The sequence below is a fragment of the Cystobacter fuscus DSM 2262 genome, from assembly GCF_000335475.2.
GTDB lineage: Bacteria > Myxococcota > Myxococcia > Myxococcales > Myxococcaceae > Cystobacter > Cystobacter fuscus.
The window spans coordinates 339,548-395,024 of sequence record NZ_ANAH02000007.1 but is presented as its reverse complement, the minus strand read 5'-3'; the positions used below and the strand labels follow the sequence as shown (position 1 = coordinate 395,024).

51 protein-coding genes and 1 tRNA gene (1 of these 52 only partly in view) are annotated in these 55,477 nt (G+C 70.9%); 30 read left to right on the top strand and 22 right to left on the bottom strand.

What is annotated here, in order from left to right; all coding sequences use genetic code 11:
* Nucleotides 1-46: 46 nt before the first annotated feature.
* The 6 genes from D187_RS13980 to rpsU all read right to left on the bottom strand — a co-directional run bounded on the left by D187_RS13980 (nt 47) and on the right by rpsU (nt 5,704).
* Nucleotides 47-119, bottom strand: a tRNA-Ile gene (locus D187_RS13980).
* On the bottom strand, nt 110-493 hold the full coding sequence (locus D187_RS51615; RefSeq protein ID WP_002621509.1) for an MGMT family protein: 384 nt from the start codon (nt 491-493) through the stop codon (nt 110-112). Before D187_RS51615 ends, D187_RS13980 begins: the two co-directional genes overlap by 10 nt.
* Nucleotides 494-573: 80 nt before the next feature.
* Complete coding sequence (gene rpoD, locus D187_RS13975; RefSeq protein WP_002621508.1) at nt 574-2,733, bottom strand: RNA polymerase sigma factor RpoD; 2,160 nt, start codon at nt 2,731-2,733, stop codon at nt 574-576.
* 89 nt (nt 2,734-2,822) lie between these two features.
* Entirely contained in the window at nt 2,823-4,721 is a 1,899-nt protein-coding gene (gene dnaG / locus D187_RS13970) for a DNA primase (RefSeq protein WP_051256347.1), read from the bottom strand.
* A gap of 238 nt (nt 4,722-4,959) precedes the next feature.
* Nucleotides 4,960-5,421: a GatB/YqeY domain-containing protein gene (locus D187_RS13965; RefSeq protein ID WP_002621506.1), complete on the bottom strand. Its 462-nt coding sequence runs from the start codon at nt 5,419-5,421 to the stop codon at nt 4,960-4,962.
* A gap of 88 nt (nt 5,422-5,509) precedes the next feature.
* Nucleotides 5,510-5,704, bottom strand: coding sequence for a 30S ribosomal protein S21 (rpsU, locus tag D187_RS13960; protein WP_002621505.1), 195 nt, complete (start codon nt 5,702-5,704; stop codon nt 5,510-5,512).
* 119 nt (nt 5,705-5,823) lie between these two features.
* Between rpsU and D187_RS13955 the strand changes: the two genes are divergently transcribed.
* The gene (locus tag D187_RS13955) at nt 5,824-7,422 is read left to right on the top strand and encodes a HEAT repeat domain-containing protein (protein ID WP_002621504.1); all 1,599 of its coding nucleotides are present in this window, start codon (nt 5,824-5,826) and stop codon (nt 7,420-7,422) included.
* A gap of 80 nt (nt 7,423-7,502) precedes the next feature.
* Nucleotides 7,503-8,417, top strand: coding sequence for a GGDEF domain-containing protein (locus D187_RS13950; RefSeq protein ID WP_002621503.1), 915 nt, complete (start codon nt 7,503-7,505; stop codon nt 8,415-8,417).
* A gap of 16 nt (nt 8,418-8,433) precedes the next feature.
* On the opposite strand, the gene D187_RS13945 is transcribed toward D187_RS13950, so the two are convergent.
* Complete coding sequence (locus D187_RS13945) at nt 8,434-9,348, bottom strand: GGDEF domain-containing protein (RefSeq protein ID WP_020918025.1); 915 nt, start codon at nt 9,346-9,348, stop codon at nt 8,434-8,436.
* 76 nt (nt 9,349-9,424) lie between these two features.
* On the bottom strand, nt 9,425-10,468 hold the full coding sequence (locus D187_RS13940) for an asparaginase (RefSeq protein ID WP_002621501.1): 1,044 nt from the start codon (nt 10,466-10,468) through the stop codon (nt 9,425-9,427).
* A gap of 243 nt (nt 10,469-10,711) precedes the next feature.
* Here D187_RS13940 and D187_RS13935 point away from each other — a divergent pair, with 243 nt between their 5' ends.
* Genes D187_RS13935 through truD form a run of 3 tightly spaced genes read left to right on the top strand, consistent with a single transcriptional unit; the run spans nt 10,712 to nt 13,941 of the window.
* Nucleotides 10,712-11,497, top strand: a complete 786-nt coding sequence (locus tag D187_RS13935) for a DsbA family protein (protein ID WP_211241507.1) — start codon at nt 10,712-10,714, stop codon at nt 11,495-11,497.
* Between the two features lie 7 nt (nt 11,498-11,504).
* On the top strand, nt 11,505-12,917 hold the full coding sequence (locus D187_RS13930; protein WP_002621499.1) for a DUF4388 domain-containing protein: 1,413 nt from the start codon (nt 11,505-11,507) through the stop codon (nt 12,915-12,917).
* Nucleotide 12,918: 1 nt separating this feature from the next.
* Nucleotides 12,919-13,941 carry a tRNA pseudouridine(13) synthase TruD gene (truD, locus tag D187_RS13925; protein WP_002621498.1) on the top strand — a complete coding sequence of 341 codons (1,023 nt, stop codon included), beginning with the start codon at nt 12,919-12,921 and terminating at the stop codon, nt 13,939-13,941.
* A 119-nt stretch (nt 13,942-14,060) separates the two neighbouring features.
* Here the strand turns inward: truD and D187_RS13920 are convergent, their stop codons facing one another.
* Together D187_RS13920 and D187_RS13915 are read right to left on the bottom strand one after the other, a co-directional pair.
* Nucleotides 14,061-15,566 (bottom strand): OmpA family protein, encoded by a 1,506-nt coding sequence (locus D187_RS13920; RefSeq protein ID WP_002621497.1) that lies wholly within the window; start codon nt 15,564-15,566, stop codon nt 14,061-14,063.
* A gap of 19 nt (nt 15,567-15,585) precedes the next feature.
* Nucleotides 15,586-15,909: a DUF4398 domain-containing protein gene (locus D187_RS13915; protein WP_002621496.1), complete on the bottom strand. Its 324-nt coding sequence runs from the start codon at nt 15,907-15,909 to the stop codon at nt 15,586-15,588.
* 160 nt (nt 15,910-16,069) lie between these two features.
* Between D187_RS13915 and D187_RS13910 the strand changes: the two genes are divergently transcribed.
* Entirely contained in the window at nt 16,070-17,056 is a 987-nt protein-coding gene (locus D187_RS13910; protein ID WP_002621495.1) for a HEAT repeat domain-containing protein, read from the top strand.
* Entirely contained in the window at nt 17,053-17,967 is a 915-nt protein-coding gene (locus D187_RS13905; protein WP_002621494.1) for an N-acetylmuramoyl-L-alanine amidase-like domain-containing protein, read from the top strand. Before D187_RS13910 ends, D187_RS13905 begins: the two co-directional genes overlap by 4 nt.
* A gap of 35 nt (nt 17,968-18,002) precedes the next feature.
* On the opposite strand, the gene D187_RS13900 is transcribed toward D187_RS13905, so the two are convergent.
* Both D187_RS13900 and D187_RS13895 read right to left on the bottom strand, forming a co-directional pair.
* Entirely contained in the window at nt 18,003-18,443 is a 441-nt protein-coding gene (locus tag D187_RS13900; protein WP_002621493.1) for a putative signal transducing protein, read from the bottom strand.
* A 61-nt stretch (nt 18,444-18,504) separates the two neighbouring features.
* On the bottom strand, nt 18,505-18,873 hold the full coding sequence (locus D187_RS13895; RefSeq protein ID WP_002621492.1) for a response regulator: 369 nt from the start codon (nt 18,871-18,873) through the stop codon (nt 18,505-18,507).
* 153 nt (nt 18,874-19,026) lie between these two features.
* Between D187_RS13895 and hpf the strand changes: the two genes are divergently transcribed.
* Both hpf and D187_RS13885 read left to right on the top strand, forming a co-directional pair.
* Nucleotides 19,027-19,371, top strand: a complete 345-nt coding sequence (gene hpf / locus D187_RS13890) for a ribosome hibernation-promoting factor, HPF/YfiA family (RefSeq protein WP_002621491.1) — start codon at nt 19,027-19,029, stop codon at nt 19,369-19,371.
* A gap of 125 nt (nt 19,372-19,496) precedes the next feature.
* A complete protein-coding gene (locus D187_RS13885) occupies nt 19,497-21,560 on the top strand; it encodes an MXAN_5187 family protein (protein WP_043429653.1) in 2,064 nt (687 codons plus the stop codon).
* 45 nt (nt 21,561-21,605) lie between these two features.
* On the opposite strand, the gene D187_RS55100 is transcribed toward D187_RS13885, so the two are convergent.
* Entirely contained in the window at nt 21,606-21,779 is a 174-nt protein-coding gene (locus D187_RS55100) for a hypothetical protein (RefSeq protein WP_002621489.1), read from the bottom strand.
* A gap of 5 nt (nt 21,780-21,784) precedes the next feature.
* A complete protein-coding gene (locus tag D187_RS49870; RefSeq protein WP_063724973.1) occupies nt 21,785-22,408 on the bottom strand; it encodes a TetR/AcrR family transcriptional regulator in 624 nt (207 codons plus the stop codon).
* A 194-nt stretch (nt 22,409-22,602) separates the two neighbouring features.
* Between D187_RS49870 and D187_RS13875 the strand changes: the two genes are divergently transcribed.
* The 3 genes from D187_RS13875 to D187_RS58725 all read left to right on the top strand — a co-directional run bounded on the left by D187_RS13875 (nt 22,603) and on the right by D187_RS58725 (nt 25,590).
* Complete coding sequence (locus D187_RS13875) at nt 22,603-23,877, top strand: DEAD/DEAH box helicase (RefSeq protein ID WP_002621487.1); 1,275 nt, start codon at nt 22,603-22,605, stop codon at nt 23,875-23,877.
* A 119-nt stretch (nt 23,878-23,996) separates the two neighbouring features.
* Complete coding sequence (locus tag D187_RS57760) at nt 23,997-24,992, top strand: HNH endonuclease (protein WP_162159639.1); 996 nt, start codon at nt 23,997-23,999, stop codon at nt 24,990-24,992.
* Nucleotides 24,993-25,188: 196 nt separating this feature from the next.
* Nucleotides 25,189-25,590, top strand: a complete 402-nt coding sequence (locus D187_RS58725; protein WP_002621485.1) for a spore germination protein GerW family protein — start codon at nt 25,189-25,191, stop codon at nt 25,588-25,590.
* Nucleotides 25,591-25,620: 30 nt separating this feature from the next.
* Here D187_RS58725 and D187_RS13865 read toward each other — a convergent pair whose 3' ends face one another.
* The 5 genes from D187_RS13865 to D187_RS13845 form a co-directional block, all read right to left on the bottom strand.
* Entirely contained in the window at nt 25,621-27,270 is a 1,650-nt protein-coding gene (locus D187_RS13865) for an ATP-binding protein (RefSeq protein WP_002621484.1), read from the bottom strand.
* Nucleotides 27,267-28,655 (bottom strand): ABC transporter substrate-binding protein, encoded by a 1,389-nt coding sequence (locus tag D187_RS13860; RefSeq protein ID WP_002621483.1) that lies wholly within the window; start codon nt 28,653-28,655, stop codon nt 27,267-27,269. The genes D187_RS13865 and D187_RS13860 overlap by 4 nt, the downstream gene beginning before the upstream one ends.
* A complete protein-coding gene (locus tag D187_RS13855) occupies nt 28,652-29,998 on the bottom strand; it encodes an FG-GAP repeat domain-containing protein (RefSeq protein ID WP_002621482.1) in 1,347 nt (448 codons plus the stop codon). The genes D187_RS13860 and D187_RS13855 overlap by 4 nt, the downstream gene beginning before the upstream one ends.
* Nucleotides 29,995-32,562 (bottom strand): penicillin-binding protein 1A, encoded by a 2,568-nt coding sequence (locus tag D187_RS13850; RefSeq protein ID WP_002621481.1) that lies wholly within the window; start codon nt 32,560-32,562, stop codon nt 29,995-29,997. The genes D187_RS13855 and D187_RS13850 overlap by 4 nt, the downstream gene beginning before the upstream one ends.
* Nucleotides 32,563-32,634: 72 nt before the next feature.
* Nucleotides 32,635-33,648: a tetratricopeptide repeat protein gene (locus D187_RS13845; RefSeq protein WP_020918023.1), complete on the bottom strand. Its 1,014-nt coding sequence runs from the start codon at nt 33,646-33,648 to the stop codon at nt 32,635-32,637.
* 170 nt (nt 33,649-33,818) lie between these two features.
* Between D187_RS13845 and xth the strand changes: the two genes are divergently transcribed.
* The 8 genes from xth (at nt 33,819) to D187_RS13805 (ending at nt 43,414) form a co-directional block, all read left to right on the top strand.
* Entirely contained in the window at nt 33,819-34,592 is a 774-nt protein-coding gene (gene xth, locus D187_RS13840) for an exodeoxyribonuclease III (RefSeq protein ID WP_043429651.1), read from the top strand.
* A 98-nt stretch (nt 34,593-34,690) separates the two neighbouring features.
* The gene (locus D187_RS13835; protein WP_002621478.1) at nt 34,691-35,233 is read left to right on the top strand and encodes a hypothetical protein; all 543 of its coding nucleotides are present in this window, start codon (nt 34,691-34,693) and stop codon (nt 35,231-35,233) included.
* A gap of 82 nt (nt 35,234-35,315) precedes the next feature.
* Nucleotides 35,316-36,710, top strand: a complete 1,395-nt coding sequence (locus D187_RS13830; RefSeq protein WP_043429649.1) for a 3' terminal RNA ribose 2'-O-methyltransferase Hen1 — start codon at nt 35,316-35,318, stop codon at nt 36,708-36,710.
* The gene (locus D187_RS13825; protein ID WP_002621476.1) at nt 36,707-39,268 is read left to right on the top strand and encodes a polynucleotide kinase-phosphatase; all 2,562 of its coding nucleotides are present in this window, start codon (nt 36,707-36,709) and stop codon (nt 39,266-39,268) included. Before D187_RS13830 ends, D187_RS13825 begins: the two co-directional genes overlap by 4 nt.
* 23 nt (nt 39,269-39,291) lie before the next feature.
* Nucleotides 39,292-40,221 carry an acyl-CoA dehydrogenase family protein gene (locus D187_RS13820; RefSeq protein WP_002621475.1) on the top strand — a complete coding sequence of 310 codons (930 nt, stop codon included), beginning with the start codon at nt 39,292-39,294 and terminating at the stop codon, nt 40,219-40,221.
* A gap of 102 nt (nt 40,222-40,323) precedes the next feature.
* The gene (locus D187_RS13815; protein ID WP_002621474.1) at nt 40,324-41,967 is read left to right on the top strand and encodes a GMC oxidoreductase; all 1,644 of its coding nucleotides are present in this window, start codon (nt 40,324-40,326) and stop codon (nt 41,965-41,967) included.
* Between the two features lie 29 nt (nt 41,968-41,996).
* Complete coding sequence (locus D187_RS13810) at nt 41,997-42,938, top strand: glycerophosphodiester phosphodiesterase (RefSeq protein WP_002621473.1); 942 nt, start codon at nt 41,997-41,999, stop codon at nt 42,936-42,938.
* Nucleotides 42,929-43,414 carry a hypothetical protein gene (locus D187_RS13805; protein WP_002621472.1) on the top strand — a complete coding sequence of 162 codons (486 nt, stop codon included), beginning with the start codon at nt 42,929-42,931 and terminating at the stop codon, nt 43,412-43,414. The genes D187_RS13810 and D187_RS13805 overlap by 10 nt, the downstream gene beginning before the upstream one ends.
* 84 nt (nt 43,415-43,498) lie before the next feature.
* Here D187_RS13805 and D187_RS13800 read toward each other — a convergent pair whose 3' ends face one another.
* Nucleotides 43,499-43,897: a DoxX family protein gene (locus tag D187_RS13800; protein WP_002621471.1), complete on the bottom strand. Its 399-nt coding sequence runs from the start codon at nt 43,895-43,897 to the stop codon at nt 43,499-43,501.
* Between the two features lie 286 nt (nt 43,898-44,183).
* A complete protein-coding gene (locus tag D187_RS13795; protein ID WP_002621469.1) occupies nt 44,184-44,540 on the bottom strand; it encodes a hypothetical protein in 357 nt (118 codons plus the stop codon).
* Nucleotides 44,541-45,018: 478 nt separating this feature from the next.
* Here D187_RS13795 and D187_RS49860 point away from each other — a divergent pair, with 478 nt between their 5' ends.
* The 10 genes from D187_RS49860 to D187_RS13750 are packed head-to-tail and all read left to right on the top strand — an operon-like array spanning nt 45,019 to nt 54,237.
* Nucleotides 45,019-45,447 carry a hypothetical protein gene (locus D187_RS49860; protein WP_051256345.1) on the top strand — a complete coding sequence of 143 codons (429 nt, stop codon included), beginning with the start codon at nt 45,019-45,021 and terminating at the stop codon, nt 45,445-45,447.
* Nucleotides 45,444-45,818, top strand: coding sequence for a hypothetical protein (locus D187_RS13785; RefSeq protein WP_155893337.1), 375 nt, complete (start codon nt 45,444-45,446; stop codon nt 45,816-45,818). Before D187_RS49860 ends, D187_RS13785 begins: the two co-directional genes overlap by 4 nt.
* Nucleotides 45,815-49,174 carry a DUF6884 domain-containing protein gene (locus tag D187_RS57035; protein WP_002621466.1) on the top strand — a complete coding sequence of 1,120 codons (3,360 nt, stop codon included), beginning with the start codon at nt 45,815-45,817 and terminating at the stop codon, nt 49,172-49,174. Before D187_RS13785 ends, D187_RS57035 begins: the two co-directional genes overlap by 4 nt.
* Nucleotides 49,171-49,983, top strand: coding sequence for a hypothetical protein (locus tag D187_RS13775; RefSeq protein ID WP_002621465.1), 813 nt, complete (start codon nt 49,171-49,173; stop codon nt 49,981-49,983). Before D187_RS57035 ends, D187_RS13775 begins: the two co-directional genes overlap by 4 nt.
* Complete coding sequence (locus D187_RS49850) at nt 49,980-51,215, top strand: DNA adenine methylase (protein ID WP_002621464.1); 1,236 nt, start codon at nt 49,980-49,982, stop codon at nt 51,213-51,215. The genes D187_RS13775 and D187_RS49850 overlap by 4 nt, the downstream gene beginning before the upstream one ends.
* Entirely contained in the window at nt 51,212-52,360 is a 1,149-nt protein-coding gene (locus D187_RS13765) for a hypothetical protein (RefSeq protein ID WP_002621463.1), read from the top strand. Before D187_RS49850 ends, D187_RS13765 begins: the two co-directional genes overlap by 4 nt.
* Nucleotides 52,357-52,524 (top strand): hypothetical protein, encoded by a 168-nt coding sequence (locus D187_RS55085; protein ID WP_002621462.1) that lies wholly within the window; start codon nt 52,357-52,359, stop codon nt 52,522-52,524. The genes D187_RS13765 and D187_RS55085 overlap by 4 nt, the downstream gene beginning before the upstream one ends.
* Nucleotides 52,521-52,934, top strand: coding sequence for a hypothetical protein (locus tag D187_RS13760; RefSeq protein ID WP_002621461.1), 414 nt, complete (start codon nt 52,521-52,523; stop codon nt 52,932-52,934). The genes D187_RS55085 and D187_RS13760 overlap by 4 nt, the downstream gene beginning before the upstream one ends.
* Nucleotides 52,935-52,970: 36 nt before the next feature.
* Nucleotides 52,971-53,954, top strand: coding sequence for a hypothetical protein (locus tag D187_RS13755; protein ID WP_076606160.1), 984 nt, complete (start codon nt 52,971-52,973; stop codon nt 53,952-53,954).
* A gap of 1 nt (nt 53,955) precedes the next feature.
* Nucleotides 53,956-54,237, top strand: coding sequence for a hypothetical protein (locus D187_RS13750; RefSeq protein WP_002621459.1), 282 nt, complete (start codon nt 53,956-53,958; stop codon nt 54,235-54,237).
* Here the strand turns inward: D187_RS13750 and D187_RS57745 are convergent.
* On the bottom strand, nt 54,230-55,477 hold the 3' portion of the coding sequence (locus D187_RS57745) for a phage tail protein (protein WP_020918022.1). 1,197 nt of this gene lie beyond the right edge of the window; only the last 1,248 of its 2,445 coding nucleotides appear in the window; its start codon lies beyond the right edge, outside the window; the stop codon is at nt 54,230-54,232. The two genes, D187_RS13750 and D187_RS57745, sit on opposite strands and share 8 nt — an antisense overlap.

The window sequence follows — 55,477 nt, the reverse complement described above, 5'->3', positions numbered from 1 at the left end:
AGCCACCAAACAAAAATCCCGAGCAATTCCGCGAGGTTAAGGGGGGTGGGCCCTCCTGGATTCGAACCAGGGACCAATCGGTTATGAGCCGACAGCTCTAACCGCTGAGCTAAGGGCCCTCGAACCTCGCGACGTCAAACGCTATAATAGCGCGCCGCGCCGGGAAAGCTCCTCGGCGTTTCACCCGCCAGCGGGTGCCTTCGCCTTCCAGTCGCACCCCCTCGGCCTTCAGCCGCCGGGCCTGTTCCACCGCCACCGCGGGCGCGAGCGTCCCGTCCGCGCGCAGCACCCGCCACCAGGGCACGTTCTCGAGCGTTTTCAGCTCCCGGCCCACGCCCCGCGCCGCCCCCGGCCGTCCCGCGTAGAGCGCCACCTGCGCGTACGAGCGCACCTCGCCCCGGGGAATGGCGCGCACTGCCCGGCGCACCGCCTCGGGGAAGGGGAGGGGAGGCGTGGGCTCCTCGCGGCGCGGGCTCTTCTTCTTCACGGCCATGGTGGACTCTCCTCCCCAAGAACAAAGCCCCCGCGTCCACGAGGGAGGCGGGGGCTTCGGTGACTACAGCCGGATTCGTCCTAGCTCTCCACGAAGGAGCGCAGGCGCTTGGAGCGGCTCGGGTGGCGCAGCTTGCGCAGCGCCTTGGCTTCGATCTGGCGGATGCGCTCGCGCGTCACCTCGAAGTCCTGGCCCACCTCTTCCAGCGTGTGGTCGCTCTTCTCGCCGATGCCGAAGCGCATGCGCAGCACCTTCTCCTCGCGGGGGGTGAGCGTGGCGAGCACCTTGCGGGTCTGCTCGGCCAGGTTCATGTTGATGACCGCGTCGGAGGGCGATACGAGGCTCTTGTCCTCGATGAAGTCGCCCAGGTGGCTGTCCTCTTCCTCGCCGATGGGCGTCTCCAGGGAGATGGGCTCCTTGGCGATCTTGAGCACCTTGCGCACCTTGTCGAGCGGCAGCTCCATCTTCTCCGCGATCTCCTCGGGCGTCGGCTCGCGGCCGATCTCCTGCACGAGGTAGCGGCTGGTGCGGATGAGCTTGTTGATGGTCTCGATCATGTGCACCGGGATGCGGATGGTGCGGGCCTGGTCCGCGATGGCGCGGGTGATGGCCTGACGGATCCACCAGGTGGCGTAGGTCGAGAACTTGTAGCCGCGCTTGTACTCGAACTTGTCCACGGCCTTCATCAGGCCGATGTTGCCCTCCTGGATGAGGTCCAGGAACTGCAGGCCGCGGTTGGTGTACTTCTTGGCGATGGACACCACGAGGCGCAGGTTGGCCTCGACCAGCTCCGTCTTGGCGCGCTCGGCGCGGCGCTCACCGGAGCGGATGGCCTCGTAGTTGCGGCGCAGCTCGTTCACCTCGAGGTTGGCCTCTTCCTCCACGCGCTTGATGTTGCGCGTGGCGGTGCGCACGTCGCGGTCGAGCGCCTCGAGCTGCTCGGCGGTGACGTTGAGCTTGCGCAGCGCCTTCTTCATCGCCTCGGGGTCTTCCTTGGCCTCGCGCAGCAGCTCGCGCATGGGCTCGATGGACATGCCGTAGCGGCGCTCGTGCTCGCGCAGCTCCGACTCGGCCTTCTCCACGCGCTCGATGAGGGCCTTGAGGTTGCCGACGATGCGGTCGACCTGCTTCTTGTTCAGCCGCATCTCCTCCAGGACTTCCATCATCTTGGTGCGCAGGTCCTTGACTTCCTGCTTGAGCTCCTTGCGCTTGACGTCGGTGTGCTTCTTCTTGCTGGAGAGCTCCGCGTCGAGCACCTCGCAGTCCTTGGCGAACTTGCGGATGCGCTCGATCTGCTTGTTGATCTGCTCGATCTTGTTCAGCTCGCTCTGGGCGAGCTGCTGCGGCTGGGTCTCGCCCTCGGGGGTCTCCTCGGCGGCCTCGGCCTCCTCGGCCTCGCCCTGGGCCTCCTCGGGCGCGTCCTTGATGACGTCGCGCACGCGCAGCTTGCCCGTCTTGAGCTTGTTGCCGATGTCGAGGATCTCCACCATGGCGACGCTGCAGGCGAGCAGCGCGCGCAGCACTTCCTTCTCGCCGTCCTCGATGCGCTTGGCGATCTCCACCTCGCCCTCGCGGGTGAGGAGGCTCACGCTGCCCATCTTGCGCAGGTACAGGCGCACGGGATCGTTGGACTTGCCACCCGGCTCGTCGTCCTCGTCCTTCTCGTCCTCGTCGGCCTCGGCGCGCTCTTCCTCGACGGCGACGGTGGGCTTGATCTCCGTGTTCTGGGCGGCCTTCTGCGCGTCGACGATCTCGATGTCGTTGTCGCCGAACATGCTCATCACGTCGTCGATCTGATCCGACGACACGATGTCCGCGGGCAGGGCGTCATTGACCTCGTCGTAGGTGAGGAAGCCCTTCTCGCGGCCGGCGGCGAGCAGGTCCTTGACCTCCTTGCGGTCGGCGATGGGCTCCTCGTCCACCTCGTCCTCGACGGCGTCGGGGTCCACCTCGACGGCGGCGGCGGCTTCTTCCGCGGCCTCCTCGGGGTCGACGTCGCCGTCGTCCACCTGGGTGACGGCCTTGCGCTTCTTGAGCGTCTCGTTGGCCTTCTCGGCGGCGGCGGCCTTCTCGGCCTTGTCGCTCTTGTCGGCCTTCTTCGCCTGAAGGGCGGGGCTGGCGCCGGCGTCCGACTCCTGAGCCGAGGCCTCCTCGGGAGACTTCTTCTTCTTACGGATCTCCGGGGCCACCTTCTTCTTGGGCTTGACGGCCACCTTCGAGGAGGGTTTCTGCGTCGGCATTCGGGTACTTCTCCTTAGAAAAACAGGGCCTTGGCCTGGAGCGAACCGGGCGATCTATCGCAAAGTGAAGGATTCTTACAAACGCGAAGTCAAACCGGTTGCATTGGGGACTTTGTTCCCGCAGGAAGGTGGGTTTCCTCCTCCACCCGTTTCTTGAGCGCCAGCAGCTCCATTCGCTGGACGAAGAGCTGTTTGGCCTCCTCCGACAGGTCCATGGCGCCGGCGGTCTGACCCGTCACGCGGCCGATGTAGTCCAGTTGGAGTTTGATCCGGCGCAGCATGATGGAGCGGCACACCTGGAGGAAGTAGTGCTCTAGGGCGGACCCCTGCAGGGAGGCGAGCTGGCGCATGGCGGCTTCCACGGCCCGTTTCACGAGATCGGGGGCCTCGAACAGGGCGTCCTCGGCCCCATGGCCAGAGGTAGCGTGGGCGAGGACCAGCCGCAACCCGGAGTGGGACAGCTCGTCATGGACGCGGAAGGTGTCGCGGGCGATGAGCCGGGGCTCGCGCAGGATGGTGGCGACGTAGAGCGCCTCCAGGGAGTCCGGGGGTTTGACGGGAGGGGGGCGCTGGGCGGGGGCGCTCGGAGGGGGCGCCCGGCCGGGAGCGGGGCCCGGGCGGCCGGAAGGCGCGGACGAACCCGCCCGGGGCGCCGGGGTGGGGGGAGGGGGAGGCGCCTTGGAGCGCAGCGCGGACTCCAGCTCGGAGGCGGGCAGGCCGCACCAGGCGCTCAGCGCGGCGAAGAAGGCCGAGCGCACCAGCCCCACCGGGAGCTGCGCCGACACGGGCTTGAGCCGCTCGAGCGCGGCCATCTTCTCCTCGAAGCTGGCCTCCTTGCCCTGGGGCAGGACGGTGGAGAAGACGTGGGCGGTGAGGGGCCGGGCCTCGTTGAGCAGCCGCTCCAGGCCGGCGGTGCCCTCGCGGCGGATGAAGGTGTCGGGATCATCCCCCGTGGGCAGCAAGGCCACCTTGGCGGCGGCTCCCGCGGCGAGCAGGGGGCCAGCCAGGCGCTCTACTGCCGCCAGGCCTGCCTGGTCGCCGTCGAGCAGGAGGAAGAGCTCCCGGGCCTCGGCGCGGCCGAGTGCCTTGAGGTGCCCCGGGGTGAGGGCGGTGGAGCAGAGCGCCACCGTGTGCTTCACCCCTTCCTGGTGCAGGGCGATGCAGTCGAAGTAGCCCTCCACGAGCACGGCGGCCTTGCGGCGGCGGATCTCGTCGCGCGCCTGATCCATGCCGAAGAGCGTCTCGCTCTTGTTGTAGAGCCGGGACTCGCGGGAGTTGAGGTACTTGGGGCCCTCGTCCGAGCCCACCAGCCGGGCGCCGAAGGCGATGGGGCGGCCCTCGGGGGCGCGGATGGGGACGATGAGGCGGCCGCGGAAGAAGTCGTAGTAGCCCTCGCCCTTCTGGCGCCGGTTGACGAGGCCCGCGTTCAGGCCCCATTCCACCATGCCCGCCTGGGTGAGCTTGTCCGCGAGCGACGACCACGCGTCCGGCGCCCACCCGAGGCCGAACGCCCGGGCCGTCTCCTCGGAGATGCCGCGGCTGGCGAGGTAGTCGCGCGCCTGGCGTCCTTCCTCCTCCCACAAGAGCGCCCGGAAGTGCTCGGCGGCCAGGTCCGTGGCCTCCTTGAGCTGCTGCCGTTCCCGGGCGGCGGGGTCCTGCGCGGCCTCCAGGTCCACGCCCACCTCGCGCGCCAGGTCGCGGATGGCGTCGATGAACGTCTTGCCCAGGTAGCGCTGGACGAAGGCCACGGCGTCGCCGCTCGCCCGGCACCCGTGGCAGAAGTAGAAGCGCTTCTCGGGGATGACGTAGAAGGAGGGGGTCTTCTCCTGGTGGAAGGGGCAGCGGCCCTTGTACTCGCGCCCGGCCTTCTTCAGCTCCACGTAGCGCGAGACGAGGCTCACCAGATCCACCCGCTCGAGGACTTCCTGAATCTTGTGCTCGGGGATCACGAGATCCACCCCTTGCGGCCGGGATGCGCGGGCCGCCATGGTCCGCGCACCGACGCCCGCGGACGAGTATGGGAAGCCCCCCTGACACACGAGCGGCCCGCCACCAGGGGGCCACCGGCGCGCGTCCGGCCGGAACAGGAGATGAGGACGAGGAGGGGCATGTCGGCGCGTCGTGCGCCGCCCCCCAAGGGAGGCGGATCGCGACGGGGACTACCCTTAACGGCCGATCAGGGGCCGAGCAAAAAATCGCCCGGCGCCCTGCTCGAGGCCGGGGACGTCAGGACAGCTTGGACAGCTGGCTCTTCACTTCCTCGGAGATGGCGCGGCCCTCGGCGCGGCCCTGGAGCTTGGGGGTGAGCAGCTTCATCACCGCGCCCATGTCCTTGGCGCTCTTGGCACCCGCCTCGGAGATGGCGGCCTGGACCTCGGCGCGCAGCTCGTCCGGGGTGAGTTGCTGGGGCAGGTACTTCTGGAGGATGGAGATCTCCTGCTCCTCCTTCTCGGCCAGGTCGGCGCGGCCACCGGCCTTGAACTGCTCGATGGAGTCGCGGCGCTGCTTGATGAGCGTGCCGATCACCTGGAGGATGCCCGCCTCGTCGAGCGGGCTGGTGGCTCCGGGCTCCACTTCCTTGTACTTGACGGCGCTCTTGATCATCCGAATGACGCTGGTCGCGGACTCATTCTTCGACCGCATCGCGTCCTTGAGGTCGGCGTCGAGGCGCTCTCTGACGGTGGCCATACAGGTCTCCAGGCGTGTGGGGGAGGGTGCTGAAACGACGAGAGCCAGGGCGCGTACCTGACGCGAACCCTGGCTCCCGGTGGTGCGGCTAGTACGTCTTGCGCGCCTTCTTCACCGCGCGCTTCTTGGCCGCGAGAGCCTTCTTCTTCCGCTTCACGGAAGGCTTCTCGTAGTGCTCGCGCTTGCGGATCTCGGAGAGAATTCCAGCCTTCTCGGTGGCCTTCTTGAAGCGCTTGAGAGCGCTCTCGATGGACTCGCCGTCCTTGACTCGAATGCCGGGCATATCGTCACCTCCTTCCGGATGCGTTGAGGGTTGGGGGGCGCCGATATGACGCAGCGGCGGTGAAAACGCAAGGACGCCCTCGGAAAAGGATGGGGCGGCTGCGCTAGAGTGCACCCCCCGTGACTGCCTCCCTCCTGCTGCTGCTCCTCTTGTCGGCCGGTCAGCCTGGTTCCCAGGGGGCGACGGGGTGCTGGACGGCCTGCCAGCGCCACGTGCAGGACCCCGGCTTGCGCGCCCGCGTCTGCCGCACCTGCCTCACCTCGGGCCGTGCCGAGGGCTGGCTGCTGGAGCTGGCCGAGAAGTCCGAGCCCGCTGCCCAGGCGGCGCTGCGCTCGGCGCTGGGGGACCCGAACTGGCGGGTGCGTTGGGGGGCGGTACGTGCCCAGGCAAAGCAGCAGGGCGTCCTCGACCGGCGGATGCTCGCCGACTGGGTGAGCGACATCCCTGCCCGGGACGAGCTGGTCGCGTGTGTCACGGCTGTCCGGGCCGCCGCCGCCACGGGTGCTTCCACGGCGTCTTTCTTGAAGGACGCGGGCGCGCGGGGACCCGCGGCCGCCGCCCGTGTCTGGGAGAAGCGTGACGCGGTGCGGCGGGCCCTGGAGGTGGAAGTGTACGCCGAGGACGCGGCGCTCCGGGGCGAGGCGCTGCTGCACCTGGCCACCTTCCTCGGCCGGACACCCGCCCGGGTGGTGCTGGAGGCCCTGGCCCAGCGTCCCGAATCCGCCGATGCCGCCCCCGCCTCCGCGCTGCTCTGGGTGGCGGACAAGCAGAACACCTCCGTGGGCCGCCTGCTCCTGCTGGAGGCCAAACAGCCCGCGGATCAGGTCCTCATCAACCGCCTCTTCGCCGTGTACTCCCAGGAGCTGGAGGCGCTGCAGAAGGGCCTGGCCGCGCCGGATGTCGCCTCGCGGCGCGCCACCGTGCAGTCCCTGCGGCTCTATGGCCCCCTGGCGCGGCGCGAGCTGGAGCGGGCTCTGGGGGACGAGGACCCGGGCATCCGTCAGATCGCGGCGCGGGCCCTCGCCCAGTCCGAGGGCCTGTCTCTCACGGAGGCCGCGGGCCGATGGCTCCGGACGGCTGACTCCGAGCCCGCCACCCGGCGTGCCTGGTGGGAGGTGGCCGCGGCGGACAAGCGGTGTGACTCCTTCCTCCTGGAGCTGGCGCGGGACACCCGGCTCGCCCCCGTCACGCGCGGCGAGGCGGTGGCGAGGCTGTCCGAGTGCGAGAAGCTCGCCAGGCGCCACTTCGACGAGGTGTCCACCTTCCTCACGGACGCGCAGCCCCAGGTGCGCGCGGGCGCGGTGCGGGCACTCGCCCAGCCGCGCTCGGCGCTGGGGGATGGGGCCGTCGCCGCCGCGCTCGAGGATGCCGCGCCGGAGGTGGTGGTCGCGGCCCTCTTCGTGGTGGGCCAGCACCGCCAGAAGGAGCGCGCCGAGGACGTGGTGGCCCTGCTGGACGCCGCGTCCCCGGAGGTGCGGCAAGCCGCCATCGAGACCCTGGAGCGCCTGGGCCGCGCGCAGGATGTGAAGCCCCTGGCCCTCGTGCTCCGGGAGGACCGCGTGGCCGCGGTGCGCGTGGCCGCGGCGCGGGCCCTGGGTGTTCTGGGGGGTCCGTTCGCCGCCTCCGCGCTCAGTCAGGCCCTGTCCAAGGACCCCGACTCCCACGTCCAGCACGTGGCGCGGCGGGGCCTGGAGCGGCTCGGCTTCAACCCTCCCTAGCGCGGGGAGCGCCGGCCCTCTCGTTCCCCTTGCCGCCATCGAGGGCCTGTCTGTAGGGTGCGATGTCTGGAGAGGTGAGCATGAAGGTCACACGAGCCATCGTCGTCGAGCCGCGAACCGCCGGGCGCCGCAAGCTGAAGGAGGGCCTGGAGAAGGCGGGCCTCGAGGTCTCCGCGGCGGCGGAGTGGGGCGAGGAGGAGGGCCGGGCGCAGGTGGTGGTGCTGGGGCCCTCGGTGGAGGAGCCCGCGAAGGTGGCGCGCCAGGTGCGCGCGCGGCTGCCGGGGGCGCTCGTGTTGCTCGCGCGGGAGGAGCCGGGCAAGGCGCCGGGCTTCGCCGATGGCGTGCTTCCCCTGCCGGTGTCCGCGAAGGATTTGCAGGTGCGGCTGCCGGAGTTGGTGAAGCTGCGGACGCTCTCGCGTGGCGCGCCCGCTCGCAAGGGCCGGTCCGCTGGGGTGGCCGAGGTGGTGCGGCTGCCGTCCGAGGGGTTGTTGGATCCCCTCACCCAGTTCTATGCCTTCCCACACTTCAAGGACCTCGTCTTCGTGGAGGTGAAGCGCTCGCGGCGCTATGGCCTGCCGCTGGCGCTGGCGCTGGTGGCCTTCGATGCGCTGCCGGTGCAGGTGGATCGCCACTTGCGCGAGCAGCTCCACGGCGGACTGGCGCTCGCCATCCGGCGCTCGCTGCGTGACACGGACTTCCCGGTGCAGTACTCGGCGGATCGCGTGCTGTTGCTCCTGCCGCACACGGACCTGGCCGGCGCCCAGACGGTGGCGCGCCGGGTGTGCGAGCGCGTGGCCCGCTCCAGCCTCGCCTTCGATGATCAGGTGCTGCGGCCCACCGTGTCCGTGGGGCTGTCCGCGCTCGCGCCGGGACGGGACGAGTCCTTCTCGGACATGGTGCGCCAGGCGCAGCGCTCGCTGGACGCCGCCCGGGCGGCGGGGGGCAACCGGGTGGAGATGCTCGCGGAGACGGCCGGACCCGAGGCCGGAGCCTGAGCGGCTCCTGGCGGGCTCAGGAGCCGCTGACGGCCTTGCCGTCCACGCGGTTGCGGCCGGCGCGCTTGGCCCGGTAGAGGTACTTGTCCGCCGCGGCGATGATGTCCTCGGCCTGGGCGTAGTCCGAGTCGTGCAGCGTGGCCACCCCCAGGCTGATGGTCACCTTGATGGGGGTGCCGCTGAAGATGAAGTCCGTGCGGTCCACCGCCGCGCGGCAGCGCTCGGCGCACGACATGGCCTGCTCCTCGGCGGACTCGCGCAGCATGAGGGCGAACTCCTCGCCGCCGTAGCGCGCGAACAGGTCCTCGGTGCGCACCGTGTCGCTCACCCGCTGCGCGATGCGCGTGAGCACGTAGTCGCCCGCCGGGTGCCCGTACACGTCGTTGATCTTCTTGAAGTGGTCCACGTCGAACATCACCAGCGACAGGGCCACCCGGTGGCGCAGGCAGTAGGAGAACTCCTTGCGCAAGGTCTCCATGAAGTACTTCTTGTTGTACAGGCGCGTGAGTCCATCGCGCGTGGCCGACTCGTAGATGCTGCGCTGGTAGGCCTCCTCCAGCTGATCCTGGATGGAGAACTTGAGCACCGTGTTGGAGCCGATCTGGATCTTGTCCCCATCGTAGAGCGGCGCGGCGCTCACCTTCAGGCCGTTGAGGAACGTGCCGTTGGTGCTGCCCAGGTCCACGAGCTGGAAGCGGCCATCCCCGAGCGACACCACCTTGGCGTGCTTGCGCGAGATGCCATCGTCCTCGACCTGGAACTGCGCCTCCACGCTACGGCCGAGCACCGTCTCGGAGCGATCCAGCTTGAACATCCGCCCGATGCCGGAGGCCGACTTCGCGCTGATCACGATGAGATACGCGCTCTGCTGTGGCGCGGCGGCTCCCAGCAGGTCCGAGATGGAATGGACGGCGGTCTTCTCGTCGGACATCGTGCCCCCCATCTTATGGGTCGAGGATTGGTAGCAGCAAGCAGACCTCGGGCCACCCGCCCCGCCATGATCCCTCTTAACGGGCGCGTCTCGACTTTTTGGCCGGAGTCCCGTGAACATTCGAGGGGCGATCGGTCATCTCGCCGACAATCGGCGTCTGGATGAACCGGGCCCGCGCCTCCTTGTCCTGGTGGTAGGCGAGCCCCTGCATGAGCTTCACGAGCGCCGCCGAGGGCGTCATGTCTCCCCCGCTCAGCGCCCCCTCGGCGAGTGCCGCCGCGCCGGATTCATAGAGGGAGAGGTCCACGCCGTTGCGGTGGGCCTGGCTCACCACCACCACCGGCACGTCCCGCGCGCGCGCCTCGCGGAACAGCGGCAGCAGGGAATGGCCGAGCGTGGGATCCAGGGGGTAGTTGCCCGCGCCATAGGCTTCCAGCACCAGACCGCGCACCTGGGGCAGGAGCGCCAGGGGCAGCGCGGGATCCAGCCCGGGGAAGACCTTGAGGAGGAAGACGCGCGACTCGAGCCGCTCGCGCAGGCGCCGGGGGCCCTTCTGCCTGAGACCAGGGGCGAAGAGGGCCTCCACTCCAAGCGTGCCGAGCAGGGGGTAGTTGGGGCTGTCGAAGGCGTCGTACTCGGCCACCTTCACCTTGCGGGCGCGGTTGCCGCGGTAGAGATGGGAGTCGAAGCAGATGCTCACCTCGGGTGGACCCTGCAGGGCGGAGAGCACCGCGTCGATGAGGTTGAGCCGCGCGTCCGAGCGCACCTCGCCCAGCGGCCGCTGCGAGCCCGTCATCACCACGGGCTTGTCCAGGCCGGGCAGCATGAAGGAGAGGGCGCTGGCCGTGTAGGCGAGCGTGTCGGTGCCATGGGTCACCACGGCGCCATCGAAGTCGGGCAGCCGACGGTGCAGGTGCGTGGCGAGTCGGCTCCACAGCGCGGGCTGCATCTCCGAGCTGTCCAGGTTGCAGAAGAGTTCCAGCTCGATATCGGCGAGCTGGAAGAGTTCAGGGCAGCGGGACTTGAGCGTCTTGAAGAAGGCGGCGGGGCGCAGCGCGGACGGCCGGCCTCCGGCCATCCCCAACGTGCCGCCCGTGTGCAGCAGGAGGAGTCTGGGCATGGGACGGGCTCTTCCCTGGCAGAGCCAGGGTTGCTTTACAAGCCTCGCGCGCATGGCTAAACCGGCGATGTGCTCCCCGCCCGTCGCAACCGCGTCCTCCTGGCTCTCTCCCTGGCGCTGACGGCTCTCGCCGGCGCTCCCTCTTCCGAGGCGGCTCCGCCGACCCCTCCGGCCCCATCCAAGCCCGCCGCTCCCCCGCCGCCCGCCGCATCCGGGACCTCGGCCCTCCAGGGCATTCCCGGCATGGACTTCTCCGTGCTGTCGCCCGCGGCCCAGCACGAGCTGGCCACGGTGCTCTCGGATGAATTCTGCTACTGCGGCTGCCCCCATACGCTGGGCCAGTGCCTCAAGGGGCATACCAGCTGCCAGCATGCCAAGCGCATGACGCGGCTCGCCGCCCGGCAGGCCGCCGCGGGCGTGCCGGCCACCGACATCATCGTCGCGCTCTCCGAGTACTACGCCTCCTTCCGCGCGCCCCGGCAGAAGTTCGAGGTGGACCCGCGCATGTGCATGGGGGACGCCAAGGCCCCGGTGACGCTGGTGGAGTTCTCCGACTTCGAGTGCCCCTACTGCGGCAAGGCCCGGCCGGTGCTCGAGGCCTTCGCGAAGAAGAACGCCACCAAGGTGCGCTTCTGTAACGTGCCCTATCCGCTGCCCATGCACGCCAACGCGGTGCCCGCCGGCCAGGCGGTGCTGTGGGCGCGAGACCAGGGCAAGTACTGGGAGATGCACGACGCGATCTTCGAGAACGCCCACCGCCTGTCCACCGCGACGCTCGTGGAGCTGGCCAACAAGCTCGGCCTCAAGGGCGCCGAGCTGCAGAAGGCGCTCCAGGCGGGCACCTACGCCCAGGAGCTGGAGAAGTACAAGTCGATGGGCACGCGCGCCAACGTCCGCGGCACGCCCAGCCTCTTCTTCAACGGCCGCTTCAACGACCTGAAGCTGGGCCTCACCGAGGACATGCTCTCGCACGCCCTCGAGGACGAGACGACGTGGCGCGCCAACAACAACGCGTGGGCCGCGGACTGACGGGCTCATGAGCGCGCGCTTCCGCATCGAGGGCTCCCAGCTCGTCCCCGACGAGCGGCCCGGTGTGTCCCCGCCGTCGCCGTCCGGACTGGCGGGCCGCGCGGGCTCCTACATCCTGCAGCCCACCTCTCCGGATCTGCTCGTCTTCTCGCGCTCGCCCGCGGAGGGGGGCTCGCTGCCCACCCCGCGCGTGGTGCTCTCCGGGGACGCGTCCGGCTTTCCGCTGTCCGACCTCATCGCCTTCCTCAGCCAGTCGCGCTGGAGCGGCATCGTGCGGGTGCAGGCCCCCAGCGGTGAGCGCTCGGTGGTGATGCGCGAGGGCGAGGTGCGTGGGGCCACCTCGGACGTGGCGGCGGACCGGCTCGGCGAGGTGCTCGTGCGCCTGGGCTACGTGGACCGCGCCCAACTCGAGGCCGTGCTGCGCGAGCAGCCTCCCTCCAAGATTGGCCGCACCCTGGTGGAGCGCGGCCTGTTGCAGGCGCATGATCTCTTCCGGTGCGTCACGCACCAGGTGAGCGAGATCTTCCACTCCATCGTCCTGTGCCGCGAGGGCAGCTTCTTCCTCGTGGACCAGCCGGTGGAGGACAAGCTCGGCCACAACATCCAGCTGTCCACGCAGAGCCTGCTCATGGACAGCATCCGGAAGATCGACGAGCTGGCGCACTTCCGCAAACGCATCCCCCACAGCCGCCTGTACGTGCTGCGCAAGGGGCCGACGTTCGCCAAGCTGGAGCCGGACGAGGACAGGGTGCTGGGGCTGGTGGACGGGCGCCGCACGCTGCTGGAGCTGGGGCAGGCCAGCCGCCTGTCCGAGTTCGACGTCACCAAGGTCGTCTATGGCCTGCTGGAGGGCGGCTTCGTGAGCCTGTCCGACAAGGCCCTGGGCAGTCCGGTGCCGTCGATGTCGGGGCTGCCGACGGTGCGCCCGCGCAGCATCATGGGCATCCCCGTGGTGCGCCCCTCCTCCACGGGCATTCCGGCGGTGCGCATGAGCCAGTCCGGCATCCGCGCCATCACCGCGCACCAGGAGCCACCCCCGGTGGTGGCCGTGAGCGAGGTGGTGAGCGTCTTCAACCGCATCTTCCGGGAGATCGCCACCGAGGTGGCCAAGCAGGGCCTGGCGCGCGAGTTCATCGCCTCGGCCAACGCCGCGCTGTCGGGTCAGGCGCTGTCGTCCTCGCCGGTGCTGGCGGGGCTGTCCTTCGCCGCGGATGGCAGCCTGTCGGAGACGAAGCTGCGCGAGGCGTACGATCAGCACCGCGGCTCGATGGGCTCGGAGCCGGTGGCCGCCTTCCGCCAGGCGCTCAGCGACGTGATGTTCTTCCTCCTCTTCCAGGCCGGAGAGCTGCTCGAGTCGCGCGCCGACGAGGATCTCGCCCGGCGCGTGAAGGACATGCTCTCCACGCTGGGAGGTGGGTGACATGGTGGCCGCCGAGCGGCCCCGGTTGACCCAGGACGTTCCCGGGTGTGGCGGCGGCTTCAAGCTCGTCCCCGAGGACTTCGAGGTGGAGGAGCTCCCCGCGTACCTGCCCTCGGGGGAGGGGGAGCACCTCTACCTGTGGCTGGAGAAGCGGGGCCGTGACACCCGCGAGGTGGTCAAAGCCCTGGCGGCCGCCCTGGCGGTGGACGAGGGCGAGGTGGGCGTGGCGGGGATGAAGGACCGGCAGGCCATCACCCGGCAACTGCTCTCCGTGCCCGCGAGGGCCGAGGCGCGTCTGCCCGGCTTCGCGCTGGAGGGCGTGAGCGTCCTGTGGAGCAAGCGTCACGGCAACAAGCTGCGCACCGGGCACCTGCGCGGAAACCGCTTCCGGCTGCGCCTGCGTGACGTGCGGGACGTGGGCGCGGCGCGCGAGACGCTCGCCCGGCTGGAGGCGCGCGGCCTGCCCAACTACTTCGGGGATCAGCGCTTCGGCCGCGAGGGCGACAACGCGGATTTCGGCCGCCTGTTGGTGCTCGGCCAGCGGCTGCCGCGCCGCCCCGACAAGTTCCAGCGCAAGCTCTACCTGTCCGCCTTCCAGTCCCGCCTGTTCAACCGGGCCCTGGTGGAGCGGCTGCGCGCGGGCACCTTCGACACGGCGCTCGCGGGCGACGTGCTGCGCCGCGAGGACTCGGGGGGCCTCTTCGTGTGCGAGGCCCCCGAGGTGGACGCTCCCCGCGTGGCCGCCTTCGAGGTGAGCCCCGCCGGTCCGCTCTTCGGGCCGAAGATGACCGCGGCGGCCCACGCGGTGGCCGAGGCGGAGGCGAGGCTGCTCGCGGACGAGGGCGTGACGTTGGAGGACTTCCGGCGCGGGGGCGACGAGACCCAGGGCGGGCGCAGGCCCTACCGGGTGCGGCTCGGTGGCGTGTCCCTGGAGGTGGAGGGCGCGGACCTGCGGCTCGCGTTCGAGCTGCCCAAGGGCTCCTACGCCACCGAGGTCCTCCACGAGCTGCTCAAGGACGGCTGAGCGCCTCCCCCCGGGCGTCCGTCCCACGACAATCGCCCCCCGAAATGGAAGGAGGGTGCTCGCGGCCTGGTGGCGCGCGGCACCCTCCCGGGGTTCCCCTCCCGAGTGGGAGGAGGGGACTACTGCTCGACGATGTTGAACTCGGTGCGGCGGTTCTCCGCGCGGCCCTTGGCCGTGAGGTTGGAGGCGACGGGCTTCTCCATTCCGTAGCCCACGGCCTGCATGCGGCCCGGATCGATGCCGCGCTTGAGCAGCTGCGCCATCACCGAGTCCGCGCGGGCCTGCGACAGCTTCATGTTGTTGACGGGCTTGCCCACCGAGTCCGTGTGTCCCTCGATGCGGATCTTCTTGATGGTGGGCATGTCGCGCAGCGCCTGCGCCACGTCATCGAGGATGGTGAAGCTCTCCTTGCCGATGATCTTCGCCGAGCCGGAGGCGAACTTGATCTGCTTCTTGATCTCGATCTTGTCCTTCTTGACGACCACCATCTTGTACTTCTTGGGGCAGCCGCGCTCCTCCTTCACGCCGGGCTCGTCCGCGCACACGTCGATGCGGTCGGGGATGCCGTCCTGGTCGCGGTCCGGATCCGGGCAGCCGCGCAGCTCCTGGGTGCCGGCCTGATCCGGGCACACGTCCTGGCGATCCATGATGCCGTCGCCGTCCTTGTCCGTGTCGGCGCAGCCACCGTTCTCCAGGGGGCCGGCCACGAGCGGGCAGCGGTCGATGGCATCCGGGATGCTGTCGTTGTCGTTGTCGAGATCCGGGCAGCCATCCTCGTCCTGGAAGCCGTCCTTGTCCTCGGACTCGTCCGGGCACTTGTCCTGCGCGTCCTCGATGCCGTCGCCGTCCTTGTCGGAGCGGGGGCAGCCCATGCTCTGGATGGGCCCGGAGGCGTCGGGACACTTGTCCGCGCTGTCGAGCAGCCCGTCGTTGTCGTTGTCGAGATCCGGGCAGCCATCGGAGTCCTCGTGGCCGTCCTTGTCCTCGGGCTGCTGCGGGCACTTGTCCACGTCGTCGGGGATGCCGTCGCCGTCACTGTCCGAGGGCGCATCCTGCGGGCAGCCCTGGTTGGACAGGGGGCCGGGCGTCAGCGGGCACTTGTCGTTGCCGTCCAGCACGCCGTCGCCGTCGTTGTCCGGCTCGGGGCAGCCGTCCGAGTCCTCGAAGCCGTCGAAGTCCTCGGCGCGGTCGGCGCAGGGGTCGTCCTTGTCGGACACGCCGTCGCCGTCGGTGTCCTTCTCCTCGATCTGCACCACCACCTGTTGCTGGGGCCGGGGGGTGGTGTCCGCGGGCGTCTGCTCCGGGGCCTCCGGCTGCTCCTTGCCGTAGACGACCCGCGGGGCCGCGCAGTCCTTGGAGAGATCGAGCGCGCGCTTGATGGCGGCCTCGGCGGTGCGGATGTGCTCGGAGGCGCGGTAGCTGGCGCCCTGGCCGAGCTCGCCCCGGGCGAAGTCGAGGTTGGCCTCGGCGACGGCCAGCTCCACGGGGGCACAGCGCATGGCGCCGCTGCGGTGGGCGCGCTCGATGCTGGCTTGGATGACTTCGGAGTCCGCGCGGACCTTGTTTCCGCTCACACAGGAGGAGCCGAGCAGCAGCAGCAGCGCGGGGGCGAGGAGACGTCGCATCGGTAGGGAGCTCCCTGCGTCAGGGGTTGGGGCGGGGGGAGGCAGCGCCGTCGGTGTTGTCGTTGGCCACGGCCAGGGCCTTTTCACGCGCCTCGGCGGCATAGCGCGCGGCCTTCTCTGCGAAGTCCACGCCGGACTGGTAGTCCGAGTAGCTCACCTCTTCGCGCGCCTTGTGGATGTAGAGGTTGGCGGCCGTCCACTCGTAGGGCGCGAGCGTCTCGGCCCCGGCGGTGCGGGCCGCCTGGATCTGCACCTCGGCGTCCAGCAGGTGGGAAGTGGACTTGATGGGGCCGCAGCCACTCAGGGCTCCCGCCACCGCCACCAGTACGAGGAGTCGCTTCATCGGAGAGGCCTCGGCATCAGGGCTGGAAGACACTGGGTGGGGTCGTATCAATCGCCCCGGGGAGGGTCAAGAATCGGGGCGAAGGACGTCCCGGGGGAGGAAGCAGGCCCGGGCCGGGTTTTTGACAGGCGCGCACGGGGCTTGCCATCCTGCGCCCCCCGTGGGAACCCCGCTCGTCCGCCTGCTGCTCCTGTTGCCCCTCGTGTCCTCCCTCGCCATCGCCGCGCCCCCCTCCGTGCAGAAGCGCATGGGGCGGCGCGCCGAGACCCAGGCGCTCGTCGAGCAGGTCATCGACGGAGCCCTGCCGGTGCCCACCGCCATCTCCCGCCTGCGTGTCTTGCGCGAGGAGCCCTACGCCGCGCAGCAGCTCGCCCGGGGCATCTCCCAGGAGATGGATCCGCGGCGGCTGCGCGACCTGACGGCGGTGCTGGCCGGTCTGGAGACGCGCGCGGCCGAGCCGCTGCTGGCGCAGCTCGCCGGGCACGAGGACAGCGCGGTGCGCATGTACGCGGCGCAGGGCCTGGGCCGACTGGGCAGCAAGCGCGTCGACGTGTTGTTGCCGCTCTTGCAGGACAAGTCATACGGGGTGCGCCGCGAGGTGGCGCGTGCCCTGGGGGCCAGCCACGACCCCCGGGTGGGCAAGACACTCGTCACCCAGGCGCGCACCGAGGCGGATCCCCAGACGCGCGTGTGGATGCTGGAGGCGGTGGGGGCCGCGGGCGACAAGAAGCAGGCCAAGGCGCTCGAGGCCTTCCTCGATGACAGCTCGGAGAGCACGCGCTTCGCCGCGGCCCGGGGGCTGTGCCTGTTGGGTGCGCCCGAGGGCTTCGCCTTCGCGAAGAAGCTGCTCGCCTCCGAGGACCGGCTCGTGCGCCGCCAGGGGCTCGGGCTCTACGAGGGGCTGCCGGTGAAGCAGACCGGGCCGGCCCTGCGTCCGCTCCTCGAGGACAAGGACCGGGGCCTCGCGGCGGGCGCGGCCCGCATCCTCGCCCAGGGCGGCGACAAGACGATGGTGTCGTGGCTGGTGCTCGCCTCGTGGAACGCCAACGGCGAGGAGAAGCTCACCTACGAGAAGGAACTGGAGACGCTCCAGCTCGCGGATGACGAGCGCAAGGCCATTCTCCGCGCGGCGGGGGTGGCGAAATGATGGCCGCCGCCCTGATGGCGGCCGTGCTCGCCCAGGTGGCCACTCCGGCGCCGTCGCCACGGATGGCGAAGGCCGGGGGCGTGCTGCCCTCCGGCGCCCCCGTGGTGTGGGCGTCGCTCGGCGAGCGGGAGCGGGCGGACCTCATCTCCGGGGACGCGCTCTTGCCCCTGGGCGAGCGGCTGCTGCGCGTGAGCGAGCGCTTCCTGGGCACGCCCTACGTGCACTCGCCCCTGGGGGAGGGCGGCGGGGTGGATCCGGATCCCACCTTCCGGCTGGACGCGGTGGACTGCCTCACCTTCGTGGAACAGTCCGTGGCCCTGAGCCTGGCGCGCTCGGCGGTGGAGGTGCCGGGGCTGCTCGAGCGCCTGCGCTACGCGAACACCGCCACCTATGAGGACCGCAACCACCTCATGGAGGCCCAGTGGCTGCCCAACAACCAGCGCAAGGGCTTCCTGGTGGACGTGACGCGGCGGCTGGGGGGCGCGGACACGGTGCGGGTGAGCAAGACGCTCAACGCGCTCACCTGGACCTCGCGCTCCTCGCTCGCCCTGGGCCTGTCCCCGGCGCACCAGCCACGGGGCACCTGGTCGCTCGACATGATTCCCCTGGATCGGGTGCTGGCGCATGCGCGGCAGGTGCCCTCGGGCAGCATCCTCGTCGTGCTGCGCGAGGACCTGCCGCTCAAGGCCACCCGGGTGACGCACCTGGGCTTCGTGGTGCAGAAGGGTCGCCGTACCTGGCTGCGGCACGCGCGGCGGGGCGTGGATGGCAACGGCCGCGTGGTGGACGAGGACCTGGAGAGCTTCCTCGCGCGCAACGCCAGATACGACAAGTGGAAGGTCACCGGCGTGAGCCTCTTCGAGGTCCGCGCGCCCTCGGAGACCGGCGCTTCGGCGGCCTCCACGCCGTAGCGGCTCCGAGGGGACGGGCCGGGTTCACGCCAGGTTCACAACGTGCCGGGTGGGAGCGAGCCTTCCGTCTCGCGCTCCTCTTCCTCGGCGGCGAGGGCGGCCTCGGCCGAGGTCTCCTCCAACTGCCGCTTCTCCTGGGCGATGAGCTGCACGGCGCGCTCGAGGAACTCCTCGCCCACCATGATCTCCCACCAGGGCTCCAGCGTCCCCGTGGTGAGCACGTCCACCGAGCCCGAGCGGCGTGGCCGGATGAACACCGGGATGCGCTGGATCTCCAGGAGCCGCACATAGTCCTCCGCGGTGAAGGGATCCTCGGCCGTGGCCGCCCGGACGAACTTCCGGGTTTCCCCCTCACCGGGCAGCGGAATGTGGCGCTGACGCATCGCTTCCGCGTCCACCAGGGCGGTTCCGGGACAGTCCGCACACTCCGTCACGCCCTCCTGGTACTCGGAACCGCACTGCATGCAGTATTTCATCGTGCCTCCCTTCGCAGGACCTACACCCTGGCAACCGAGCACGATTTTAGCACGCCCCGCCTCAGTGCCTGGCTGCTTCCCCCAGGCTTCCGACGACGGCTGACAAACGCTCGACATCAATCGGTTTGCGCAGCACCACGTCGCAGTAGCCAGAGTCCACGTTCGAATACCCGGACACGAGCACCACCCCCGCCTTGGGCTGTCGGCTCTTGACCTCCTGGGCGAGCGCTGTTCCACACATGCCCGGCAATGACTCGTCCGTGACCACCACGTCCGGATGATCGTCCACGAACGCGCGCAGCCCCGCCACTCCGTCCGCGGCGGTGATGACGTCGAAGTCCAGCTCGAGCAGCTCCGCGAGGAGCTCGCGGCTGTCTCCGTCGTCCTCGACCAGCAGGACCTTGATCCGCTCTCCGATTCGCTCACCCATTCGAACGCTCAACCTAATGACGACACGAAAACATCCCCATGGAGCCTTGCCCCTACCCTTGGAGAGCGGCCGGGCGGGCACGTTCGCGCTACCCCCCGCTCACCGAATGCGCCGGGACTGCCCACTCTGGGGAGACCAAGGGGAGGTGACACCATGAAGGTGTTGATGCGAGGAGTCCATCTGCAGCTGACGGACTCGCTTCGGGACTATGCGACGCGGCATCTGGTGGACCCCATCGCGAAGTTCATCGACGATGAGGCGAGCGAGGTGGATATTTCCCTCGTGGATATCAACGGCTCCAAGGGGGGCGTGGACCAGGAGTGCCGGGTGACCGTGCGCATGGCGGGCTTCTCCAGCATCCACGTGACCGAGACGGCCGAGACCATGTTCCAGGCCATCGACTCGGTGCGCGACAGGCTGGAGAACACCATCAAGCGCACCGTGGAGAAGCGCCGGGAGATCAGCAACGACGGCCTGCCCCAGGACGTGCGCTTCTAGCAGCGCGCTGGAGCCCGGACTCCTCGTCTGGTGTCCGGGCTCCCAAGCGTTGGGGACCGAACCTTGCTGGTTCCGGAGGGGGGGCGCTATAACCGGGCCTCCACCCGAGGGCGTAAAGGTCGGTGATGGTTCGCTTCAAGTTCTTCGTTTTCGCGCTCCTGGTCCTTGGACTGGGAGTGGCGCATCTGCCCCTGGTGTCGGGCCCGCTCAGCGCGGATGCCGTGAAGGGGGCCGCGTCACCGGCGACCGCCGCCATTTCGGAACTGGCCCGCGCCCTGGAGGCGCGCCGTTCCTCCGTGCAGGCCCTGGCCCTCTCGCTGGCTGGCAATCCCGACGTCGTCGCCGCCGTGCAGCCCCATGTGGAGGCACTGCCCCGGGGCAAGGGGATCCGCATCGTGGAGCCGCCCGTGGGCGAGCGCTTCAACGCGCTGCGCGCCGCCCTGGGCGAGCGCGTGCCCAAGCCGCTGACGGACTCGCTCGTGCTCGGCCTCGTCACCGCCGAGGGCGCGCTGTACGCGCGTGGCGCGGGCGAGGCGAGCGCGGATGAGCAGTTCGATCCGCGCTCCCAGCAGAAGGTGGGCAGCGAGGGCGGGGTGGCGGACGCGTTCGGCGCTCCCCACGTCTTCTTCTCCGTGCCCGTGCTGTGGAGCCCCGACGGCGGCCACGCCCAGGTGGCGGCGACCGTGGTGCTGGGCGCTCCGGTGGTGCACAAGGCCTTCCTCGAGTCCGCGGCCGTGAACTCCGGCGTCGCCGCGCTCGCGCTGGTCCAGGGCAACCAGGTGCTGGAGAGCGCGGGCGCCGAGAGGGAACTCGTGGCGAAGGCGCTCGAGAACGTGGGCGCGGGCAAGTCCGGCCAGGTGGTCGAGCGCGGCAGCGTGCGCAGCCTGCTGGCCCAGGTGCCGCGCGTGCGCCTGCCCCTGCTCACCAATCCCTCGGACACCCTGGGGGGCGATGCCCCGCTCGCCGTGGGCTCGCGCCAGTCGCTCGGTGGAGGGCTGGAAGCCGTGGCCGTCTCCAGCGTGCGGCCCTTCATGACCGCGCTGGCCAACTACCAGCACGACGCCCTCTTCGCGCTCCTGGGCCTGCTGGGCTTCTCGCTCGTGTGGACGTTGTTGATGGGCGCGGGCCATCCGGCCGCGACCGCCGCGCCGAAGAAGCAGAAGAAGGGCGGCAAGCAGCAGGAGGAGCCGGCGGGTGCTCCGGCGGCGGGCCCCGCGCTGGCCTCGTCCGCGCCCCTCGCCGGTCCGGTGTTCCTGACGCCCGCTCCCGAGCCGCCCACGGCGGGACCGGAGGACTTCCCGTTCCCCGGTTCGCCCGCTCCGGTGCGGCCCGCCGCCGTGACCGCTTCCGCCGAGACGCCCTTCGACGCCCCATCGGACACCCATCCCTTCGCGGCGCCGCCCGTTCCCGCCGAGCCCGCCTTCGCCCAGGCTCCCGCTCCCGCCGGGGATCTCTACCCCTTCACCACCCCGGAGACGCCGCGAGGCGGAGATCCGTTCGGCACGCCCACGGTTCCCGGCAAGGATCCGTTCGGCACGCCCACGGTTCCCGGCAAGGATCCGTTCGCCTCCCAGGGTGGGGCCTCGCTGCCCTTCGCTTCCACGGATTCCGCGGCGAGCGTGCCCCCGGCCGCTCCCCGGCGCGGCGCCCCCTTCGCCTTCGAGGACCACCCGACGGCGGCCTACTCGCTGCAACAGGCGGCGGACCCCTTCGCCGCGGCCACCGCCCAGGCGCGCCAGAATGGTGGCTTCGATGAGGACGGCGGCTCTCCCGAGCCGACGCGCGTGGCGGCCATCCCGCGCGAGCTCCTCGCGCGCTCGGCCCGGCCGATGACGGGCGAAGTCAATGTGCCGCCCTCCGCGCTGGGCCTCCACCCCGGCGTGGCCTCGCCGATGAACGCGCCCCAGCAGCAGGCCGGCGTCACCACGTCTCCGTTCGGAACGGGAACGGGCGCGGGTGCGGTGGCCTTGACCGAGGAGCAGCACTTCCAGGAGGTCTTCCGCGAGTTCGTGCAGACGCGCGATCAGTGCGGTGAGCCCCAGGACGGACTGACGTACGACAAGTTCGTCGCCAAGCTGCGCAAGAACCGCGAGCAGCTCGTGCAGAAGTACGCGTGCAAGACGGTGCGCTTCCAGGTGTACGTCAAGGAGGGCAAGGCCGCCCTCAAGGCCACGCCCGTCAAGGACTGACCCCGGCCGCGCGGCGCGAGTCGGCGCCGCGCGCGGCCGTGGGGTTCACGGCGAGGTGTGGACGGTGACCTCCGCGGAGAGGCCGGCGCGCGGCGTCAGCTCCCGCGGGGGATTCACCCAGGCGATACGCACCGGGACGCGCTGCGTGACGAGCCACTTGTTGGGCGGCGCCTGGACGGTGACGGCTCCGCTCGGAGCGGGCAACGCGGCGGAAGACATGGGGGCTACACCTCGATTCCCTTCGAGAAGACCTGGAGCAGCACGTCCGCTCCCCGCTGGAGCTCGTCGCTCCGCTTCGCCTCGGCGGCCCGCAGGAGCAGCGCGCGCACCATTCCCACCAGCAGCGAGGCGTGGAACTCCGAGCCCTCGCGCCGCACCTCACCCGCCTCCACCCCGCGCCGCACGAGCTGCTCCACCCGCGTCGTCAGCTCCACGATCGTGCCGCCCTGGGCGGGAACGAGCGGACCGCGCAGGGCCTCGGACTGCATCGCCAGGGCGAAGAATCGCGAGTGCTCGCGGAAGTGGGCGAACACCACGGCGAGCAGCGTCTGGAGTTGCTCGCGGAAGGGCCGCCCCTTCACCTCGGAGACCACCGCGTCCAGCTTCTCCACCAGCGCCTCGCGCCGCGTGCGCAGCAGCTCGCGCAGCAGTGCCGTGCGATCCTCGAAGTGGTTGTAGAGGGTGCCCACCGACACGCCCGCCCGCTCGGCGATGTCCTCCATGCGCGCGCCGAACCCCTGCTCGCCCAGCACCTCCTCCGCCGCCGCGCGGATGGCCTCCGTCGTCGCTTCCTTCAGCCTCGCCCGCAGCCGGGGCACGGGGGCTTTCTTCGCTGAATCCCGATTCATTTTCTGAGTCTTGATTAACTCCACCTCCTGGGCGCGTCAATGGAGGCGCCTGGATGGCGCTGGGCGTCCGAGCGGACGAGGACTCGCGGTCCTGGCCGGGACGCTTGGGGAGGGTGGGGTGGAGGCCGCGGCCGGAGGGTGGGGGGACGAAAGGCCCGGTGGTCCTACCTCGGGGGGCGTGATACCCCGGCCGGGTGACCGACACCTTCGACCAGCTTGGACTGTCCCCCGAGGCGCTCGACGCCGTGCGCCGCGCCCGGTTCTCGCGGCCCACCCCCATTCAGGAGAGAGCCATTCCTCCGGCGCTCGAGGGGCGGGACGTCATCGGGTGCGCGGCCACGGGGACGGGGAAGACGGCCGCGTACGTGCTGCCCCTGGTGGAGCGCCTGGCGGGTCAGGAGGGGACGCTGGGGCTGGTGCTGGCACCCACGCGCGAGCTGGTGCAGCAGATCTCCGAGACGGTGCGCTTCTTCGGCGAGTCACGTGGGGTGTCGCACGTGGTGGTCATCGGGGGCGAGGACATGGGGGCGCAGGCGGGGGCGCTCGAGCGGCGGCCCACGCTGGTGCTGGCCACGCCGGGGCGGCTGGTGGACCTGTTGAAGTCGGGCCTGGTGGACTTCTCGCGGCTGCGCACGCTGGTGCTCGACGAGGCGGACCGGATGCTGGACATGGGCTTCCAGGAGCAGCTCGAGCGGATTCTCGCGGCGCTGCCCCGCCGGAGGCAGACGCTGTTGTTCTCCGCGACGCTGAGCCCGGACGTGAGCGCCTTCGCCTCGGCGGAGCTGCACCGGCCCGTGCGGGTGGAGGTGACGCGCAGTGGGACGCCCGCCGAGCGCGCCGAGCAGCGGCTGTATGTGGTGAAGCCCGAGGAGAAGACGGCGCTGCTGCTCGCGCTGCTGGCGAGGGACGAGGCGACGGCGCTGGTGTTCGCGGGGACGAAGGAGCGGGCGGACAAGGTGCACAAGGCGCTGCAGCGGGCGGGGTACCGGTGTGGGGTGCTGCACGCGGACCGGACGCAGAACCAGCGCAACCAGGCGATGAAGGCGTTCCGGGACGGGACGTACCGGTGCCTGGTGGCCACGGACATCGCGGCGCGAGGGCTGGACGTGGAGGACGTGGGGCACGTCATCAACTACGACCTGCCGCACGCGCCGGAGGACTACGTGCACCGGATTGGGCGCACGGCCCGGGCCTCGGCGAGCGGGGTGGCCTCGACGTTCGTGACGTCGAAGGACCGGCAGATGACGGAGAAGATCGAGCGGGTAATGCGCGCGAACATTCCCCGGCAGGAGGTGCCGCGCGAGGATCCGGTCTTCCAGGAGGAGATGGCGCGGCGGGAGGCCGCCCAGCGCGACCCCGGGCCGCCCCAGAAGGACCAGGGTGTGAAGAAGCCCGAGGGCCAGGCCCCCGGGCGGCACGCGCGGACGCACCAGAAGGGCCCGGGAGCCAAGGCACAGCCCAAGAAATGACCTGGGTGCTCGGGGGCAGGTGTCCTCCGAGATGAGGTCGTTCCACCCCATACCGTGCGTCCTTCACTGTCCCGCGCCGAAGACCCTCCACTGCGGGCATGGAGACAGGACGTGCCTGGTTGGTTTTCGCGCTGGGTGATGAGCGCCAGTATGCAGGAAACGTGGGATACGCCGATGAGCTGCACTCGGTCTATCGCTATGACAGCTTTGTGGCCAACCATAAGCAGATTACCGAAGGGGATTTGCTGATCCTTCGGGATGGGCATCGCGTTCTGGGGACGGCTCGGGCCTCCTGGATCAGCACCGAAGAGGGATTCAAGACGCTGAATCGCTGTCCACGCTGTGACAATACAGGCATCAAGCGTCGCAAGATCAAGCGTCCGCTCTATCGCTGTGATTGCGGCTACGAGTTTGATGTACCCAAGTCAGTAGAAGAGGAGTGCGTGAAGTACTCTGCCTGGTTCGAAAAAACGTTTCGACCCCTGACAGAGCACGTTCCCGTGGAGCAGGTCCTGGCGGCTTGTCCCAGGTATAACGAGCAGATGGCCATGCAGGAGTTGGTCCTGGAGCTTTTGGAGGGCTCTGCCAGAGTTCTGGTGCAAGGTGCTGCGGCGCAATCTTTGGAGCCGAGCTATGTGCTCCCCATTGCTGCGGATGCATCAACTGAGTTGTATGCGCCGGACGGAAGAGATGAGCGAGAGGGTGTTGTTCGCCAGATTTGGGGGCGCCGGGGGCAAGGAGCCTTTCGCCACACGCTCCGGAAGCAATTTGCAGACACGTGTCTGGTGACTGGATGCACGCTGGCCGATCTTCTTGAGGCTGCGCATATCAACCCCTACCGCGGAGAGAAGGACCATCATCCGTCGAACGGATTGCTGCTGCGCACGGACATCCATACGCTCTTTGATCTGAACCTGCTTGGGATCGAGCCTGAATTCCTCCGGATCCATCTGCACCCGAAGCTCAAAGGCTCCGAGTACGAGCGCTTCGACGGTAAGCGTCTTGCGTGTGAAGCGAAGCTGCTGAGCAAAGAAGCGCTGGAACTGCGATGGAATGCATTCCAAGAACGGCTGATGCTCGTCGCGGGCCTCAAACAGAGTAGGGAAGGTTTGTAGCCGTCCACCGCTCGGGCTCGGTTGAGGGGGAGACAGGCTCAGCAGCGCACCCTGGTCGGCCTTCATTCCGCGCTGGCATCCGGCACAGCGGTCCATCCCTCGTTCTCATCAGGGCTTCCAGACAAGCGCCAGGTGTCGTGCCTCCGGTGGGGTGCATACCTCAGCGGGGAACCTCCTCGAACAGTGGGGTAACACCATGGACGTCAACGAGGTCATCGACAGGGCACGTGATTCCTTCTCCGTTCGGCGCGTTTTCGGAGAACCCATTCAACAAGGCGAAGTGACCCTGGTCCCCGCAGCCTGGGTAAGAGGCGGAGGGGGTGGTGGTGGGGGCGAGGGCCCTGCCACCGAGGGAGCGCAGGCAGAGGAGAAAACTGCCAAGGGCTACGGCCTTGGCGTTGGCCTGAATGCCCGGCCTGCTGGCGCCTTCATCGTGAGGAATGGAAAGGTGCAGTGGATGCCGGCGGTGGATGTCAACCGCATCGTCCTGGGGGCCCAGGTGTTGGTGGGCCTCTTCCTCATGACGATTGGCAAGCAGCTCGTGCGCCGCTTCCTCAAGGAAGACAAGCCGTTCGGCCGCAGGCGCTTCGCGTGGTGATGCGCCGGGTGGAACGGCTCGTCCTGAGACTCAAACAGAGCGGGGCAGGGACAGGGTGAAACAGGCCCCCTGGCCCGGCTCGCCGCCCACGTCCAGCTTGCCCCCGTGCTCCTGGAGGATGCGCGCGGCGATGGCCAGCCCCAGCCCCGTGCCTCCCTCCTTCGTCGTGAAGTAGGGCTCGAAGATGCGGGCGCGGTGCTCGGGCGGAATCCCCGGGCCACTGTCCTGCACCTCCACCAGCGCCTCCCGCTCCGTCCCCTTCACCCGCACGTGCAGGTCGCCGCCCCCTCGCGCCATCGCCTCCTCGGCGTTCTTCACCAGGTTGACCAGCACCTGCGTCAGTTGATCCCTGTCCACCCGCGCCACCACCCCCGGCTGCACCTCCGAGTGCAGGTGAATCCCCTCGGGCGGCGTCGCGTAGAGCGACAGCACGTTCTTCGCCAGCTCCCCCAGGTCCACCGGCTCCAACTGCGGCTTGGGCATGCGCGCGAACTGGCTGAACTCGTCCACGATGCGCCGCAGCCGGTCCACCTCTTCCAGGATGACCCCCGCGCTCTGCCGGAAGATCGTCGGGAAGCGCGCGTCCTTCGCGTCCTGCACCGCCAGCAACGTCTCGATCGACATGCGGATGGGCGTCAGCGGGTTCTTGATCTCATGCGCCAGCCGCCTCGCCACCTCCTGCCACGCCGCCACGCGCTCGCTCGCCACCAACCGCTCCGTCGTCGAGCGCAGCTCCGTCGTCATGTGGTTGAACGTCTTCACCAGCTCGCCCACCTCGCCCGTCGTCGCCACCTGCACCCGCTCGTCCAGCGCCCCCTGGCCCACCCGCCGCGCGCCCTCCGTCAGCGCCTCCACCGGCTGCGTGATGCGCCGGGCCACCAAAAGCCCCAGCAGCACCGCGAACGCCAGCCCCAACCCCGCCAGCAGCAGGAACGAGCGCAGCACCCCCAACGTCGCCTCGCGCTCCGCCGCCCGGCTGAACACCAGCCGCACCGAGATGCTCTCGCTCAGCGGCAACACCCGCGCCACCGTCGGCCGCGTCACCTGGCCCGCCCGCGCCACCACCGCCTCTCCCGACAGCAGCGTCACCTCCGCCTGCGTCAGCCGTGACAGGTGCGCCGCCAGTCCCTCGTCCAGCAACACGCCCCCCACCACCCACAGCCGCGCGTCCCCGTAGTCCACCGGCCTCGCGGTGACGAGCGCGGGCACGTCGCGCAGTCCCTCGTTCCCCCGCACCGTCACCGTCACCGGCACCGGCTGGGGCGACTTCTCCCGCGTCACCGCGAAGAGCACCGGATCCTCATCCCCCCGGCGCGCCGGCAGGTGCCCCGAGGACAGCGTCGTCCCCTGCCTGTCGAACAGTGACAACACCGTCAGGCCCCGGCTCTTCATCAACGGCCGCGCCGTGTCCGCCCGGATCGCCCGCGCGGGCGCGTCGCGGGACTCGCGCGCCAGATCCTCCAGGGCGGGGCTCTCCACCAGCTCCTCCACCGCCCGGCGCACCGTGGCCGCGGTCCGATCAATCGCTTCCTTCCCCGAGGTGGTGGCCCCCTCCATCCGCGCGTCCAGGCTCCTCGAGAGCGTGGCGCGCAGCCGCGTCAGCGTGAAGGGCACCATCACCGCCAGCGGCACCAGGGCCAGCAGCGCGAAGGCGAGCGCCAGCCGCGTCCTCAGCCTCATCTCCGCCCTCCCGAGCCCCCCGCCGCCGGGGCCGGGGTGAGCCAGACGCCCTCCAGCACGGGCAGTCCCTGGGCATCGAAGACGAGTCCACCCACCTCCGGCTCCGCGCGCAGCGCCAGTCCCTGCGCATAGAGCGGCAGCAGCGGCAGGGATGGGGCGAGCACGAGGGCCCGCTCGCGCACCCGGGCATCCCGCGCCGCCGCGTCCGGCAGTGCGCCGATGCGAGGCAACTCCACGCCCAGCAGGTCCTTGCGGCCCGCCGCGTCCAGCACCACCGCCAGGGCCGGGCCCGGCACCGGGGGCAAGAGCAGCGAGTGGAGCATCAGCTCGTAGTCCCCCTTCGCCCAGCGCGCTCGGAGCTCGGCGCGGGGCAGCGCCGTCAGGGCCACCGTGTAGCCCTGGTCGTGCAGCTTCACCTGGAGCCGCTCGGCCACCGCGCGTTGATCCTCGTTGTCCGCGTCGTGGAGCAGCGTCACCTGCCGCCCTCCGGAAGGCGCGGGCGGGCGGGGCGGACGGGGCCCCGCGGCCTTCGGCATCAGCGCCGCGGGCAGCAGGTGCGGCATGGGCTCGGCGGGCCCGCGCACGAAGAGGCGCGTGAGATCCTCGCGGTCCAGCGCGTTCTCCACCGCCTGCCGGAACTCCGCCGGCACCCGCCGGGGCGACCAGGCGAGATAGGTGGCGTACAGCGCCGCGCCGGTGCCGCTGCCCGGATCCGGGGGCACGCCGAGCGCCACCTGGGTGCCGTGTGTCGACAGCAGGCGCGCGAGTCCCCGCTCATCGGTGGCGCGCGCGCGCAGCGTGTCCAGGTACGGCCGCCCGGGAGGCCAGGAGAGCCGCGCGTCCAGGGTCTGGGCGGTGGCGGTGGAATAGGAGAACGGACCGAGCGCGGCGGCGGACGAGCGCGGCGGCGCGAGGGTGGGGTGGCACAGGGCCCGCTCCTGATCGGGCCAGGGGAAGGCGAGCGTCAGCTCCAGGGTGTCGCCGGTGGCGGAGATCCGCCGGCCCTCGTCGCGCAGGGGGAAGAGGAGTGCGCGGTAGGGCGAGGTCTCCTCGGGGCTGGAGAGCCGGGCCCAGGCCTGGACGAGTGCCTGGGCCTGGGCGGGCGAGGGCAACACCAGCCGCACCACCTGGGGAAAGGGGCGGGACATCGACAGGGCGAGCGCGGGCGCGGCCTGTCCCTCGGGGGTGAGCTGGCAGACGGAGCGGGAGACGAGCCCGAGCAGGGTGGCCTCCAGCGGCGTATCGGCGAGGGCGGGCACCGCGGGCGTGGCGGGCCCCGTGTGGGCGAGGCGCAGCTCTCCGCCATAGGGAGTCCGTCCCGCCGCCCGGGCCGGGGTGGCGCCGAGGAGCAGGAGGCTGGCGAGGAGGGCGGAGCGGAGCGTCATGGCGCACCCTGGCGCAGGAGGAAGAGTTCGCCCGAGCCATCGGGCCGGGTGAGCCCCACGAGCACCTCGCGCAACGCGTCTCCGTCCAGGTTCGCCGTCACCCCCAGCAGCGCGCGGCCCGCGGGCAGGGGGCCCTGCCAGAGCGGCTCGCGCGACAAGGAGATGCCCCCCTTCGTCGGGAAGACGCGCAGGACGTCGGGCGTGGGTTGGAACTCGGGCGAGGTGGTGAGCAGCTCCGGCGTCCCGTCTCCATCCACGTCTCCGAGCAGGCTACCCGCGCCGAGCCCCGAGAGCGGCACCGGGGCCGCCGAGGGCTGGGTGTAGAAGGAGCCCGAGCCGTCCGGGTGGACGAGGAGGATCTGGGTGCCGACGGCGCTGAAGGAGGTGAAGCGGGCCGGGACGTGCTCGAGCCGCTGTTCTCCGGGGCCGAGTCGCACCTCGGGGGCGAACGCGGTCTGTCCCGGCACGAAGGTGCCCCGCGCCTCTGGTCCCAGGGGAACGGTCTCGAGCCGGGACACGAAGCGCAAGGTGCCCTGTTCCAGCGCCAGCACCGTGCCGTGGGCGAAGCGGGTGGAGAACGCGGCGATGCGCGGAGGCCCGGAGAGGACGGCCACCGCGCCGAAGGGCTCCCGGGTGGCCGTGGTGGAGGGGGGCAGCACCTCCAGGGAGCGCTCGGCGACGAGGCGCCCGTCCGCGGCGAACACCTGGACGGCGCGCTCGGTGAGCACCACCACCTCGTCCCGTCCGTCCCCATCGAGATCCCCCGCCGCGAGCGCCGCGGGTGGCGTGGACAGGTGCGCGAAGGAGGCCCCCACGAAGCGGAGCGGACGCGGCGTTCCGGTGGCCGGAGGGGGAGCGGGAGGGGGCGCCACGGCGGCGAGCGCGAGGACCGCGGCATCCGCCTCCACGGCGTGAACGAGGGCGGCGGCGGGAGCGGGCGGACGCGAGGGCGTGCGGCCGGACCAGAAGTTCACCCAGGTGCCCACCACGTCACCGCGCGCGTGGAGCTTCCCGGCCTCCAGGGCCAGCGAGAGCCGCACCAGGGTACGGGCTCCCCGGTCCTGGGCGAGTGGCTCCGCGGCCTCGGCCGAGGGCGCGTCCAGGATGAAGGGCGCCAGTCCCCGCTCGGCCAGGCGCGCGGCGAGCAGCGTCCCCCAGGCGCGCCGCAGCTCGGGGGAGGCGCCCGAGAGGAACAGGGCCACGGGGGCCTCGGGTCGGGCCTCGCCCACGTCCTTCGCCACCGTCAGGGCGAGCCGTTCGAGCGCGGCGCGCGCGGGCGCCGGTTCGGCGGCGGCGGCGAGGGCGGCGGCGAGCAGCAGCGCGGCGGCGAGGGCGCGGCTCACAGCCCCCGGCTGCCTTCCTGGAGGAAGAAGTCGGTCTCGGAGGCGTGGCCGGGCGGAGGCGCCTCGGCGGTGGGCTGGGTGCCCTCGAGGAAGGACTCGAGCCGGCCGGGCACGGAGTTGCCCGCGAGCAGGCCGGTGGCCGGATCGATGCGCACCTGCACCACGCCCGGGGGCACGTCGAACTCGCGCGAGGGCAGCCCCTGGTGCGCGGCGCGCATGAACTCCAGCCAGATGGGCAGGGGGGCGCGGCCGCCCGTCTCCGAGCTGCCCAGGGGCGAGTGGTCATCGAAGCCCACCCAGGCGCTGGCCACCCAGTCGGCGGTGTAGCCGGAGAACCACGTGTCGCGGCTCTCGTTGGCGGTGCCCGTCTTGCCCGCGGCGGGGCGGTTGAGCTCCGTCACCGCGCGCGCCGTGCCCTCCTCCACCACGCTGCGCATGAGCGACGTGGTGAGGAAGGCGACCGCCGGGGGCAGCTTCTCCTCGAAGGCCGGCTGGTGCTCCTCGAGCACCTTGCCCTGGGCGTTCATCACCTTGAGCAGCATGAGGGGCTCGGCATAGCGGCCGTTGGCCTGGAGCGTGGCGTAGGCGTTGGCCGCTTCCAGCATGCTCACCTCACCGGTGCCCAGCGCCAGGGTGAGGTTCTCCGGCAGGGGCGAGCGGATGCCCGCGCGGTTGGCGAAGTCGATGGCGGCCGCGGGGGTAATGGCCTCGATGATGCGCACGGACACGGTGTTCTTGGACTTGGTGAGCGCGGTGCGCAGCGTCATGGGGCCCTCGAAGGTCCGGTCGTAGTTCTGCGGCTTCCACGTCTTGCCGGTGTAGGGGTCGCGGATGGCCTCGGGGGCGTCGTTCACCGTGGTGATGGGGGTGAAGCGCCCGCTGCCGAGCGCGGCCCCGTAGATGAAGGGCTTGAAGGACGAGCCGGGCTGGCGCCGGGCCTGGGTGGCGCGGTTGTAGGGCGAGCGCGTGAAGTCATAGCCGCCCACGAGCGCCACCACGTGCCGGTCCGTGGGGCGGATGACGACGAGGCCGCCCTGCACGAGCGGCACCTGATCCAACGTGGCGTCGAGCAGCGCGGGCGCCGGGGTGACGCGCAGCACGCGCACGTGCACGATGTCCCCGGGCTTCATCACCTGCGACATCTTCGTGGGCGCGCTCTTGCCCTTCAGGCGGGCCCAGGTGACGGAGGCGAAGGGAATCTCCGCCATGCGCCCCACCAGATCCACACGGGCCTTCTTCGCGGTGTCATCCACCTGGGTGACGACGCCCGCCACGCGCAGGCCCTCGACGAGCGGCGCGAGCGCCACGCCCTGCGCGAGCTTCTCGTCGGGCGACAGCGTGGCGTCCTCCTCCTCCTCCGTGGGCGTGGGGGCCACCGGGGCGCCGGCCACCGCGGGCGGCGGCTCCTCGGTCTGCGCGAGCGAGGTGAGATCCGCGACGGAAGCGCCTTCCTTCTGCCGGCGACCCGCCTCCTCCACCTGTTTGGCCAGCAGGGGCTTGAGCCGCTCGAAGCGCGCGAGATCGATGGTGCCCACCGGGCCGCGGTAGCCCTGGCGCCGGTCCACCGCCTCCAGGCCCTTGCGCACCGAATCATCGGCCACGGCCTGGAGCTTGGGATCCATGGCGATGTCCACGCGCAGTCCGCCGCTGAGCACGGCCTCCTCGCCGTAGCGCGCCACGAGCGTGCGGCGGATCTCCTCGGCGTAGTACAGGCCCTGCTCCGTGGGGGGCCGGGGCGCGAGCACGATGGGCTTCTCCAGCGCCTTGTCCACCTCCGCCTGGGGGGCGAAGCCGTGGGTGGCCATCTGCTTGAGCACGTACGTCTGTCGCTGCTTGGCCTTGACGATGTTGCGCTCGGGGTTGATGCGGTTGGGCGACTGCACCGTGCCCGCCAGCACCGCCGCCTCGCCCAGGCTCAGCTTCTCCGCGTGCTTGCCGAAGTAGTAGAGCGCCGCCTCCTCGATGCCGCTGCGGCCCTGCCCGTAATACACTTGGTTGATGTAGAGGCTGAGGATCTGATCCTTGGTGAGCGCCTGCTCCACGCGCGGGGTGAGGATCCACTCGCGAATCTTGCGCGAGAGGCTGCGCTCGGGCGTGAGCAGCATGTTCTTCACCACCTGCTGCGTGAGCGTGGAGGCGCCCGACTTGCGGCTGCCGGGGATGAGGTTCTTCACCGCCGCGCGCGTCATGCCGAAGAAGTCCAGGCCCGCGTGCTTGTAGAAGTCCGCGTCCTCGGCGGCGAGGAAGGCGTTGCGCACGTGGGGCGGGAGATCCTCGATGTTCACCACGGTGCGCCGGCCCTGGGGCAGGAAGTACTCGGCGCACACCGAGCCGTCCGCGCACCGCACCTTCGTCACCTGGGGCAGGGCATAGGTGCGCAGCGCCTCGGCCGAGGGCAGCCCCTGGTTGAAGTAGGCGTAGACGCCCGCGCAGACGAGCACGAGCAGCACTCCCGCCACGGCCGCGAGCACCAGCAGCCGCTTGGTCCAACGCCACAGCCGGCCTCCCGGACCGGAACGGGGCGCGGGCGCCGGGGGAGTCGAGGAGGAAGGAGAGGGAGTCATGGGGTACGGGGACGGCGAGGGGGGACGACGTTAAACCGGCGGGCGGGGAACCGGAATGCCCTTCCCGGAGGGTCAGCCCGGGTCGACTTCCCGCGACCGCTCGCGCGAGACGGCCTGGACCTGGGCGGATGCGTGGGTCTGGCGCTCGAGCCGCGCGTGGTTGAGGCGCGCCCTGCGGTTCTTCGGAGACAGGCGCAGCGCGGTGTCGAAGGCCATGGCGGCCTCCTCGTAGCGCCCCAGCCGCTCATAGGCGAGCCCCAGGTTGTTGTGGACGAAGCCCTCGTAGGGCAGCAGGTAGGCGGCCTGGGCGAGCGCCTCCACGGCCGCCTCGTTCTGACCGGCGAGCAGCCGGGCGAAGCCGAGGTTGTTGAGGGCATACCCATGGTACGGGTCGAGGTGCACCGCCTGCTGGAAGCGGATGATGGCGAGCGCGAGCTGTCCGTCGGCCAGGTGGGCCCGGCCGAGCACCTGGTACACCTCGGGGTACTCGGGGTCGAGCAGGAGCGCGGCCTCGGCGGCCTGCCGGGCACTCTGCGTCTGCCCCAGCTCCAGGAGGATGCGGGCCTTCTGCACCAGGGGTCCGGGGCCGTCCGGGAAGAGGTGGGCGAGTTCCTCGTAGGCGTCGGCCGCGAGCTGCTTCTGGCCGGTGAGGCGGGCCAGGGGGATGAGGTGATCGAGCGCCGTCTCGCGCGCGTCCAGGTCCTCGCCCGCGTCGTGCACGGCGCGGCGCGCCTCGGTGAGGGCACCCGCGAGGTCTCCCTCCTGTCGCAGCACGCGCGCCCGGCCGAGGTGATCCACCGGGGCGAGGTGCTCCTCGTGGGGCAGCGAGAGCGCGTCCGCGGGCTCGGCGGGAGCGAGCGCCTCGGCCGTCACGGCGCTCGCCTGGGCGGACGTGTCCTCGGGCTCGGCCTTGAAGGAGGGGCACGGCGCGGCCTCGGCGGACGCGGCCCGGGAAGCGGCGCGGGGAACGGGAGACAACCCCTGGGGGCCTCGCAGCGAGCGGGCCTCACAGCCGGCGAGGCAGAGGGTGACGAGGCAGGCGAACAGGGTGGTGGAGCGCATGTGAGGGGGTAGTGCGACGCCCATGCCAAGGCGGTCTTCCCTCTATGGGGCGGCGCGTCATGCGGGAAGGCGAGGACGCTCGCCCGCTGGGGAAGGCGCCGCCGTGTGGTCCGCGGGCCACACCGTGGAACATACGTGGGCCTACAGGGGAAAAAGGGTGGCGAGGTAGGAGATCACATGCCACGTTGGCTGGGATGAAGATCGCTGCCTGGAACGTGAACTCGGTCCGCGCCCGGCTGGACCGGCTGGTGGAGTGGTTGAAGAACACTCAGCCCGACGTGGTGTGCCTTCAGGAGTTGAAGTGCACCGACGCCGAGTTTCCGCGGGAGGCCGTGTTGGAGGCGGGCTACCACGCGGCGGTGCACGGGCAGAAGACGTACAACGGGGTGGCCATCCTGGCGCGCACGCCTCCCCAGGACGTGGTGAGTGGCCTGTCCGACGGAGTGGAGGACTCGCACGCGCGGGTGATCGCCGCCACGGTGGACGGGGTGCGGGTGGTGAGCGTGTACGCGCCCAACGGGCAGCAGGTGGACTCGCCCGCGTACGTCTACAAGCTGGAGTTCTACGCGCGGCTGCGGCGCTACCTGGACACGCGGCACAAGCCGGGCGAGCCGCTCGCGCTCTGCGGGGACTGGAACGTGGCGCCCGAGGACCTCGACGTGTGGGATCCGGTGGCGTGGCAGGGGCAGACGCTCTTCACCGAGAAGGAGAAGGCGGCGTGGCGGGAGCTGTGCGCTTTCGGCCTGACGGACACGTTCCGCTCGCTGTACCCGGCCGAGAAGAAGTTCAGCTGGTGGGACTACCGGATGCTGGCCTTCCAGAAGAACCAGGGCGTGCGCATCGACCACGTGCTCGCGACCGGGCCGCTGGTGAAGCGGCTGACGGCGGCGGGAGTGGATCGCGAGGCGCGCAAGGGCAAGCAGCCCTCGGATCACGCGCCGGTGTGGGCCGAGTTCAAGGCCGGCTGAGTGTTCAGGGCGCCACGCCTTCGTGCGCCCGCGGGGTTGCCATCGAGCGGGAGGGGGCCCACCTGAGGGGTTGCCTCCCGAGATGGAAAGGAACCCGCATGGCCGCCAGGAAGAGTGCTCGCAGCAGCACCCGCTCGTCTTCGGGCAAGTACACGCGCCCCGCGCTGCGCGAGCGGCTCAAGAAGAAGATCCAGGCCGGTGACAAGGGTGGCCGGCCCGGTCAGTGGAGCGCCCGCAAGTCCCAGCTCCTCGCCCAGGAGTACAAGAAGGCCGGTGGCGGCTACGCGGGCGGCAAGGGCGAGGCGCAGAAGTCCCTCGACTCCTGGACGAAGGAGGACTGGCGGACGAGCAAAGGGGGCACCCGAGCACGCCAGGGCCGCACCACCTCGCGCTACCTGCCGAAGAAGGCCTGGGACTCGCTGAGCGAGAGCGAGAAGCGCGCCACGGAGAAGAAGAAGCGCTCGGCATCGCGCCGGGGCAAGCAGTTCGTGGCCAACACCCCGGCCGCGAAGGTGGCCCGGAAGAAGGCCACGTCCAAGCGCTCGGGGACTCAGCGGACCTCTTCGAAGACCTCGGCGTTGGGCAGGGCGAGGACTTCCCGCTCCTCCTCGGCCAGCCGCTCCCGAGGCAAGTCCCGGTAGCGCTCCACGTAGTGCGGCGCTCCGTCAGGATGGACGGGCTTGCCTCGTCCGGCGCGGGATCCGCTTCTGCCTGGAGGGAGCCCTGCTCCTGACCCTCTCGACGACCCACGTCCCCGCGACGGACCTGGGCTACCTGCTGCACAAGAACCCTTCCCGGCCCCAATCCTTCGAGCTCTCGTTCGGCCAGGCGCATGTCTTCTACCCGGAGGCGAGCCCCGAGCGATGCACGGCCGCGCTGTTGCTCGAGGTCGATCCGGTGGCGCTCGTGCGGGGCCGCCGGGGAGCCTCGGGAGAGGGGGGCGCGCTGGAGCAGTACGTCAACGATCGGCCCTACGTGGCCTCGTCGTTCATGAGCGTGGCCCTCTCGCGGCTCTTCGGCTCGGCCCTCGCGGGTCGCAGTCAGGGGCGGCCGGAGTTGGTGGAGCGGGAGTTGCCCCTCGTGGCGCACGTGTCCGTGCTGCCGTGCCGTGGCGGGGAGTCCTTCCTCCGCCGGCTCCTGGAGCCGCTCGGCTATCGGGTCACCGCGACGCCGCATGCGCTCGACGAGACAGTGCCCGAGTGGGGTCAGAGCCGGTACTTCACGGTGACGATCGAGGGCCACAAACGGGTCAGCGAGCTGCTCACGCACCTCTACGTGCTCATTCCGGTGCTCGATGACGACAAGCACTACTGGGTGACCGAGGACGAGGTGGAGAAGCTCTTGCGGCACGGCGAGGGGTGGCTCGCGGCGCATCCCGAGCGGGAACTCATCACCCGCCGTTACCTGCGGCACCAGAAGAGCCTCGCGCGCGAAGCCCTGGAGCAACTGCTGGGCGAGGAACTCTCCGCCCCCGAGGAGCGGGCGCGCGACGAGGCGGAGGCGGCGCTCGAGGCGCGGTTGAGCCTCAACGAACAACGCCTGCGCGCGGTGGTGGCCGAGCTCCAGGCGGGCGGGGTGACCCGGGTCGTCGACCTGGGGTGTGGCGAGGGCAAGCTGCTCAAGGCACTCCTCCAGGAGCGGCGCTTCACGGACATCCTGGGCATGGACGTCTCCTGGCGCTCGCTCGACATCGCGAGCGAGCGGCTCGACCTGGAGCGGATGCCGGAGCTTCAGCGCGAGCGGGTGAAGCTCATCCACGGCTCGCTCATGTACCGGGACCAGCGCCTGGCGGGGTACGAGGCGGCCACGGTCATCGAGGTGGTGGAGCACCTGGATCCTCCCCGGCTCGCGGCCTTCGAGCGCGTGCTGTTCGAGTTCGCGCGGCCGGAGCGGGTGGTGCTGACCACGCCCAACGCGGAGTTCAACGTGCGCTTCGAGAACCTCCCCGCGGGCCGCTTCCGGCACGCGGATCACCGCTTCGAGTGGACCCGGGCCCAGTTCGAGGCGTGGGCCCAGGGACTCGCCTCGCGCTTTGGCTATTCGGTGCGTTTCGGCCCGGTGGGTCCCGTGGACGAAGAGGTCGGCGCTCCAACCCAGATGGCGGTGTTCTCCCGATGAAGACCACGATTCCCGAACTGGCGCTCGTCGTGCTCATCGGGCCTTCCGGGTCTGGCAAGTCGAGCTTCGCGCGCAAGCACTTCCTGCCCACGGAAGTCCTCTCCTCGGATGCCTACCGGGGCCTCGTCAGTGACGACGAGCTGAACCAGGACTCCACCGCGGACGCCTTCGAGGCCCTGCGCTTCGTAGCCGCCAAACGGTTGGCGCGCGGGCGGCTGACGGTCATCGACGCCACCAACGTGCAGCCCGAGTCGCGCAAGTTCCTGGTGGAACTCGCCCGGGAGTACCACGTGCTCCCGGTGGCGGTGGTGCTCGACGTGCCGGAGAAGATCTGCCACGAGCGCAACCGGCTGCGGCCGGACCGGAACATGGGCTCGCATGTCGTCCGCACCCAGCTCCAGCAACTGCACCGTTCGATTCGCGGTCTCGAGCGCGAGGGTTTCCGGCATGTGCATGTACTCGAGCCCGAGCGGATCGAGGCCTTCCAACTGGAACGCCAGCCGCTGTGGAACAACCGCAAGCACGACACGGGCCCGTTCGACATCATCGGCGACATCCACGGCTGCCTGGACGAGCTCACCCGGTTGCTCACGCGGCTCGGTTACGAGGTCTCCCCCAAGAGCGACGGGACGCCCGGCTTCGACGTGCGAGCCCCCACGGGCCGCAAGGCCGTCTTCCTGGGCGACCTGGTGGACCGGGGCCCGGACATCCCGGGAGTGCTCCGGCTCGTCATGGGCATGGTGGAGGCGGGCAGCGCCCTGTGCGTTCCCGGCAACCACGAGATCAAGCTCATGCGCAAGCTGCGGGGCAAGGACGTGAAGGTCTCCCACGGTCTCGCGCAGTCGCTCGAGCAGCTCGAGCGCGAGCCGCCGGAGTTCCGCGCGTCCGTGGCTTCCTTCATCGATGACCTCGTCTCCCACTACGTCCTCGACGGTGGGCGGCTCGTGGTGGCGCACGCGGGCATGAAGGAGTCCATGCAGGGGCGCGGCTCGGGCAAGGTGCGGGACTTCGCCCTCTATGGCGAGACGACCGGCGAGACGGACGAGTATGGAATCCCCGTCCGCCACGATTGGGCGGCCGAGTACCGGGGCAAGGCGATGGTGGTGTACGGCCACACCGCCGTGCTCGAGGCCGAGTGGCTCAACAACACCCTCTGCGTGGACACCGGCTGTGTCTACGGCGGCAAGCTCACCGCGCTGCGCTACCCGGAGCGGGAGATCGTCTCGGTGCCCGCCGCCCGCGTGTACTGCGAGCCCACCCGGCCCCTCGTTCCTCCGGCCGCGGCGCCGGGACTCAGCGCGCAGCAACAGCACGATGACGTGCTCGACCTCGCGGACGTGTCGGGCAAGCGCCTCGTCACCACGCGCCTGATGCACAACGTCACCCTCCGGGAGGAGAACACCGCGGCCGCGCTCGAGGCGATGAGCCGCTTCGCCATCGATCCCCGGTGGCTCATCTACCTGCCGCCCACGATGTCTCCCTCGGAGACCAGCTCGGTGGAGGGACTGCTCGAACATCCCTCCGAGGCCTTCGGCTACTACCGCAAGGAAGGCGTCGCCCGGGTGATCTGCGAGGAGAAGCACATGGGCTCGCGCTCGGTGGTGATCGTCTGCCGGGACGCGGAGGCGGCGCGCAGGCGCTTCGGGGTGGGCACGGGAGAAACCGGGGTCTGCTACACGCGCACCGGGCGGCGCTTCTTCTCGGACGAGGGGCTGGAGGCGGCGTTCCTCGCGCGGGTCCGGGCGGCGCTGGACGCGACGGGCTTCTGGGAGACGTTCCACACGGAGTGGGCCTGCCTCGACTGCGAGCTCATGCCCTGGTCGCTCAAGGCCCAGGAGCTGCTGCGCAACCAGTACGCCGCGGTGGGCGCGGCGTCGCGGGCGGCGCTGTCGGATGTCGTGGGCGTGCTCGGCCAGGCGGCGGCCCGGGGGCTGGACGTGGGCGGCCTCTCGGCGCGCTTCCAGGAGAAGCAGCGCGACGTGGGGCTCTACGTGGACGCCTACCGGCGCTACTGCTGGCCCGTGCGTTCGCTCGAGGACGTCCGGCTCGCGCCCTTCCACCTGCTCGCCACCGAGGGCGCGGTCCATGTGGACAAGGATCACGTGTGGCACATGGAGACACTCGCCCGGGTGTGCCGCGCCGACGAGCGCTTCCTGCTCGCCACGCCGTATCAGGTGATCGATCTCGCGGACGCTCGGGCGGTGGAGGAGGGCGTGCGCTGGTGGGACGCCCTCACCGGACGCGGCGGAGAGGGCATGGTCGTCAAGCCACTTGCCTTCACCGCGCGGGGACGCAAGGGGCTGCTCCAGCCCGCCATCAAGTCGCGGGGCCCCGAGTACCTGCGTATCATCTATGGACCCGAGTACACGGCCGCCGACAACCTCGAGCGCCTGCGGCAGCGGGGGCTCTCCACGAAGCGCTCGATGGCGTTGCGCGAGTTCGCCCTCGGTGTGGAGGGGCTGGAGCGCTTCGTGCGCCAGGAGCCCCTGCGCCGCGTGCACGAGTGTGTCTTCGGCGTCCTGGCGCTCGAGAGCGAACCCGTGGATCCACGCCTCTAGAGTTCCTCTAGAGTAGCGCCGCCATGGACACGCTCCCGCGGTTCCTCCTCTCCGAATCTCCCCACCCGGCCCCGCTCGGCTCCGTCGAGGACTGGTGGAAGCAGCACCTGCGGCTGGCCTTGCGCTTCTCCCTCCCGGTGGACGTGGCGCTGGCCGCGGGGTTCTGCGCCGACCGCCTGGGCTATGCGTTCGCCTCGGGCTACCACTCGGCCATCCGCTCCCTGCTCCCGGGCCTGCCGCGCGAACACCGCTACGCGTTGTGCGCCACCGAGTCCGGGGGCGGTCATCCCGCCGCCATGAATACGCGCCTCTCGGGCCCGGAGTCGGGACCCTGGCGTCTGGACGGCACCAAGACCTTCGTCACCCTGGGCCACGCGGCGGACGAGCTGCTGGTGGTGGCCAGTGAGGGCCAGGACGAGGGCGGTCGCAACCGGCTGCGCTTGGTGCGCCTGGACGCGCGCCGCGCCGGGGTGACGCTCACGGATCTTCCACCCCCGCCCTTCGTCCCGGAGGTGCCCCACGCGGAGCTGCGCCTGGAGGGCGTGGCGGTGGAGCTCGGCGAGGTGCTTCCCGGGGATGGCTACGTGCGCTTCCTCAAGCCCTTCCGGACGGTGGAGGACTGCCATGTGTTCGCGGCGGTGCTCGGCTGGCTCCTCCAGGTGGGGCGGCGCTCGGGCTGGCCGGACGAGGTGCGCGAGGGACTGCTCGCCCTGGCGGTGACGATGCGGGGGCTCGCCCAGATGGATCCGGCGTCGCCCGAGGTCCACCTGGCGCTCGGGGGGGCGATTGGCCTGTTCCGCGAGCGCGTGGCGTCGTTGGATCCGCTCTGGGCCCAGGTGGATGCGCCGACGCGCGAGCGCTGGGAGCGGGACCGTCCGCTGCTCCAGATCGCCGGGAAGGTGCGGGCCTTGCGCCTCGAGTCCGCCCGGCGGAGCCTCTCCGGACGCGGGTGACACACCGCGACAGGGTCGCACGGAGGCCCTCCAGGCGGGCAGCGGAGCGCGTTCGCCGGGGGACCGATAGGCTGTAAGTCATCCCGGTATGGGGAGGATCTGATGGAGTTCGACTGCGACTGGCTCATCATCGGCTCGGGCTTTGGCGGGAGCGTGAGCGCCCTGCGCCTGACGGAGAAGGGCTACCGGGTGGTGATGCTGGAGAAGGGCCGCCGCCTGGAGGGCAAGGACTTCCCCGAGACGAACTGGAAGCTGAAGAAGTGGCTGTGGATGCCGGCGCTCGGCTGGCGCGGCCTCTTCAAGATGACCTTCTTCCGCCACGTCACGGTGCTCTCCGGCGTGGGGGTGGGGGGCGGCTCGTTGGTGTACGCCAACACGCTGCCCGTGCCGAAGGACGACTTCTTCCAGTCGCGCTCCTGGGGAGGACTCGCGGACTGGAAGACGGAGCTGGCGCCGCACTACGACACCGCGCGCCGGATGCTCGGGGCCAGGGTGAATCCGCTGCGCACCCTGCCCGACGAGATCGTCCAGCAGGTGGGCAAGGAGATGGGCCGCGAGGACTTCCAGCCCGCCACGGTCGCCATCTACTTCGGACAGCCCGGGGTGACGGTGCCGGATCCCTACCACGGGGGCGAGGGCCCCAGCCGCACCGGCTGCAACTCCTGTGGCGGGTGCATGACGGGCTGCCGCTTCAACGCGAAGAACTCGCTCGACAAGAACTACCTCTACCTCGCGGAGAAGCGCGGCCTCACGATCCACGCGGACACGGAGGCCACCTGGGTGCGCCCCCTGCCCGGCGGAGGGTACGAGGTGAAGGCCGTCGAGGGCACCTCGCGCGCGTCCCGTCGCGAGCGGCGCTTCACGGCGCGCCAGGTCATCTTCTCGGGCGGCGTGCTCGGCACGGTGGAGCTGTTGCTCAAGCTCAAGGCGCACCCGGACGGCCTGCCCCGGCTCTCGGAGCGCGTGGGCGACTACGTGCGCACCAACTCCGAGTCACTCATCGGCGTGGTGGCCGGCAAGCGCTTCCAGGGCGAGGACCTGTCCCGGGGCATCGCCATCGGCTCCATCCTCCACACCGACGAGCACTCGCACCTGGAGCCGGTGCGCTACGCGGCGGGCTCGGACTTCTTCCGCACCCTCATGGCGCCTCACGTGGGGGGCACCACCGCGCTCTCGCGGCTGGCGGGTGTGCTGGGCCTCGCCTTCCGCCATCCGATCAAGCTGATGCGCGCCTGGTTCACCCGCGACTTCGCCCGGCGCTCGATGATCCTCCTCTATATGCGCACGCTGGATGGGCATCTGCGCATGCGCCGGGGCCGGGGGCTGTTCACCGGAGGGACGAAGGGGGTGCTCACCAGCCTCGCCGAGGGACCGGCCCCCTCCGCCTACATCCCCGAGGCCACGGAGCTCGCCCACCGGGTGGTGGAGAAGCTGGACGGGCTGCCCATGAACATGGCCTCCGAGACGCTGATGGGCATCCCCACCACCGCGCACATCCTCGGCGGCTGCTGCATGGGCAGCTCTCCCGAGACGGGAGCCATCGACTCCCAGCATCGCCTCTTCGGCTACGACGGGCTCTACGTCATCGACGGCGCGGCCATCTCCGCCAATCCGGGCGTCAACCCCTCGCTCACCATCACCGCGCTCGCCGAGCGCGCCATGACCTTCATCCCCGCCCGGCGGCGGGTGGAGTCCGGCGAGGAGATGACGCGTCCCGCCACGCACCTCGCGGCCGTGGGGGCCTGAGCGCCCCGCGTGCTACGAAGCGGGGCCGCATGATCTCCCTTCCGTCGAAACGAAGCGCGGGCGTGCTCGCCTGCGTGCTGCTGCTGGGCGCGGGCTGTGGACTCGGTGATGCCCCCGGGACTCCGCGCCTCGTGGCGCACCGCTCCGGCTCGGGCAACTTCCCGGAGAACTCCCGCTCGGCCATCACCGCCGCCCTGCGCGAGGGCTATCCCTCCATCGAGGTGGACCTGGTCCTCACGCGCGATCGCATCCCCATCCTCTCGCATGACGCGTGGATCGATCCGGTGCTGTGCACCTATGCGCAGGGGCCGGGTGAGGCCGAGCCGCGTCGGCTGCCCGAGGACTCGCGCTGGCCCATCCAGGACTTCACGCTCGAGGAGCTGCAGCGGGACTTCCGCTGTGGAGGGCTGGGCGATCCCACCAAGCCCGAGGCGCAGCGGGTGGCGGACACGTATGTCACCTTCGACGAGCTGCTCTCGCGGGTGAAGGGCCACCCGGACACGGTGCTCCAGTTCGACATCAAGGAGGACCCCGCGTACACGCAGTCCCCCGAGGTCTTCGCCGAGGAGATCCTCGAGCGGTGGAACGCGGCGGCCCTGCCCAACCGCTTCTTCATCACCTCCACCCGGGGCGCGCTGCTCAAGGCGTTCCAGGCGCGCCAGGACATGGAGGCGCTGCTCATCTGGCCGGAGCTGCGCAAGGACTCGAACGCCACCGTGACGGCCATCCTCAACGAGTTGCAGCGCCAGGTGGGCGTGAAGGAGCTCATCCAGCTCACGCGTGACGCGGGGGCGGATGGCATCGCCGTGGCCTACCAGGTGGCGGATCGCGCCGCGCTGGAGTCCGTGCGCGGCGCCGGGCTCAAGACGGCCGTGTGGACGGCCAACACCGAGGCCCAGCTCTCCCTGTTCTGCCGCTGGCCCCTGGACTACCTCATCACCGACTACGTGGAGCGTGCACCGTGCCGTTGACCCTCTCCCTGGTGGCCGCGGGCCTGACCCTGGCCGCCGCGCCCGTGCGACTGGATCGCGTGGACCTGCTCAGCGAGGACGAGGGCACCTTTCTCAACTACGACATGCCCCTGTTCTCGGCCTATGCGCCCATCACGGGCGGGCGCTTCCTCGAGCAGGTGAAGGTGGTGCTCGCCCTGCCGGTGAGCGGCCTGTACGCGGGGGCGTCCATCGCCTCGCAGTCGATCTCCTACGAGGGGCCGTTGTTGCGCTCCCAGGATGGGCGGGGCCTGTTCTGGGTGGGCAGCGTGCACACGCGGTTGCTCATGCCCTACGGGGCGCACGCGGGGGTGGCGTGGCGCTTCGGCCTCTTTCGCCTGGGCGTGGGCGCGAGCCTGTCCACCGAGGCCACCTGGGTGCGGCCGGAGTGGAACCAGTGGCGGGTGCTGCCCGTGCTGGCGGTGGGCCTCGGTCCCAACGTGGCCCCGGGGATGTAGCGGTGGCCGTCTCGCCGCTGACACCTTCCCATCGCATGAACAGGCGGCTGCGCCCGTGGGTGCGCGGGATGAGCTCGGACATGCTCAGAAGGGGCGGCGGCGCATCTTCGCATCGACGCTCAGGGGCCCTCCGCCGATGAACACGGCCGCGAGGAACACCGCGAGGTAGAGCACAGCCAGCTCCATGCGCCCGAAGGCATCCATGCGGTGCTGGTAGAGGGCCACCCCCATGGTGCAGGCCACGAAGAAGGCCCCGAGCCGGGTGAAGAGCCCCAGCGCCACCAGGAGCCCGCCCACCAGCTCGGACAGCGCCGCGGCCCAGGCGAAATAGAGCGGGTAGGGGAAGCCCAGCGCCTCCACGCCCTGGGCGAAGCGATGCATGTCGCCCATCACCTTGGGCAGCCCATGGGCGAACGCCAACGAGAGTCCGAACACCACCCGCACCAGCGTCCAGCCCAGCGTGAGTCCACGTGAACCGTTCATCCTTCACCTCCCGAGGTGGACGGATCCTTGTCGCCGCCGCGCTTGAGCCCGAGGGCCTTCGCCTTCTTGTACAAGGAGGGGCTCTCCACCTTTTTGCCCCAGTTTCCTTTCTTGTTTTTACGAGAGGTTGCGGGCGGGGGCCACTCCACACTCCTGGTTTGCCTGCCCCCTCGGTGGTTGCGGGCCGCGTGCTACAGGGTGCTTCCACCCGATCCCACGAGGGACGAGGTGGCGACGATCGGCACGGCGGTGGATGCCGCGCCGCATCGTCTCCATCTGATGACTTCTAGTCCCGTCGTATCTCGAAGGCGGAGGAGACGTAGCCCGCGTCGGTCTGGATGTAGGTCATGGTCGCCCCGTTCTTCGTGACGAAGAGGTCGAAGTGCGCGGTGTCTCCGTTGTTGTCGGTGAGCGTCGCGGTGCCTCCACAGTCGGCATTGAGGGTGTAGGTGCCAGAGTAGGCGATGCGCGTGATCTCACCCTTGGTACTGACGGTCGCCCAACCGGTAAAGGTCCCATCCCCCTGGAAGAGATCATGACCGGCCTGTGCGAAGGGGATCTGCTCGGACCCACTCACGATGTACCCATCGGTTGCATAGACGTAGTGGCCCTTCAGCATGCTCGGCTTGCATTGGGAAATCATCGAAGGCTCCACCGCGGGAGCCTCGCCAGATGCCTCGTGCGCAACTCCCAGGAGACCGGCCGTGAGGACACTTGCCATGACGCACCATTGGAATCGCTTCATGCTCCCCCGCCTTCGTTCGGGCCACCACGGCCCGATGCACTGCCGGACGGAAGTAGACTCGGCCCGGGTTTTCTCAAATCGGACCCGGGTAGGTCTCGGCCGTGCAGTGCTGGATTGCCGAGTACGACCGCGAGCGGAGGAAGGCCTGGCTGGACACTGGTGGCGGGTGGTTCTCAGGGGATACCGGGTTCCTTGTCGCCCCGCCGTATCCCGAGGGCCTTTAGCTTCTTGTACAACTCGAAGCCCTCCACCCAGTTTGCCCGAATTGCCTTCTCTTGTTTTTACGGGAGGTTGCGGGCGGAGGCCACTTCACGGTGTTTGTTCGCCTGCCTCCTCGGCAGTTGCCGGTGAGCACACCGCGAGCACACGGGGCCGGGTGCTACAGGCTGCTTCCGCTGAGTCCCTGGACGGCCTGAGTACCAGCTCGCCCAGCGTCGCCTACTGGCATGGCGGGGCGCCAGGCCGGGCCGTGGGCGAGTACCTCCTCCCCCCGTCCGTCACCCACACGCCCCACGTGCTCTCCGCCTTCATGGGCGAGGAGGGCCGGGCTCGCGCGGGCGTCCGGGCTGACAGGGTGTACGTGGCCACCCAGTACGAGGCCGCGGCCCTGTTCGCCGCCCTCTTCCCTGGTGGGGGCTGGGTGTACCGCGTCCTCCCGGAGGGGCCGCTTGAGGCGGACCCGGACTGCGACGATCCGACGCTCTCCCTGGCCTGCCCGCGGGCCCGCGTCGTCGAAGTCCTCCAACTCCACCCGGCCGACGTGGTCCGCATCCTCGAGTCCGTCCAGAACGGGGGGATGACGTGAGCGCCGCCGACTGCCCGACCCCCACGAGGGACGAGATGCGGCAGCTCGGCGCGGCGGTGGACGCCGCCCGCCGTGTCGTCCTCGTCACCGACACGCCCACCACGTACGCGGGGCAGGATGAGCACCTCGCCCGCCTGCGCGCGGCGCTCGCCGAGGCCCACGCGGCCCTCGTCGCGGTGCACCCGGCCGCCCCGGAGTCCGTCCAGGGCTGGGCGGAGTTGCTCGCCGCCGTCGAACCCTTCCTGCAGCTCGCCCACGACAGGCTGGCGCGGCGCTCGTGGGAGCCCGTCTCCGACGAGGCCTGTCGGCGCTTCCTGCGCGCCTTCGGCCACGAACTGCCGGCGACGCCCGGGGTGGATGCCTCTCGATGAGCCCCCTCACGCCCAGGCGGATGGCTCTCGTGGGGTGCGGCAAGGAGAAGTTGCCGCGCCCCGCTCCGGCCCGCGAGCTGTACACAGGTCCGCTCTTCCGTGCCGCGCTCGCCGTTGCCGAGGCCGAGTTCGGCGCCGACGTCTGGATCCTCAGTGCCAAGCACGGCTTGGTGGACCTGGACGAGGACATGGCGCCGTATGACCTGGCGCTGGGCGAGCTCAGCGCCACGGAGCGGGCCGCCTGGGCCCGCGACGTCATCCGCGACCTCACCGACGACGACCACGGCAGCCCCGCTCACCTCACCGTGTACGCGGGGGCGCCCTACGTCGACGCCCTCCGCGGGCACTTGCCGAGGAGTTGGAGCCTGGAGGACCCCTTGGCGGGCCTCGGCCAGGGCCAGCGCCTCTCGTGGCTGAAAGGCCGCCTCACGCAGCTCTCCAACCGCCTCGGCGCCCCAACCCCTCTCACCACCTCTCCGGCGGGCCCCTCGGGCTCTGCCCTCCTGGAGTCCTCCGTGTCCGCCCCCCGCCTCACCGACGAGCAGCGCGAGCAGCACTTCCACCGCGGCCTCGCGCTGGAGCGCGCGCTGGCCGAGCTGCCTGTCCTGAAGGCGCGCTTCCTGGAGGAACTGGCGCGTCAGGAGGAAGCCCTGCGCGCGCAGCACACCCGGCACTTCGCCGCGGCCACCACGGGCGAGGATCCGGACGCCCGGGCCGAGCAGCAGGACTTGCCGCTGGACGCGCCCGCCTCGGCGCAGCCCACGGCCCAGGAGCGCTCGAAGCCCGCGCCCCGGAAGGACGCGCAGCCCGACCCCGAGCCGCCCACGGGCACGGGACGCCCGCGGCGGCGCCCGGCCACCGAGACGAAGGGAGAGAAGCGCGCCGGGAAGGCGGCGTCCGCGCGGACGGCGACGGTGGCGGAGGCCTCGGCCACCTCCGAGGGGGACGAGGCCGCGGTGCCCGCTCCGGCGGTGCCCTGTTGTACCTGCGGTGACTCACTGGCGGACCACACGAGCCCGCGGGGGGCAATCGGCGCCTGCCACGCGAAGACGTGCCCGGCGAAGCCGCGGTGCCAAGCCTTCCAGCTCGGCCGGGTGCTGGGCTGGACGCTCACGTGGCAGGGTGGGTGGAAGGAGACGGGTGGCCAGCCCGTCTTCTTCCTCTCGCAGCGCGAAACGGACGTCGCCAAGCACGGCCCGCTCCTGTCCAAGGAGGGCGGACTCGTCTACGCGGACCCGGTTCGCCTCGGGCGCGGAACGGACGTGCTTGAGGTGGCGCGCGCCAAGGGGGAGTGGTCGTGCGTGAAGGGACTGCGCGGCGTACCCCTGCGCGTGCTCGAAGTGGTGGCCCGGGTGCTCGCCGCCCCAGCCCTGGAGAGACCCGCCGTACCTGTCTCCGCGCGGGAGCGGTACTTGGCCGAGACGCGCGAGCGCGATCCCGACCTCAGCGAGGACGAGGCGATCGACCGCGTCGAGCGCCGCCTGGAGCTGGAAGGCCAACCGGTACCGGCACCGCCGGAGTTCTCGGGACTCGACGCCACGGCCCTCCTGGACGCGCACTTGGGCCCCCGGGAGGAGGGCTGGGAGTACAAGGACGAACTGGTGGTGACGGGGACGGACTGCGCATGCTGGGCATGCGGCACCCGGACGGGCCCGCGCGCTCGCCTGAGCTTCGGACGCTCCCACCGTCCTCGAGGCGTGAAGACGTGGCGCGCGGACAAGGACTCGCGCTGCGGTGCCCATTGGTTCTCCTTCTGGCTGTGCTCGCGCTGCTGCACCCCGGAGGTGCTCGCCGGGAAGCGCCAAGCGCGCGAGCTCGAGGCGGCCCAGCAGAGCGGGGACGGCACCCCAAGCGAGTGCGACGGGTGCACCAGCGAGTTCCCTGCCTCGCAACTGCAGCCGGTGGGGCCCAAGGATGCGCGCGGTTTCTACTGCGCGGAGTGCCGGGCGGAGATCGCCAACACCAGTCCGACGCCCGCGGCGCCCGTCGCGCCTGCGCCCGTGGACATGTTCGGCCGACCGTGGCCGGCCGTGGACGCGTCGCTCTTCCCCGGGTGGCACGTGGACGTGACGCCCGGCTTCTGTGGGGAGCCGGACAGCATTTCGGCGGGGCGCCTCCACGAGTTGTTCCTCTTGGTGGACTTGGCGGGGCCTGAGGGGCAACGGATTGAGAAACTCGGGTGGTTCCCTGCTGCGTATGGCGGTCCTGGAGTGCGGCCGACCGCCCACACCACCCCCAGAGGGGCCCTCGCCACGCTTCTGCCCGCCGGACTCGAACCGGCGCTCGTCGCCTACCTCTCCGCGCACTGGCCCCTGCCCGAGGAGACGAGGCGCGCCCAGGACGTGGCGGCGGCGGCACCCATGAGGAAGTCTCGCGCGCGGGCGAAGACTCGAGCTCAGCGAGAGGACGCACCGAGCACACCCAATTCCACCGCGAAGCCGGACGCTGCGAGCTGTCGGTGGGCCGTGGCGGAGGATTTGGACTTGGAGGTGACGGACTCGGGCACGGCCAACGCCCGGTTGTGGGTGGTACCCCGCGGCGCGCGGGGCAAGGCGCGCCGGGGTCCTCTCGTCCTGGACGCGGAGGGGAGCCTGAAGCCAGCCCCGGAGGCGGACGACAGGCTTCGGGGTTGGTGTGGCGGGATAAACAGCCTCGCGCTCCGGCTGCGTCTCAGCAGGTTCATCGCGGAGTCGAAACATGTCCGCGCGGCCTTGGCTCTCGTGCTGCCCGCCGCACCGTCCGCACCGGCCCAGGCCAGCACCCCGGAGGGACACTCGGCGCATCTCCAGAGCACCGGCGACTCCTGGCGCGTGGAGCTGCCGGAGCGGCTCCTGGGCGGGAGCCAGGTCGTCCCGCTATGGCTCGTGAATGAGGCGCTGGGCGAGCGGCGCGCGGCGTCGTGGTGGGGCAGAAGCGGCCTCAAGGCCAGCCACCACTACGCAGGCACGCTCCGAGGCGCTGCGCTCGAGGAGCACCGCGCCCTCTTGTCCTGGTGGAAGGAGCACGCCGAGACGGTGGTGAAGCCGCTGGCGCAGGCATGCCGCGACGGCGCCGTGCCCGGGTTGAGGGTGGGCGTGCCCGCTGAGCCGCTCGCGGAGGGGCCGTTCTTCTACGCGCTCTCTGGCGGCTGGCGACTGGAGGTGTGGGACTTCAACGAAGGCGCGCCGGAGGTGCACTTCACCGCGACGGACGGGACGCGCCACGGACCGTTCAGGTGGGACGAGGACGGACTCGTGGCATCGATGATCGCCGTCGTCTCCTGGGCGAGCCAGCACAAGGCGCTGATGGCCGAGGCCGAGGACTTCATCCGACGGGGCTTTGTCCTTGAACTGTGCCCGGAGGGGGTCGGGCAGTGAGCACCACGCCGATCATCACCGAGCAGCGGCTCTTCGCCGTGACGCTCCGCCGCCCGTGGGCCGCCCTCGTGGCCCTGGGGCTGTGCCCCGTCATCAGCCTGCCGCCAGCGGACGAGTACCTCTTCGGGGAGTACGTCGCCATTCACGCGAGCGCGGAGGAGGACAGCCGCGCAGCGGAGCGTCTCGCCCTCGCCCGGGCCGTGGTGCCCGAGCACGAGCTCGCCCAGGTGACGGACGCCGTGGTGGCCGTGGCCCGTGCGCGGCGCCTGGAGAGCATTTCTCCGAGCCTCGCGCCGGCGCTGTCCCCTTGGGCGCATGGCTCCGTCCTACTGTGGGTGGACACGCCTGTGCCCATTACGCCGGTGCCCACGCGGGGTGGCCGCTCCATGTGGACGCCCCCGGAGGAGCTGCGCGTGCGGCTCGGCCGCGCCTACCGGGACGCGCGAGCAGAGCAGAAGGCACTGGCCCGCGCTGCCCAGTGGAATGAGGAACTGGAGGCCCAGCTGTCCCGGGTGCTCACCGTGGACGCGCCGGGCCGGGCCCGCGGCCCCGCGCCCTTCATTCACACCGCCCTGCACAGCGTCCTCCCCGCCCAGCGGGTGCAGCGCCTGGTGCCCTGTGCCTACTGCGGCCGGCTGTGGAGCGGCGGTGGCCCGGGGAGTTTCCACTCGTACCGACTGCCGAGCGCGAAGTGTGAGGAGCCCGGTTGGCCGCGCTGCTCTCACGGGATTCCGCACTTCGTGGACTGCCGCTGGACGGTGCCCGTGCCCCCTCCTTGCTGCCGGGTGTCCGCGATGGAGGGAGCATGAGCCTCAAGGCCCCCTTTCCCTGGTTCGGCGGCAAGTCTCGGGTGGCCCACCTCGTGTGGGACGCCTTCGGCGCCGACGTGGCCAACTACGTGGAGCCCTTCGCCGGCAGCCTCGCGGTGTTGCTCGGTCGCCCGGGCGAACCGCGGGTGGAAACCGTCAATGACTTGGACTGCTACCTTGCGAACTTCTGGCGCGCGGTGGCGGCCGATCCCGAGGGCGTGGCGCACCACGCGGATTGGCCCGTCAACGAGGTGGACCTGCATGCCCGCCACCGCTGGCTGGTGTCCCAGCGGGACTTCCGCGAGCGCATGCGCCAGGACATGGAGTACTTCGACGCCAAGGTGGCCGGCCTTTGGGTCTGGGGCATCAGCCAGTGGATCGGCTCCGGCTGGTGTGCCCAGCCCGCGTGGGAAGAGCAGGCGGAGGCGGGCGCGAAGAAGGGCGTGGGCATCCGCACCGCCGAGTACGCGAAGCGGCCGATGCTCGACAAGCCGGGCCGGGGCGTGCACCAGCTCGCGGTGCGCGAGGGGACGTACCGTGACGGCACCTTCAAGACGTCGTGGAACGTCTCGCTCGCCAACTCGGTGAACTGGGAAGGCAGGACCAATGCAGGGCGGAGGGCACAGGGCATCCATGCGCGGACTGCTAGGGGGGATACCTCGAGCACCTGGCGACAGCGGCCCAACCTTGGCAGTGGCAACGGAGTCCATGGCCAGCAATTGCGAGAGCAAATGCCGATGCTGCGGGGCAACTCGGGGGCGGTCGGGGCAGGCGTGCACGCCTCTGGGAGGCGTGGCTCCGTGCTGGAGTGGATGCAAGCGCTGGCCACGCGCCTGCGCCACGTGCGTGTGTGCTGTGGTGATTGGGAGCGGGTGCTGGGGCCCTCCGCCACCGTGGCCATCGGCAACACCGCCGTCTTCCTGGACCCGCCGTACTCCGCGGAGGCGGGGAGGGATCCGAGCCTGTACGCCCAGGAGGACCTCGACGTCGCCCACTCTGTGCGTGAGTGGGCTATCGCCCATGGCGACAACCCCAGGTTTCGGATTGTCCTCTGCGGCTACGAGGGCGAGCACCAGATGCCCGAGAGTTGGCGCTGCGTGGCGTGGAAGGCCTCGGGTGGGTACGCCGCCTCCGCGGGCAATACCGCCAACGCCCGGCGCGAGCGCGTGTGGTTTTCACCGCACTGTCTGGGCGAGCGCCAGCCCACCCTGGCCCTGTGGGGGACGAGATGACCTGCCACTCCCCATCCGCGGAACTCGCCGCCCTGCGCGCGGAGCTGGCTGCGGCTCTGGCCCGGGCCGAGCGGGCCGAGGCCACGGCGCGCCTGCAGGCCCAGGCGCTCGTCAACCTCACCGCGAGCTTCGCGGCTCCGGCCGCCGTGCCTCCACCGCCCGCGTCACGCTCGGACAGCGTGACGGAGGGGCGTCACGCATCACGCATCACGCGTGACGCCCCCGGCGTGACGGGCGTCACGGACGCGAGCGTGACGGAGGCCCAGAAGGATGAGCACCGCAAGGCCCAGGACGCAGCGAGATCAAGGGCTTACCGACTGCGCCAGCGCCTCATGACGGCCGAGCGTGACGGCGTGACGCGTGACGTGATGCAGGAGGAGGAGAAGAAGAAAGAAATAACTACACCTCCTCCTTCCTCCGTCACGCTGGCGCCCGTCACGCCCGTGACGCCGCCGAGGAGCGGGCGCCTCACCGTGACGCGCGTGGCGGCCCGGGAGTACCGAGCGCCCATGCCCACGGGCCACCTGCCTGCCGAGGTGCAGGCGCTGCGCGAGTTCTGGCAGACGCTCGTGGTGGGCTCGGGGCGTGGATTCGCTCCGTGGCCCGAGCGCACCTCGGTGGTCCTCCTGGCGAACGCGGAGGCGGCGTTGCAGGAGCGGCCGCTCGAGGAGTGGCGCGAGGTGTTCGCCCGAGTGCCGCGCTCCCCGCTGTGCCGGGGGGAGTTGCGCAACGGCCGAAAGGCCGACCTGCTGTGGATTCTCCTGGGCACCTGCCCCGATGGACACACGCCCGCCGACAAGCTGCTGCACGGGGGCTGGACGCTGGACCCGGAGGCGTCGGCCGGGGTCTCAACCGAGGGCCCAAGGCAGGAACCACCGGCTCAGGCTCCACCCGGGGACAGCCCCGCGGCCACGGCCTGGCGGCAGGTGCTCGCGTCCCTGAGCGAGAAGGGACTCAAGTACGCCGTGAGCCAGCTTGAGCTGCTGCGCCCGCGGGAGGTGGCGGCCGGGGTGCTGGTGCTCTCCGCGGGGGACAGGTTCCGCCGGAGCTTCGTCGAGGAGCACTTCGGCTTCCTGCTGCGCGAGCACGCCGAGCGGTGCGGCCTCGCCGGGGTGCGCGTGGACGTGGGGGAGGGTGGGCCATGACGCACGGCCAACAGCGCCTCGTGTTCCTCGCGCACGTGCTACTCGCCTGCGCGCTTCTCGGCACCCCGGGCGAGGCGCCCCGGCTGCTCTCCGCGGGGAGCCTCGTGGCCTCGCTGCTCGGCTTCACCCGCGCGGTGGGCGAGCTGCGCCGGAGGCGGCCATGAGTTGTTTCCAGCGCCCCCGGCACGTCACCTGCGCGTGCGGCGCGGAGGTGAAGGTGGGCCCGAAGGGCCCCGTGCCCTGGCGCTGTGCGGAGTGCGTGTACAAGCACAAGCTCGCCCGGGCGCGCGGGGAGAAACCGCCCTCTCGGCCCGCCCACCTGGTGGAATCGGAGCGGAGTGACGAACTCGGCCCCGCGCGCCCACTGCTGGGCCTCACCGCGGCGGAGCTGAGCGCCTGGCGCCACCGGCGGATTGTCGAGCTGTACCAGCGCGAGCCGGAGCTTTCGGTGGACGCGCTCTGCGAGCGCTTCGCGGTGTCGAAACAGGAGGCGCTGGACGCACTCCGGCGAGCGGGGATTCGCGTCCAGGGCAATGGCCGCACCGGACTGCCGGCGGGGCTCCCAGTCCGGTAATGGACGAAGCCCACAGCGGCGAGGACAAGGGCCGACATGGCCTGTTCCGCCTGTCCCGCCCCTTCGCGCTCCTCCGCTCGCGCGTCTCCGCGCCCTGCGCTCGCCGCCGTCCCCAACCCTCCCAGGCAGCAGCCCTTCGCCTTCCTCGCCGAGGTACCGCAACGCGAGGCGCGGCGCCGCGATCGCGCGCACCGGCCTCACCTGCGCGGCCGCACACCACCACCGGCGGCGCCTGGTGCCCAGCTGGTGCTGCCCTTCCAGCGGCCTTCCAGGGGAAAAGGGTGGCTCGCGCCGGAGGTGGCCGAGGCCATGGAGACGGCGCTGCGCGAGGCGCGGGGCCAGCCGGAGGGCAGCCGCCGGCAGCTCGCCGCGGAAGAGAAACTGCTGCGCCTGCTCACCCCCTTCCTCGCGGCCGAGGCGCGCCGGGCCTGGGCAAGCCATGAGCGCACGTACCTCTCGCGCGCGGACTTGCTGCAGGAGGCGGCCCTGCGCGCGCAGAAGCTCTGGCGCGGCTTCACCCCGGGCAAGGCCGGGCCGGGCCGCACCCTGTACCCCGCGTACGTCGCCCAGGCCGTGCGCCAGCACCTGGGCAACGTGCTCGCGGAAGGCCGCCTGGTGGGGCCGACTCACTGGGGGCGGAAGCTCGCCGCGCGCGCGCGCAAGCGGGTGGAGCGCGAGGAGGTGACGTACGAGGAGGCCTTGGCCACCGAGGGCGCCGACGCGGCCACGGCCCTGGCGCTGGCCCAGGGCGCCACCCGGTGCGAGGAGCGCGAGGCCTCGGACGTGGCCGACGCTGGCGGGGAGCGCCTCGAGGAGCTCTCTGCCCAGGGCTCCGCGGTGGCCGCCCTCGAGCGCCTCCCGCGCCGGCAGCGCCTCGCCGTGGGCGTGCCCCTGGGCCTCTCCACCCCGCGCCTCAATGACGCGCAGCTCGCGCGGCACCTCGGGTGCTCCCTCGCGGAGTTGCTCGAAGCACGCGCAGAGGGGCTGGCGGCGCTGCGCGAGCACCTTGAGGCGGCCTGACATGCCAACAATCACCACGAAGAAGGCTGGCACCTGCCGGGCCTGTGGAGGACACATCCGCAAGGGCGAGGAGGCGGAGTTCTCCGCGGAGCTGGGCCTCGCGCACGTGGAGCCCCAGTGCTCGCGGGGCCCCGTGCGCTTCCGCCCCAACACGCGCGCGGCCGCGTGCGCGTGCGGCACCTGGGTGAAGGCGGGAGAGGGGCGCCTGCGCCTCGTCTCGGACGCCGGCGCTCAGGGCGGGGGCAAGCGCTGGGCGGTGGACTGCGCCTCGTGCGTCAGTTGACGGGCCGGAAGCGGACACCGTCCAGACTGAGTTGCGAGCCGACGACGACGTTGTACGCCTGCACGAGGCCCGAGGGACGGACGTCCACCGAGCAGAGACGGCCCTGGTCGTGCGTGCGCAGGAGGTAGTTTTGTCCGGGCAGGTAGCCGGGGGGCAGGGTAAAGGCCGTGCTGTTGGCGTTAATCGCCGTGATGGCCGACAGCAATGTCCCCTGGAATTCAACGTACCCCAGGGGATCCAGTCGGTAGCTCACGGGGGCTGTGGGGAGGGGGCTCCACCCCTCCTCGTAGTCGGTGAGGTTGCCTCCCAACACGGGGTGGCGCAGTCGCTGCCATGCGGGCACCACCGTGAGGGAGGGCTCCACCACCACCGAGTCCACCCAGAGGACGCGGCCGGAGGACGAGGAAGCGGTGCCCACCTCCACGCGTGCGTAGCGGCCCTGGGCGGGCACGGTGACGTAGCCGGAGAGCGTCCGCCACGTGCCGCCGGAGAGCGCCTCGGCGCCCACGTTGGTGGTGCCCACAGGGGCGAAGCCAGCGTCGAGCCAGGTGACGTAGAGTCCCGCGCTCGTGCCGCCCTCCTGGGGGTAGAAGAGAGCCTTCACGGCGAAGCGCTCCCCGGCCCGGGCCACGAAGGGCTGCAGCCCCAGGCGCGTCCCTCCCGTCCGGGCCACCAAGCGCAGCGAGCGCGCGCCGGAGTAGGTGAGCGAGGTGTCCCCGAAGGCGTCCACGCCCCAGGTGCCCTGCAGCATGGCGCACCCGTCCGGCGGCGCGGCCGCGTCCAGGTGGGCCTCGAAGTCCCCGTTGAGGGGCAGGGCGCCGTAGGTGACGCTGGGCAGGAATGTCCCCGGGTAGAGGTAGCGGGGAGACAGCGTCACCTCCGCCGAGGCCGGGCCCACGTTGCCCTTCTTGTCCCGGCTGCGCACGCGCGCGTAGTAGGTGACGCCGGGGGGGAGGGCGGTCAAATCAAAGCGCGTGGAACTGCTCACGGCCTTGAGGGTGTCGCTGGAGAGGACGAAGCCCGGCGTGGCGCCCATGTGCAGCTCGAAGCTGTCCGCGGTGGGGCCGGTGGTGCCGTCCGGGGCGGTGAAGAGCAGCACGGCGCCGGTGGAGGCGTTGGTGACGGCGAGCCCCGAGGGCGCGGCCGGGCCGGTGAAGGTGGGCGCCGGGGCCACTCCGGGCCGGGCCTCGAGGCCGAGCCAGGCCCGCGGACTGAGGCTCGGCTTGCCGAGCAGCTGCAC

Excerpts from the sequence above, each read along its gene's own strand:
- D187_RS51615 (WP_002621509.1), bottom strand. The coding sequence starts at position 493 with ATGGCCGTGAAGAAGAAGAGCCCGCGCCGCGAGGAGCCCACGCCTCCC.
- rpoD (WP_002621508.1), bottom strand. The coding sequence starts at position 2,733 with ATGCCGACGCAGAAACCCTCCTCGAAGGTGGCCGTCAAGCCCAAGAAG.
- dnaG (WP_051256347.1), bottom strand. The coding sequence starts at position 4,721 with ATGGCGGCCCGCGCATCCCGGCCGCAAGGGGTGGATCTCGTGATCCCC.
- D187_RS13965 (WP_002621506.1), bottom strand. The coding sequence starts at position 5,421 with ATGGCCACCGTCAGAGAGCGCCTCGACGCCGACCTCAAGGACGCGATG.
- rpsU (WP_002621505.1), bottom strand. The coding sequence starts at position 5,704 with ATGCCCGGCATTCGAGTCAAGGACGGCGAGTCCATCGAGAGCGCTCTC.
- D187_RS13950 (WP_002621503.1), top strand. The coding sequence starts at position 7,503 with ATGAAGGTCACACGAGCCATCGTCGTCGAGCCGCGAACCGCCGGGCGC.
- D187_RS13945 (WP_020918025.1), bottom strand. The coding sequence starts at position 9,348 with ATGTCCGACGAGAAGACCGCCGTCCATTCCATCTCGGACCTGCTGGGA.
- D187_RS13940 (WP_002621501.1), bottom strand. The coding sequence starts at position 10,468 with ATGCCCAGACTCCTCCTGCTGCACACGGGCGGCACGTTGGGGATGGCC.
- D187_RS13935 (WP_211241507.1), top strand. The coding sequence starts at position 10,712 with ATGGACTTCTCCGTGCTGTCGCCCGCGGCCCAGCACGAGCTGGCCACG.
- D187_RS13930 (WP_002621499.1), top strand. The coding sequence starts at position 11,505 with ATGAGCGCGCGCTTCCGCATCGAGGGCTCCCAGCTCGTCCCCGACGAG.
- truD (WP_002621498.1), top strand. The coding sequence starts at position 12,919 with ATGGTGGCCGCCGAGCGGCCCCGGTTGACCCAGGACGTTCCCGGGTGT.
- D187_RS13920 (WP_002621497.1), bottom strand. The coding sequence starts at position 15,566 with ATGCGACGTCTCCTCGCCCCCGCGCTGCTGCTGCTGCTCGGCTCCTCC.
- D187_RS13915 (WP_002621496.1), bottom strand. The coding sequence starts at position 15,909 with ATGAAGCGACTCCTCGTACTGGTGGCGGTGGCGGGAGCCCTGAGTGGC.
- D187_RS13905 (WP_002621494.1), top strand. The coding sequence starts at position 17,053 with ATGATGGCCGCCGCCCTGATGGCGGCCGTGCTCGCCCAGGTGGCCACT.
- D187_RS13900 (WP_002621493.1), bottom strand. The coding sequence starts at position 18,443 with ATGAAATACTGCATGCAGTGCGGTTCCGAGTACCAGGAGGGCGTGACG.
- D187_RS13895 (WP_002621492.1), bottom strand. The coding sequence starts at position 18,873 with ATGGGTGAGCGAATCGGAGAGCGGATCAAGGTCCTGCTGGTCGAGGAC.
- hpf (WP_002621491.1), top strand. The coding sequence starts at position 19,027 with ATGAAGGTGTTGATGCGAGGAGTCCATCTGCAGCTGACGGACTCGCTT.
- D187_RS13885 (WP_043429653.1), top strand. The coding sequence starts at position 19,497 with ATGGTTCGCTTCAAGTTCTTCGTTTTCGCGCTCCTGGTCCTTGGACTG.
- D187_RS55100 (WP_002621489.1), bottom strand. The coding sequence starts at position 21,779 with ATGTCTTCCGCCGCGTTGCCCGCTCCGAGCGGAGCCGTCACCGTCCAG.
- D187_RS49870 (WP_063724973.1), bottom strand. The coding sequence starts at position 22,408 with ATGAATCGGGATTCAGCGAAGAAAGCCCCCGTGCCCCGGCTGCGGGCG.
- D187_RS58725 (WP_002621485.1), top strand. The coding sequence starts at position 25,189 with ATGGACGTCAACGAGGTCATCGACAGGGCACGTGATTCCTTCTCCGTT.
- D187_RS13865 (WP_002621484.1), bottom strand. The coding sequence starts at position 27,270 with ATGAGGCTGAGGACGCGGCTGGCGCTCGCCTTCGCGCTGCTGGCCCTG.
- D187_RS13860 (WP_002621483.1), bottom strand. The coding sequence starts at position 28,655 with ATGACGCTCCGCTCCGCCCTCCTCGCCAGCCTCCTGCTCCTCGGCGCC.
- D187_RS13850 (WP_002621481.1), bottom strand. The coding sequence starts at position 32,562 with ATGACTCCCTCTCCTTCCTCCTCGACTCCCCCGGCGCCCGCGCCCCGT.
- D187_RS13845 (WP_020918023.1), bottom strand. The coding sequence starts at position 33,648 with ATGGGCGTCGCACTACCCCCTCACATGCGCTCCACCACCCTGTTCGCC.
- xth (WP_043429651.1), top strand. The coding sequence starts at position 33,819 with ATGAAGATCGCTGCCTGGAACGTGAACTCGGTCCGCGCCCGGCTGGAC.
- D187_RS13835 (WP_002621478.1), top strand. The coding sequence starts at position 34,691 with ATGGCCGCCAGGAAGAGTGCTCGCAGCAGCACCCGCTCGTCTTCGGGC.
- D187_RS13825 (WP_002621476.1), top strand. The coding sequence starts at position 36,707 with ATGAAGACCACGATTCCCGAACTGGCGCTCGTCGTGCTCATCGGGCCT.
- D187_RS13820 (WP_002621475.1), top strand. The coding sequence starts at position 39,292 with ATGGACACGCTCCCGCGGTTCCTCCTCTCCGAATCTCCCCACCCGGCC.
- D187_RS13815 (WP_002621474.1), top strand. The coding sequence starts at position 40,324 with ATGGAGTTCGACTGCGACTGGCTCATCATCGGCTCGGGCTTTGGCGGG.
- D187_RS13810 (WP_002621473.1), top strand. The coding sequence starts at position 41,997 with ATGATCTCCCTTCCGTCGAAACGAAGCGCGGGCGTGCTCGCCTGCGTG.
- D187_RS13800 (WP_002621471.1), bottom strand. The coding sequence starts at position 43,897 with ATGAACGGTTCACGTGGACTCACGCTGGGCTGGACGCTGGTGCGGGTG.
- D187_RS13795 (WP_002621469.1), bottom strand. The coding sequence starts at position 44,540 with ATGATTTCCCAATGCAAGCCGAGCATGCTGAAGGGCCACTACGTCTAT.
- D187_RS57035 (WP_002621466.1), top strand. The coding sequence starts at position 45,815 with ATGAGCCCCCTCACGCCCAGGCGGATGGCTCTCGTGGGGTGCGGCAAG.
- D187_RS49850 (WP_002621464.1), top strand. The coding sequence starts at position 49,980 with ATGAGCCTCAAGGCCCCCTTTCCCTGGTTCGGCGGCAAGTCTCGGGTG.
- D187_RS13765 (WP_002621463.1), top strand. The coding sequence starts at position 51,212 with ATGACCTGCCACTCCCCATCCGCGGAACTCGCCGCCCTGCGCGCGGAG.
- D187_RS55085 (WP_002621462.1), top strand. The coding sequence starts at position 52,357 with ATGACGCACGGCCAACAGCGCCTCGTGTTCCTCGCGCACGTGCTACTC.
- D187_RS13760 (WP_002621461.1), top strand. The coding sequence starts at position 52,521 with ATGAGTTGTTTCCAGCGCCCCCGGCACGTCACCTGCGCGTGCGGCGCG.
- D187_RS13755 (WP_076606160.1), top strand. The coding sequence starts at position 52,971 with ATGGCCTGTTCCGCCTGTCCCGCCCCTTCGCGCTCCTCCGCTCGCGCG.
- D187_RS13750 (WP_002621459.1), top strand. The coding sequence starts at position 53,956 with ATGCCAACAATCACCACGAAGAAGGCTGGCACCTGCCGGGCCTGTGGA.